The 55,991-nt window shown below is 69.2% G+C and carries 56 protein-coding genes and 1 tRNA gene (2 of these 57 only partly in view); 19 read left to right on the top strand and 38 right to left on the bottom strand.

Annotated features, from left to right (window positions below; genetic code table 11):
- The 3 genes from BIU99_RS01405 to BIU99_RS01395 form a co-directional block, all read left to right on the top strand.
- Positions 1-391, top strand: the 3' portion of a protein-coding gene (locus BIU99_RS01405) for a DUF3105 domain-containing protein (RefSeq protein WP_071258792.1). The gene continues 314 nt to the left of window position 1, outside the view; 391 of the gene's 705 nt are visible here — the last part of the coding sequence; its start codon lies beyond the left edge, outside the window; it ends in the stop codon at positions 389-391.
- Positions 392-395: 4 nt separating this feature from the next.
- Positions 396-1,184, top strand: a complete 789-nt coding sequence (locus BIU99_RS01400; RefSeq protein ID WP_205847539.1) for a DUF305 domain-containing protein — start codon at positions 396-398, stop codon at positions 1,182-1,184.
- Between the two features lie 116 nt (positions 1,185-1,300).
- Positions 1,301-1,510: an antitoxin gene (locus tag BIU99_RS01395; RefSeq protein WP_064295701.1), complete on the top strand. Its 210-nt coding sequence runs from the start codon at positions 1,301-1,303 to the stop codon at positions 1,508-1,510.
- Positions 1,511-1,611: 101 nt separating this feature from the next.
- Here the strand turns inward: BIU99_RS01395 and BIU99_RS01390 are convergent, their stop codons facing one another.
- From BIU99_RS01390 to BIU99_RS01365, 6 genes are all read right to left on the bottom strand, one after another.
- On the bottom strand, positions 1,612-2,121 hold the full coding sequence (locus tag BIU99_RS01390) for a hypothetical protein (RefSeq protein WP_071258790.1): 510 nt from the start codon (positions 2,119-2,121) through the stop codon (positions 1,612-1,614).
- A gap of 158 nt (positions 2,122-2,279) precedes the next feature.
- Positions 2,280-3,071, bottom strand: coding sequence for an aquaporin (locus BIU99_RS01385; RefSeq protein ID WP_071258787.1), 792 nt, complete (start codon positions 3,069-3,071; stop codon positions 2,280-2,282).
- A gap of 121 nt (positions 3,072-3,192) precedes the next feature.
- Entirely contained in the window at positions 3,193-3,807 is a 615-nt protein-coding gene (locus BIU99_RS01380) for a GntR family transcriptional regulator (protein ID WP_167620516.1), read from the bottom strand.
- 85 nt (positions 3,808-3,892) lie between these two features.
- Positions 3,893-5,314, bottom strand: coding sequence for a mechanosensitive ion channel domain-containing protein (locus BIU99_RS01375; protein ID WP_071258781.1), 1,422 nt, complete (start codon positions 5,312-5,314; stop codon positions 3,893-3,895).
- Positions 5,311-7,377: an adenylate/guanylate cyclase domain-containing protein gene (locus BIU99_RS01370; protein ID WP_071259302.1), complete on the bottom strand. Its 2,067-nt coding sequence runs from the start codon at positions 7,375-7,377 to the stop codon at positions 5,311-5,313. The genes BIU99_RS01375 and BIU99_RS01370 overlap by 4 nt, the downstream gene beginning before the upstream one ends.
- 381 nt (positions 7,378-7,758) lie before the next feature.
- Complete coding sequence (locus BIU99_RS01365) at positions 7,759-9,648, bottom strand: ABC transporter ATP-binding protein (protein ID WP_071259300.1); 1,890 nt, start codon at positions 9,646-9,648, stop codon at positions 7,759-7,761.
- Between the two features lie 240 nt (positions 9,649-9,888).
- On the opposite strand from BIU99_RS01365, the gene BIU99_RS01360 reads away from it, so the two are divergent.
- Positions 9,889-10,785, top strand: coding sequence for a DUF559 domain-containing protein (locus BIU99_RS01360; protein ID WP_064294527.1), 897 nt, complete (start codon positions 9,889-9,891; stop codon positions 10,783-10,785).
- A gap of 339 nt (positions 10,786-11,124) precedes the next feature.
- Here the strand turns inward: BIU99_RS01360 and BIU99_RS01355 are convergent, their stop codons facing one another.
- From BIU99_RS01355 to BIU99_RS01345, 3 genes are all read right to left on the bottom strand, one after another.
- Entirely contained in the window at positions 11,125-12,099 is a 975-nt protein-coding gene (locus tag BIU99_RS01355; RefSeq protein WP_064294528.1) for a carbohydrate ABC transporter permease, read from the bottom strand.
- Positions 12,096-13,229: a carbohydrate ABC transporter permease gene (locus tag BIU99_RS01350; protein WP_064294529.1), complete on the bottom strand. Its 1,134-nt coding sequence runs from the start codon at positions 13,227-13,229 to the stop codon at positions 12,096-12,098. Before BIU99_RS01350 ends, BIU99_RS01355 begins: the two co-directional genes overlap by 4 nt.
- 130 nt (positions 13,230-13,359) lie before the next feature.
- Positions 13,360-14,673, bottom strand: coding sequence for an ABC transporter substrate-binding protein (locus BIU99_RS01345; protein ID WP_064294530.1), 1,314 nt, complete (start codon positions 14,671-14,673; stop codon positions 13,360-13,362).
- Between the two features lie 298 nt (positions 14,674-14,971).
- Between BIU99_RS01345 and BIU99_RS01340 the strand changes: the two genes are divergently transcribed.
- Positions 14,972-16,021 (top strand): LacI family DNA-binding transcriptional regulator, encoded by a 1,050-nt coding sequence (locus tag BIU99_RS01340; RefSeq protein ID WP_071258778.1) that lies wholly within the window; start codon positions 14,972-14,974, stop codon positions 16,019-16,021.
- A 113-nt stretch (positions 16,022-16,134) separates the two neighbouring features.
- Here BIU99_RS01340 and BIU99_RS01335 read toward each other — a convergent pair whose 3' ends face one another.
- From BIU99_RS01335 to rplJ, 5 genes are all read right to left on the bottom strand, one after another.
- A complete protein-coding gene (locus BIU99_RS01335; protein WP_083397118.1) occupies positions 16,135-17,433 on the bottom strand; it encodes an MFS transporter in 1,299 nt (432 codons plus the stop codon).
- Positions 17,430-17,891 (bottom strand): MarR family winged helix-turn-helix transcriptional regulator, encoded by a 462-nt coding sequence (locus BIU99_RS01330; RefSeq protein WP_071258775.1) that lies wholly within the window; start codon positions 17,889-17,891, stop codon positions 17,430-17,432. The genes BIU99_RS01335 and BIU99_RS01330 overlap by 4 nt, the downstream gene beginning before the upstream one ends.
- A gap of 138 nt (positions 17,892-18,029) precedes the next feature.
- Entirely contained in the window at positions 18,030-18,173 is a 144-nt protein-coding gene (locus tag BIU99_RS19845) for a hypothetical protein (protein ID WP_153303516.1), read from the bottom strand.
- A 328-nt stretch (positions 18,174-18,501) separates the two neighbouring features.
- The gene (gene rplL, locus BIU99_RS01325) at positions 18,502-18,888 is read right to left on the bottom strand and encodes a 50S ribosomal protein L7/L12 (RefSeq protein WP_064294533.1); all 387 of its coding nucleotides are present in this window, start codon (positions 18,886-18,888) and stop codon (positions 18,502-18,504) included.
- A gap of 78 nt (positions 18,889-18,966) precedes the next feature.
- A complete protein-coding gene (gene rplJ / locus BIU99_RS01320) occupies positions 18,967-19,485 on the bottom strand; it encodes a 50S ribosomal protein L10 (protein WP_064294534.1) in 519 nt (172 codons plus the stop codon).
- 320 nt (positions 19,486-19,805) lie between these two features.
- On the opposite strand from rplJ, the gene BIU99_RS01315 reads away from it, so the two are divergent.
- Positions 19,806-20,963, top strand: coding sequence for an AAA family ATPase (locus tag BIU99_RS01315; RefSeq protein ID WP_071258772.1), 1,158 nt, complete (start codon positions 19,806-19,808; stop codon positions 20,961-20,963).
- Positions 20,964-20,987: 24 nt separating this feature from the next.
- Here the strand turns inward: BIU99_RS01315 and BIU99_RS01310 are convergent, their stop codons facing one another.
- The 4 genes from BIU99_RS01310 to BIU99_RS01295 form a co-directional block, all read right to left on the bottom strand.
- Positions 20,988-21,398, bottom strand: a complete 411-nt coding sequence (locus BIU99_RS01310) for a DUF5684 domain-containing protein (protein ID WP_083397117.1) — start codon at positions 21,396-21,398, stop codon at positions 20,988-20,990.
- A 101-nt stretch (positions 21,399-21,499) separates the two neighbouring features.
- Positions 21,500-22,120, bottom strand: a complete 621-nt coding sequence (locus BIU99_RS01305; protein WP_071258769.1) for a phosphoribosylanthranilate isomerase — start codon at positions 22,118-22,120, stop codon at positions 21,500-21,502.
- Between the two features lie 27 nt (positions 22,121-22,147).
- Positions 22,148-23,743: a cell wall metabolism sensor histidine kinase WalK gene (locus BIU99_RS01300; RefSeq protein ID WP_071258767.1), complete on the bottom strand. Its 1,596-nt coding sequence runs from the start codon at positions 23,741-23,743 to the stop codon at positions 22,148-22,150.
- Positions 23,740-24,498, bottom strand: a complete 759-nt coding sequence (locus tag BIU99_RS01295; RefSeq protein WP_079003251.1) for a response regulator transcription factor — start codon at positions 24,496-24,498, stop codon at positions 23,740-23,742. Before BIU99_RS01295 ends, BIU99_RS01300 begins: the two co-directional genes overlap by 4 nt.
- A gap of 235 nt (positions 24,499-24,733) precedes the next feature.
- Between BIU99_RS01295 and BIU99_RS01290 the strand changes: the two genes are divergently transcribed.
- From BIU99_RS01290 to BIU99_RS01275, 4 genes are all read left to right on the top strand, one after another.
- Positions 24,734-26,257: an ABC transporter permease gene (locus BIU99_RS01290; RefSeq protein ID WP_071258766.1), complete on the top strand. Its 1,524-nt coding sequence runs from the start codon at positions 24,734-24,736 to the stop codon at positions 26,255-26,257.
- Between the two features lie 90 nt (positions 26,258-26,347).
- Positions 26,348-27,028: an ABC transporter ATP-binding protein gene (locus tag BIU99_RS01285; protein WP_064294539.1), complete on the top strand. Its 681-nt coding sequence runs from the start codon at positions 26,348-26,350 to the stop codon at positions 27,026-27,028.
- A 256-nt stretch (positions 27,029-27,284) separates the two neighbouring features.
- On the top strand, positions 27,285-29,042 hold the full coding sequence (locus tag BIU99_RS01280; RefSeq protein WP_083397116.1) for an MDR family MFS transporter: 1,758 nt from the start codon (positions 27,285-27,287) through the stop codon (positions 29,040-29,042).
- Between the two features lie 17 nt (positions 29,043-29,059).
- Positions 29,060-29,551: a MarR family winged helix-turn-helix transcriptional regulator gene (locus BIU99_RS01275; protein ID WP_158596512.1), complete on the top strand. Its 492-nt coding sequence runs from the start codon at positions 29,060-29,062 to the stop codon at positions 29,549-29,551.
- Between the two features lie 75 nt (positions 29,552-29,626).
- On the opposite strand, the gene BIU99_RS01270 is transcribed toward BIU99_RS01275, so the two are convergent.
- Positions 29,627-30,466 carry an NAD(P)-dependent oxidoreductase gene (locus BIU99_RS01270; RefSeq protein WP_071258765.1) on the bottom strand — a complete coding sequence of 280 codons (840 nt, stop codon included), beginning with the start codon at positions 30,464-30,466 and terminating at the stop codon, positions 29,627-29,629.
- Between the two features lie 150 nt (positions 30,467-30,616).
- Between BIU99_RS01270 and BIU99_RS01265 the strand changes: the two genes are divergently transcribed.
- Positions 30,617-30,835, top strand: coding sequence for a thioredoxin (locus BIU99_RS01265; RefSeq protein WP_254773543.1), 219 nt, complete (start codon positions 30,617-30,619; stop codon positions 30,833-30,835).
- Positions 30,836-30,881: 46 nt separating this feature from the next.
- Here BIU99_RS01265 and BIU99_RS01260 read toward each other — a convergent pair whose 3' ends face one another.
- From BIU99_RS01260 to BIU99_RS01245, 4 genes are read right to left on the bottom strand one after another with little or no spacing between them, the layout of a single operon-like run.
- Positions 30,882-31,916 (bottom strand): sugar phosphate isomerase/epimerase, encoded by a 1,035-nt coding sequence (locus BIU99_RS01260; protein ID WP_064294543.1) that lies wholly within the window; start codon positions 31,914-31,916, stop codon positions 30,882-30,884.
- Positions 31,913-33,031: a Gfo/Idh/MocA family protein gene (locus tag BIU99_RS01255; RefSeq protein ID WP_071259291.1), complete on the bottom strand. Its 1,119-nt coding sequence runs from the start codon at positions 33,029-33,031 to the stop codon at positions 31,913-31,915. Before BIU99_RS01255 ends, BIU99_RS01260 begins: the two co-directional genes overlap by 4 nt.
- Positions 33,028-34,137 carry a Gfo/Idh/MocA family protein gene (locus BIU99_RS01250; protein WP_071258759.1) on the bottom strand — a complete coding sequence of 370 codons (1,110 nt, stop codon included), beginning with the start codon at positions 34,135-34,137 and terminating at the stop codon, positions 33,028-33,030. Before BIU99_RS01250 ends, BIU99_RS01255 begins: the two co-directional genes overlap by 4 nt.
- Positions 34,134-34,880: a sugar phosphate isomerase/epimerase gene (locus BIU99_RS01245; protein ID WP_071258757.1), complete on the bottom strand. Its 747-nt coding sequence runs from the start codon at positions 34,878-34,880 to the stop codon at positions 34,134-34,136. Before BIU99_RS01245 ends, BIU99_RS01250 begins: the two co-directional genes overlap by 4 nt.
- Positions 34,881-35,034: 154 nt before the next feature.
- Here BIU99_RS01245 and BIU99_RS01240 point away from each other — a divergent pair, with 154 nt between their 5' ends.
- Entirely contained in the window at positions 35,035-35,697 is a 663-nt protein-coding gene (locus BIU99_RS01240) for a YqaJ viral recombinase family protein (RefSeq protein WP_071258755.1), read from the top strand.
- 42 nt (positions 35,698-35,739) lie between these two features.
- Positions 35,740-36,966 (top strand): ROK family transcriptional regulator, encoded by a 1,227-nt coding sequence (locus tag BIU99_RS01235; RefSeq protein ID WP_071258753.1) that lies wholly within the window; start codon positions 35,740-35,742, stop codon positions 36,964-36,966.
- Here BIU99_RS01235 and BIU99_RS01230 read toward each other — a convergent pair.
- A complete protein-coding gene (locus tag BIU99_RS01230; protein WP_071258751.1) occupies positions 36,933-37,706 on the bottom strand; it encodes a DUF998 domain-containing protein in 774 nt (257 codons plus the stop codon). The genes BIU99_RS01235 and BIU99_RS01230 overlap by 34 nt on opposite strands.
- A complete protein-coding gene (locus tag BIU99_RS19840) occupies positions 37,703-38,332 on the bottom strand; it encodes a Pr6Pr family membrane protein (RefSeq protein ID WP_064294549.1) in 630 nt (209 codons plus the stop codon). The genes BIU99_RS01230 and BIU99_RS19840 overlap by 4 nt, the downstream gene beginning before the upstream one ends.
- Before the next feature lie 301 nt (positions 38,333-38,633).
- Between BIU99_RS19840 and BIU99_RS01220 the strand changes: the two genes are divergently transcribed.
- Positions 38,634-39,590, top strand: coding sequence for an NADP-dependent oxidoreductase (locus BIU99_RS01220; protein ID WP_139205323.1), 957 nt, complete (start codon positions 38,634-38,636; stop codon positions 39,588-39,590).
- 76 nt (positions 39,591-39,666) lie between these two features.
- Here the strand turns inward: BIU99_RS01220 and BIU99_RS20390 are convergent, their stop codons facing one another.
- The 9 genes from BIU99_RS20390 to BIU99_RS01180 form a co-directional block, all read right to left on the bottom strand.
- Positions 39,667-39,873 (bottom strand): GNAT family N-acetyltransferase, encoded by a 207-nt coding sequence (locus BIU99_RS20390; protein WP_371263732.1) that lies wholly within the window; start codon positions 39,871-39,873, stop codon positions 39,667-39,669.
- Positions 39,874-39,885: 12 nt separating this feature from the next.
- Positions 39,886-40,224: a hypothetical protein gene (locus BIU99_RS20385; protein ID WP_371263731.1), complete on the bottom strand. Its 339-nt coding sequence runs from the start codon at positions 40,222-40,224 to the stop codon at positions 39,886-39,888.
- Between the two features lie 79 nt (positions 40,225-40,303).
- Positions 40,304-40,993 (bottom strand): 50S ribosomal protein L1, encoded by a 690-nt coding sequence (gene rplA / locus BIU99_RS01210; protein WP_064294552.1) that lies wholly within the window; start codon positions 40,991-40,993, stop codon positions 40,304-40,306.
- Between the two features lie 114 nt (positions 40,994-41,107).
- Positions 41,108-41,539, bottom strand: a complete 432-nt coding sequence (gene rplK / locus BIU99_RS01205) for a 50S ribosomal protein L11 (protein ID WP_056014074.1) — start codon at positions 41,537-41,539, stop codon at positions 41,108-41,110.
- Positions 41,540-41,632: 93 nt separating this feature from the next.
- Positions 41,633-42,589 carry a transcription termination/antitermination protein NusG gene (gene nusG / locus BIU99_RS01200; protein ID WP_071258750.1) on the bottom strand — a complete coding sequence of 319 codons (957 nt, stop codon included), beginning with the start codon at positions 42,587-42,589 and terminating at the stop codon, positions 41,633-41,635.
- A gap of 139 nt (positions 42,590-42,728) precedes the next feature.
- Positions 42,729-43,001 (bottom strand): preprotein translocase subunit SecE, encoded by a 273-nt coding sequence (gene secE, locus BIU99_RS01195; RefSeq protein WP_056014068.1) that lies wholly within the window; start codon positions 42,999-43,001, stop codon positions 42,729-42,731.
- Between the two features lie 41 nt (positions 43,002-43,042).
- Positions 43,043-43,115: transfer RNA gene (locus BIU99_RS01190), tRNA-Trp, on the bottom strand.
- Between the two features lie 173 nt (positions 43,116-43,288).
- Positions 43,289-44,644, bottom strand: coding sequence for a signal peptidase I (locus tag BIU99_RS01185; RefSeq protein ID WP_071258749.1), 1,356 nt, complete (start codon positions 44,642-44,644; stop codon positions 43,289-43,291).
- A gap of 81 nt (positions 44,645-44,725) precedes the next feature.
- Positions 44,726-45,325 (bottom strand): hypothetical protein, encoded by a 600-nt coding sequence (locus BIU99_RS01180; RefSeq protein WP_071258747.1) that lies wholly within the window; start codon positions 45,323-45,325, stop codon positions 44,726-44,728.
- Between the two features lie 140 nt (positions 45,326-45,465).
- Here BIU99_RS01180 and BIU99_RS01175 point away from each other — a divergent pair, with 140 nt between their 5' ends.
- On the top strand, positions 45,466-46,026 hold the full coding sequence (locus tag BIU99_RS01175) for a DUF805 domain-containing protein (protein WP_083397114.1): 561 nt from the start codon (positions 45,466-45,468) through the stop codon (positions 46,024-46,026).
- Here BIU99_RS01175 and BIU99_RS01170 read toward each other — a convergent pair.
- Positions 46,001-47,269: a low temperature requirement protein A gene (locus tag BIU99_RS01170; protein WP_064294555.1), complete on the bottom strand. Its 1,269-nt coding sequence runs from the start codon at positions 47,267-47,269 to the stop codon at positions 46,001-46,003. The two genes, BIU99_RS01175 and BIU99_RS01170, sit on opposite strands and share 26 nt — an antisense overlap.
- Positions 47,270-47,506: 237 nt before the next feature.
- On the opposite strand from BIU99_RS01170, the gene BIU99_RS01165 reads away from it, so the two are divergent.
- A complete protein-coding gene (locus tag BIU99_RS01165; RefSeq protein ID WP_071258744.1) occupies positions 47,507-48,580 on the top strand; it encodes an alkene reductase in 1,074 nt (357 codons plus the stop codon).
- Positions 48,581-48,640: 60 nt separating this feature from the next.
- Here the strand turns inward: BIU99_RS01165 and BIU99_RS01160 are convergent, their stop codons facing one another.
- Positions 48,641-50,134 carry a helix-turn-helix transcriptional regulator gene (locus tag BIU99_RS01160; protein WP_071259287.1) on the bottom strand — a complete coding sequence of 498 codons (1,494 nt, stop codon included), beginning with the start codon at positions 50,132-50,134 and terminating at the stop codon, positions 48,641-48,643.
- Positions 50,135-50,285: 151 nt separating this feature from the next.
- Between BIU99_RS01160 and aceA the strand changes: the two genes are divergently transcribed.
- The 3 genes from aceA (at position 50,286) to BIU99_RS01145 (ending at position 54,733) form a co-directional block, all read left to right on the top strand.
- Positions 50,286-51,632 (top strand): isocitrate lyase, encoded by a 1,347-nt coding sequence (gene aceA / locus BIU99_RS01155; RefSeq protein WP_071259285.1) that lies wholly within the window; start codon positions 50,286-50,288, stop codon positions 51,630-51,632.
- A gap of 94 nt (positions 51,633-51,726) precedes the next feature.
- The gene (gene aceB, locus BIU99_RS01150; protein ID WP_071259283.1) at positions 51,727-53,382 is read left to right on the top strand and encodes a malate synthase A; all 1,656 of its coding nucleotides are present in this window, start codon (positions 51,727-51,729) and stop codon (positions 53,380-53,382) included.
- 121 nt (positions 53,383-53,503) lie between these two features.
- Positions 53,504-54,733, top strand: coding sequence for a pyridoxal phosphate-dependent aminotransferase (locus tag BIU99_RS01145; RefSeq protein WP_064294635.1), 1,230 nt, complete (start codon positions 53,504-53,506; stop codon positions 54,731-54,733).
- Between the two features lie 48 nt (positions 54,734-54,781).
- On the opposite strand, the gene BIU99_RS01140 is transcribed toward BIU99_RS01145, so the two are convergent.
- Together BIU99_RS01140 and BIU99_RS01135 are read right to left on the bottom strand one after the other, a co-directional pair.
- Entirely contained in the window at positions 54,782-55,918 is a 1,137-nt protein-coding gene (locus BIU99_RS01140) for a UDP-N-acetylmuramate dehydrogenase (protein WP_071258740.1), read from the bottom strand.
- Positions 55,919-55,929: 11 nt separating this feature from the next.
- Positions 55,930-55,991: the end of a MaoC family dehydratase gene (locus BIU99_RS01135; protein WP_254773542.1), read on the bottom strand. 370 nt of this gene lie beyond the right edge of the window; only the last 62 of its 432 coding nucleotides appear in the window; its start codon lies off the right edge, out of view; it ends in the stop codon at positions 55,930-55,932.

The raw sequence follows: 55,991 nt of genomic DNA, 5'->3' as shown, positions 1-55,991 counted from the left end.
GGGCACGGTCGACTACCCGCAGAACCCGCCGGCAGGTGGTCCGCACAACCAGTACTGGCTGAACTGCGGCGTCTACACCGAGGAGCAGACCAACGAGAACGCGGTCCACTCCCTCGAGCACGGTGCGATCTGGGTCACCTACGACCCGTCCCTCAGCGACGCGGAGCTCACGAAGCTCAAGGAGCTGCTCCCCACCACGTACGTCATCCTGTCGCCGAAGTCCGACCTCCCCTCCCCGATCGTGCTGAGCGGCTGGAACTCCCAGCTGCAGGTCAACAACGCGAGCGACGCGCGCATCGCCGACTTCTTCGAGGAGTTCTGGAAGAGCAACAACGTCCCGGAGCCCGGCGCGGCCTGCACGGGCGCGATCGACGGTCCCGGCAAGGTCTGATCCGTTGACCCCGGCGAGCACCCCCGACGCCCCGGCGACCGGTGAACCGGCCGACGGCGGTGTGACCGACGAGGAACTCGCCGCCTGGGAGGCGCAGGGCTCCCCCGACGGCTCCAGCCGGACCCGCGTCGTCATCGCCGCGATGACCGTCGTCGCGATCATGGTCGCTGCGGCGATCGGTTTCTCGGTCGGTCGGCTCAGTACGCTCGCCGACCCGACACCCACCACGACGAGCGCCGAGGCGGGCTTCTCGCGCGACATGCAGGTGCACCACAACCAGGGCGTGGAACTCGCCATGATCATCCGCGACCGGACGGACGCGGTCGACGTTCGCACCCTCGCGTACGACATCGCGACCACCCAGGCGCAGCAGTCCGGGCAGTTGTACGACTGGCTCGTCCAGTGGAACCTGCCGCAGGGCTCACGGCAGCCGGACATGACGTGGATGACGCTCCCCACGCTCTCGGGTGCGAGCGGCCATGCGCACGGCGGCGACTCGGCGACCCCCGGGTCCACCCACACCCCGGGCGATCCGATGCCGGGCCTCGCCACACCCGCCCAGATCGACCAGCTGACGGCGGCGTCCGGGGTTCAGGCCGAGCGGGTGTTCCTGACCCTGATGATCGCCCATCACCGCGGCGCGGTCGAGATGGCCGAGGCGTTGCAGCCGCGGACCACGAACGCGACCGCGCTGGCCTTCACGCGCGCGGTGATCGCGAGCCAGCAGGCGGAGATCGAGCTCATGACCGGCATGCTCGACGACCGGGGCGGACCGGTCGACCTCGCCGGCTGACGCCCCGTCGACCGCCCGGACGACCTGCGGGCTCCGACAAGGGGCTAGCCAGAACACCGACTGACGGCGAAGAATGATCCCGACGCCCGAACGGGCCCGATGAACAGGAGCGACGGATGGCACTGGACGACATCACCAAGAAGGCTCAGGAATTCCTGAACGACAACAAGGTCAAGGACGCCCTGAAGAGCGAGCAGGCCGAGGACATCAGCGACAAGCTCCTCGGCACCGTGGCCGACGCGGCCAAGAAGGTCACCGGCGGCAAGTTCGACGGGCAGATCGACAGCGCTCGCGACGCCGCGGACAAGGCCGTCGGGAACGAGTAGTCCCTCAGGTCGAGACGCGTGACGGCCGGGTCCCGACGGGAGCCCGGCCGTTCGCGTCTGCAGCGGTCAGCGGTCAGCGGTCGATCGTCACTCCGTGCCGGTCAGCTGCCCTCGACGCCGCCGTCGACGGGGTTGCTCCGGAACCGGTCGAGCGCGATGGCCACGAGTTCCGGAGCGGACAGGTGCGTGTCCTGCATGAGGTCCGAGAGCACTTCTGACGCGCGCCCGCTGAGCGTCAGTTGCACGGTCGCGGAGCGGTCCTCATCGACACCGCTCAGCGCGCGACGACGTTCACCGAGGCTGAGGATGGCCGACCGCAGGTAGGTGCGGCTGGCGACGGTGTCGATCTCCCATCGGCCGGCGCGACGGTTCGCGACGACATTGCCACGACGGATGTTGGTCATGAGGGACGCGCGGCTCACATGGAGCCGGGCCGCGAGTTCCGCCGTCCGGACCGGACGCGGGAGGTCGTCGATGAAATCCTCGACCAGCGCCTCCCGGAGGAGCTCCCAGGCGACGTCCGGTGGGAGCGGCGCATCGGGCATGCTGCCGCCATCCTGCAGCGGACCCACCCACGCGGTCGTGGGGGCGTCGCGTTCGGTCATCGTCATCGCCCCTCCAAGGTTCCGGCGCTCGAACCTCAAGCATGCTCGGTGCCCGTGGAAAGCGCGTCCCCCAATGCGGGTTGCCCGCGTTCGCGGGGTGCCGGCCCGAAACGACGCACCCCGTCCAGCAAGAGCGGACGGGGTGCGGGCGATCCGGAGACGACTCAGCTGCGGTTCGCGACCGGTCGGGAACCCGCCGGGCGGGTCCCCTCGAACAGGATCCGGTAGCTGAATCCGGCGATCAGCGCGCCGATGATCGGGAACACGATGAACACCCAGACCTGCGCGAGCCAGTCGCCCCCGCCGAAGATGGCGGTCGCCATGGAGCGCGCCGGGTTGATCGAGCCGTTGTCGATCGGGATCGCGATCAACAGGAACAGCGTGAGGGCGCCGCCGATGGCGATCGGCGCGAAGCCAGCGGCGGCCCGGGTGTGCGTGACGCCCAGGATGACGTACAGGAAGAGGGCGGTGATGACGACCTCGATGACGATCGCCGAGACGAGTCCGAATCCGCCGGGCGAGAGCTCACCGAAGCCGTTCGAGACGAAGCCGCTTGCGACGGCCTTGTCGAGGAATCCTGCCGGGCCGCCGGCCGCGAGGCCGAAGACCGCCAGTGCGCCGAGGAACGCTCCGACGAGCTGCGCGAGGATGAACGTCCACGTCGCACGCCAGGGGAACCGACCGGCGGCGGCCAGCCCGAGCGTCACCGCCGGGTTGAAGTGCCCGCCGGAGACGGGGCCGAACGCGTAGGCGGCGATGGTCACCGAGAGGCCGAGGGCGATCGCCACCCCGAGGAAGCCGACGCCCAGGGGGTTCGACGTCTCTTCGCCGAAGAACGCGGAGAAGGTCGCCGTCCCGACGAGACCGAAGACGAGCAGGAAGGTGCCCGCGACCTCGGCGAGCAGCTGCGACGCGGTCGTCGGTTCGACGGAGGGTGGGACTTCCGGGGAGGACATCTGGACTCTTCTCGTTCGAGGTGACGACGTGGACGCGGTCGGCTCGCGGCCACCGCGTCACCAGCAGACTATTGCCAGGCGTCCCACCGGCGACAGCCCGCGGTCCGCATGTCGCCGTCCGTCAGTGCACCTCCAGGTCCTGGAGCGGGACCTGGAGCCGGAAGATGTGCTCGATCGCGAGCTCCGCGCCGACGGCGTCGCCCGAGGCGATCGCGGATCGGAGGTGCGGGTACCCGACGCGCAGATCCGACCAGTCGACCGTCTCAGCCGACCGCGTCGCCACGACGCGGTAGATCAGTGCGCCGATCACGTCCTTCGTCGCCGTGACGAGGACCGGGTTCTCGCAGTGTTTCAGGAACCGGTCCACGAGCCCCCAGACGCAGCGGCCGTGCGCGTCGGCGTCCTCCGCCGCCACGGTCGTCATGGTGTGCTCGACGAACGCGAGGAGCTCGGCCCGCTGCCCCGGGGTCAAGGTCGGGACGGTGACCCGGACGACGCCGCTGACGAGCGCCCCGAGGGTCTGCAGCACGGCTGTCCGATCCTCGGCGCGTGGCTGCGCGACACGGGTGTGCCGTTGCGGTGCCGTCTCGACCAGTCCGACGCGCTCGAGTTCCCGGAGTGCTGCGTGGACCGCCTCGCTCGGAGCGTCGAGCCACTCCCGGAGTTCCGCCTCGATGAGCAGTTCACCGGAGGCGAGCGTCCCGTCATAGATCGCGTTGCGGATCCGCTCGGTCACGGACTCACCTGCGGGGGACGGCCGCGACCCGGACGGTCGATCGGGGTTCGGCATCGGTTCCTCGCTCGACTGGGACGGCTGGCGGCTACCGGCCGATCGTACCGCGGACGATCCCGGCCTCGGCGAGCGCCGCCTGCGCCTGCCGATGCTTGTTGTCGATGGAGGCGCCGATCTCCTGAGCCAGGCGGGGCTTGCTCCGCACGAGCTGGTCGATGGTGGACAGCGGCATCCGCAGGACCAGGGTCGTCCCGTCGGCGATCGCGGCGGCCATGGCGACCTCCCTCGTCAGCGCCGTCTGACCGATGAAGTCGCCGACGCCGAGTCGTTGGAAGGTGATGAGCCCGTCCGTCGTCGGCACGGCGAGATGGACGCCGCCCTCGACGAGGAACCGCATCGCGCCGGGGATCGTGCCCGCCTGCTGGATGGTCTCCCCCGGCCCGTACCGTTCGAGTGCGCAGGTCCTGGCGAGGTCGTCGTAGTCCTCCTCCCGCGCGTGGAGGGTCGGTGCCAAGGCGGCGATGGCGCTCCGCAAGCGCTCCGGCGTCGCGATCGGGTCGGTGCTGTCACCGTCGAGCGCGAGACCGCGGCGCCGCGAGGCGTACCAGAGCCAGGCGCGGAACAGGGCGACGGCGGCGTCGGCGGTGGACGGCCCGGACACGGGGAGGGTGACGGCGAACCGCGCGGCACCGAGGTAGGACGCGGACACCACGTCCCCCGGCTCGAGCATCGGGAGGCCCGAGCCGACCTCGCGGAGCAGCCGGAGCACGTCGTCCGGCGGGTCGTCGGTGGAGAAGGTCACTTCGACGCTCGCGGTGTAGGCACCGACGGGCTGACTCAGGTTCGTGAACGACGACCCGGCGAGCGACGAGTTCGGCACGATCTGGATACCGTTGCCGGTGTCGAGGTGCACCGCACGCCAATTGACCTCGACCACGCGACCACGGACATTCCCGGTGTCCAACCAGTCCCCCAGTTTGAAGGGCTGTTCGAACAGCAGCAGCAGTCCGGAGATGACCCCGCCGACCGCGTTCTGGAGGGCGAGGCCGATCACGATCGAGGTGACGCCGAGCGCGGTGACCAGGCCGCCGATGTCGGCGCCCCACACCCACGAGAACAGGATGGCGAGTCCGATGAGGATCAGCGCGAGCCGAGCGAGGTCCACGAAGATCGACGGGATGCGGTCACGCCACGAGCCCTCCTCCGCGTTGGTGAAGAGCGCCACGTTGAACGCCGACAGGATGAGCAGGATCACGAGGAACCCGAGGACCGTTCCGACGATCCGGACCCAGATGAGGTCGTCCGCCCGCAGCGAAGCGAACACCAGGAGTGCGAACACCGCGCCGACCGGCACGACGTAGTTCCGCATGAGTCGTACCGGCTTGGCCGCGGCGTTCCCGCGCCGGGTCAGTGCGCCGAGCACCTCGGTGAGGACGATGAGGAGGACCGGGACACCGACCGCGAGCGCGATGGCCCAGGGGAACCACGCCTCCTGCCACACCTGCGTCATGACGTCGTCCCTGCCACGACCTGCCAGACGGCCTGCGGACCCCCGCGCGTCTCCACGGTGCCGGCGGCCTCGAAGGTGACGGTGTCCTGCATGCGGTCACGCACCCGCTGGCTGACGAAGATCCCGGCCCGACCGGAGACCGACTGGACCTGGTTGGCGAGGCTGACCGCGTCACCCCACATGTCGTAGGCGAGACTCGTGCGACCGACGAGGCCACTCGTCACGACACCCGTGTCCACGCCGATCCGGAGCGTCAGGTCGGCCTGGTGTTGCGCGTTGAAGCGTTCGACGATCGTGCGCATCTCCAGCGCGAAGTCGAGGGTCCTGCGGACGTTGTCGACGCGGGGCACGATGAGGCCACAGCTCGCGAGGTAGCCCTCCCGCAGCGTCCGCACCTGCTCGATACCGAGTCGCTCCGCAGCCTCGTCGAAGCTGCGGACGAGGGCGTTGAGCATCGACAGCTCGCGCTCCGGGTCGAGGCCTCGGGTGAGGTCGTCGAACCCGACGAGGTCCGCGAAGATGACCGACACGTCCTGGTGGACCTCGGAGATGGTCTCCTCGCCCTCCTTGTAGCGTTTCGCCACCGTGGCCGGCATGAGCGTCAGCAGGAGCTTCTCGTTCTCGGCGCGCTGCTCGTCGATGAGTTCCTGCTTCACCCGGAGGCTGCGACTCATGTCGTTGAAGGCCGCGCCCAGGTCGCCGAACTCGTCACGCCTGTTGCCCGGTACCTCGACGCTGTAGTCACCGGCGGCCACGCGCCGCACCGCGCCGACGAGGGACCGCACCGGGCGTGCGAACACCTGCGCCAGCAACAGCGAGAGCAACGACACGACGACCACGATCGCCAGCACGGAGATGATGAGGTTGCGCGTGAAGTCGGTGACCGGCGCGAAGGCCTCCGACGCGTCGATCCGCGCGACGAGCACCCACTGGAGCCCGTCGATGTCGAGTGGTGTGTACGCCGTCAGGTTCTCCCCACCGAGGTAACCACGACCGATGAGCGTGCCGGTCTCCCCGGCGAGCGCCCGCTCCACGGACTGGGTGCGGGTCGGCTGGATCTCGATCGTGCCCTTGACGTCGACCGCGCGCTGCGCGTCCTGCGGTGGCGTGCCGGCCGCGACGGACTGCTTGAGATACGCCTTCGGGTCCTCGATGAGCAGTCGGGACGTCGAGCGCATCAGCTGATCGGGTCCGGCGAGGTAGGTCTCGCCGGTCTCGCCCAGGCCGTCCTGCTTCCATTCCCCGCCACTCGTCATGATCGAGTTGATCTGCTCGATGGGCACCTGCAGCGCCAGGACGCCGTCGATGCGGCCATCCTGCCCCACCGGTGAGAAGATCCACTGCGTGGGGACGTTGAGCGAGGGCTGGTACCGCTCGAAGTCGGTGATGCCCGTGTAGTCGACCGCGTTGGACCGCAGGGCCTTCGTGAACCCGTCGCCGAGGACGCCACCCTGGTACGGGCCCGTCAGCACGTTGGTCCCGAGGTCCGGTCCCTTGAACGCGCTGTAGACGACGTCACCCTCGTCGTCGATGAGGAGGGCGTCCTCGTAGCCGAACCGGTTGATGATCTCGCGGAAGTAGTCGTTGTAGGTCGCGTTGACGGCCGACCACGTGCTCCCGTCACCGGCGTCGTCGACCGTGATCGCCTGGTCGTAGTCGAGATCGGTGGGCGTGTAGACCGACTGCAGGTAGGTCTGGGCCGGGTTCGTCGGGATGAAGGCCTCTGGATCCGCCGTGTCGCCGGTCCGTTCGTTGAGCGCGGGGACGAAGGTGTCCGTGTAGAAACGGTCGACCTCCGCAGCTCGCGCCGGCTCGACCGGCTGCTCCTCGAGCTCCTGGAACGCGTCGTGGTACCGGTTCATCGCATCGACGACGGTCGTGCCACGGGTGTAGACGACGAGCGAGTCCGCCGTCTGGCGGTAGTAGTTGGTGATCTCGCGGGCACGCGACTCGCGCAACTCGGTCAGTCGCTCGAACGACGCCTGTCGGAGGGATTCACTGCCGGAGAGGTACCCGACGATGCCGGTCACCACCGACGCCCCCACGCTGACCAGCAGCAGCATCACCAGGAGTTTCGACTGGATGCTGAAGCCGGGGCGGCCGAAGCGACGACGCCCGAGCCTCCGGGACCGCGCGACCGAGGACGGCGCTGGAGGGATCGGAGGACCCGTCGTGGAGGCGTCCACGGGCGGAGTGCCGTCACCTGACGGGGGTCCGGATGGTGCGTTCACAGCTGCGGTCATCGACGAGTCCCCTACTCGATCCGGCGGTGCGCGGGCGTCCCCCTCCTTCGGGGGTCACGATGGCGCTCACTCTAGCCACACGTGTCACGCGCCCACAATGGCCGGACGGCGGTTCTTCGCTGGCCGGACATTGCCGGGCCGGACTGCCGTGCCCGCGGTCGACGTGTCCAGACGAGACGTCGCAGCGCCTGCCGTCTCGACTCAGGCGGTGACGGCCTGCTGCGCGTAGAGCGTCGCGTACACGCCGCCGGCGGCGAGCAGCTCCTGGTGGGTGCCACGCTCCACGATGCGCCCGCGATCGAGCACGAAGATGACGTCGGCGTGCACGACGGTCGACAGGCGGTGCGCGATCGATACCGTCGTGCGTCCGCGGGTCGCGTCGTCGAGGGCGACCTGGACGACCCGTTCGGAGATCGTGTCGAGGGCGCTCGTCGCCTCGTCGAGGATGAGCACCTCCGGGTCCTTCAGCAGCACGCGCGCGATGGCGATGCGCTGCTTCTCACCGCCGGACAAGCGGTAGCCGCGTTCCCCGACGAGCGTGTCGTAGCCGTCCTCGAACCGAGCGATCGTCTCGTGGATGTTCGCGGCGCGGCAGGCGGCCTCGAGCTCGTCGAGGGTCGCGTCGGGCTTCGCGTAGCGGAGGTTCTCGGCGATCGTCGCGTGGAAGAGGTAGGTCTCCTGGCTGACGATGCCGATGCGGGAGACGAGGGACTCCTGGGTGACGTCGCGGACGTCGGCGCCCGCCACCATGACCCGGCCGTCCGACACCTCTTGGAAGCGCGGGATGAGGTAGGAGATGGTCGTCTTGCCCGCTCCCGAGGGTCCGACGAACGCGGCGAACTGTCCGGGTTCGATCGTGAAGGAGACCCCGTCGAGGGTGGGGGTCGAGTCGTCCTGGGCGTCGGCGTAGCGGAAGGTGACGTCGTCGAAGCGGATCTGCGGTGCGACGCTCGGGAGCGGTGCGGCCCCGGGGCGGTCGGCGATCGCGGGCTTGAGGTCCAAGTACTCGAAGATCCGCGCGAAGAGGGCTCCGGAGGTCTGCAGGTCGAGGGCGACCCGCATGACGCCCATGAGCGGGAACAGCAGGCGGGCCTGGATGGTGGTGAAGGCGACGATCGAGCCGGCGGTGACGTCCGCGGCCCCACCGGTGATGAGCCAGCCGGCCACGAGGTAGACGATCGCGGGGATCGACGACAGGAAGATGTTCACCATCGCGAAGAACCACTGTCCGCTCATCGCCTGGCTGACCTGGAGGCGGATCTGGGTGCGGTTCTCGGCGCTGTAGCGCTCGACCTCGGTGTCCTGGCGGTTGAAGCTCTTCGCGAGGAGCACGCCGGAGACGCTCAGGGCCTCCTGCGTGATCGCGGTCATCTCCGACAACGACTCCTGCGTCTTCGTGGCGATCCGCGCCCGGACCTGACCGACGCGGCGCTGCGCGATCACGAGGATCGGCATGAGGATGAGGGCGACGATCGTCAGCTGCCAGTTGAGGATGAGCATGGCGACGAGCGCGGAGATGACCGTCACGGTGTTGCCGAGCACGCTCGAGACGGTGTTGGTGAGGACGTTCGCGACGCCACCGACGTCGTTCTGGAGGCGCGACTGGATGATGCCCGTCTTGGTGCGGGTGAAGAAGCTCAGCTCCATCGCCTGCAATTGCGAGAACAGCTTGATGCGCAGGGCGCCCATGACGCTGTTGCCGACGGTCGCCGTGAGGTAGGTCTGCCAGACGCCGAGCAGCGCCGCGATGATGAACAGCGCCACCATCGCGCCGACGATCTCCGCGAGGGCGACGAGGTTCGGGCTGCCACCGTCGGTCGGGAACAGGCCGACGTCGAACGCCTGCTTGACGAGCAGCGGTGGGAGCACCGCGAGGGCGGCACCGATGACGACGAGCACCATCGTGAGGATGATCTTGGCGCGGAAGGGCACGAACAGCGCGACGATGCGCTTGCCGAGGTTCGGGATCTTCGGCGCCTCGGCGTTGAGCGCCTTCTGCGCCGCCGTGTCGCCACCGCTGACGCGACTGCCCGCGCGGGGTCCGCCGCCCCCGGGTGCACCGCCGCGTGGCCCGCCCCGTCCGCCGTGCATGCTCATCCCGCCACCCTATCCCCGCCCACCGTCCTCCCCGCCCCTGTCCCCGTCCCGCGTCGGCTTCCCGCTCAGTGTCCTTTCTCAGGAGTCCGCCGGCGCGGCGCCTCGCCCGCTCCCCGACCCGCCGCAACTGTCCTGAGATAGGGTCACCGCTCCCCAGGTCCACTGCGGGGCGGATCATCCCCAGATGAGCAGCGTGACTCGGCGGTCCGGCGAGACCGGGTGGACGATCGACCAATGACAGGAGGAACCGACGCCTTCCGCCCGGCGTACGGTATCGCCACGGTGCACCAGCTTCGGGCTCGCGGTCATTCCAAACGGTCGCTCCGACTCGCGGTCGAGATGGCCGAGCTGATCAGGGTGAAACGAGGCTGGTACGCGGACCCCGGTGCACCCCCGGAGATCGTCCAAGCCGTTCGGGTCGGCGGGAGACTCGCGTGCATCTCGGCGGCCGCCTGGTTCGGCTGGGCCACACCGGAAGACCAGCGCCTACACGTCGCCGTCCCGTCGAACGCGGGACGCCTCCGCGATGTGAGCGACCGCCGATGTCATCCGCCCGCGCAGGATCGGGACGACACGGTCCTGCACTGGGACGACGATCAACCGGTGGTCCCTCGGGGCGGCTCGATCGCGCCGCTTCTCGTGGTGAGCCGTGAGTCGGCCGTTCGTCAGATCGTCACCTGCCAGCACCCTGACGTCGCCGGCGCGATCTTGGACTCCGTCCTGCACCGAGAACCCCACCGCGGGCGGGCGCTCCGCGCGTGGCTGGACGAACTCCCGCAAGCGCGCAGGCGCAGACTCCCTCGGTTGGAGTCGGGATGCGAGAGTTTCCTCGAGAGCATCGGTCGCATCCGGCTCGAACGCGCTGGAATCGTCGGTCGACACCAGGTCGACATCCCCGGTGTCGGACGCGTCGACGAGCTGATCGACGATTGGTTGGTGGTGGAGTGGGATGGACGTGCGTTCCACGACACCCCGGACGCCCATGAACAGGATCGCTGGCGCGACGCCCAGTTGGCGATCCTCGGCTATCGCTCTCTCCGTTTCACGTATCGCATGGTGATGGACGACTGGTACGCAGTCATCGGAGCGGTCCGGGCAGCGCTCGCGCAGGGCCGTCCAAGGCACCGCTGAGCGGATCCGATCACCCCCGCACCTGCCAGCCTGAACTCGTCCCTTCCTCAGGAATCCTTCGGCGCGCCGGGCGTACCCCGGCACGACGCACCGCAACTCTCCTGAGAAAGGCCCACCCCGGTCACTCGTCGACCAGAATTCAGCTTCGTCCCTTTCGCAGGACTCCCCCGGCGCGCCGGGCGGATTCCGGCACGACGCACCGCAACTCTCCGGAGAAAGGATCATCGGGACCAGGAGAACGAACGACCCGCAGACGCACGGACGCCCCGGGAGCATGAGCTCCCGGGGCGTTCGCGCACCGACGACGCTGTCGATCGGAGGATCGAACCGCGTGTCGGGTCAGCCCTTCGTCGAACCGGCCAGGAGCCCGCGGACGAAGTAGCGCTGCAGGGCGAAGAACACCACGAGCGGGACGAGGATCGAGATGAACGCGCCGGCCGTGAGCAGGTGCCACTCGTTGCCTCGCGTACCCGTGATCTCCGCCAGCAGCTTCGTGATCGGCGCGACCTCGCCGTCCGCGAAGATGAGCGCGACCAGAAGGTCGTTCCACACCCACAGGAACTGGAAGATCGCGAACGACGCGATGGCGGGCATGGTCAGCGGCAGCACGATCCGGAAGAAGATCTGACCGTGACCGGCACCGTCCACGCGTGCCGCTTCGATGACCTCGGCGGGGATCTCCGCGACGAAGTTGTGCAGCAGGAAGATCGCCAGCGGCAGCGCGAACATGGTGTGCGCGATCCACACCTGGGCGAAGGTGCCGCTCGCGTCCAGTCCCTCGCCGACCTGCAGGCCGAAGATGTTCAGGCCGCGGGAGAAGGTCGACAGCAGTGGCACGAGCGCCATCTGGATCGGCACCACCTGCAGCGCGAATACGAGGATGAACAGGAAGTTCTTGCCGCGGAAGTCGATCCACGCGAACGCGTACGCCGCGAGGCTCGCCACCACCAGCGGGATCAGGGTCGCCGGGACCGCGATGGCGATCGAATTGACCCACGAGCCCGCGAGGTTGAGCGTCGAGTTGCCGGCCTGCAGCACCTGCACGTAGTTGTCGATGGTGACCTGGAAGTCGGAGAAGATCGTCCACCAGCCGGTGGTCTTCACCTGCTGCTCAGGTCGGAACGAGGAGACGAACAGACCGAAGGTCGGGACCGTCCACAGCACCGCGATGATGACGGCCGCGATGGTCGCCCCGCGGCTGGTGAGCCGCTTCTTCGTCCGGCGGCTCGCGGCCTCGATGCCGCGTTCCCCCTGGGCGAGCTGTTCCTTGGTGGATTCGTCGATCGGTAGTTCGATCGGCTGCACAGCACTCATCGGATCTCCCTCTGCTTCTTGATCTGCCGTGCGTTGTAGATGACGATCGGCAGCACGAGGACGAACAGGACCACGGCGAACGCCGCACTCCGGCCGTTCTCGAAGTTCTTGAACTGGGTGTACATCTCGTTCGCGATGACCGAGGTGCCGTTGTTGCCGGCGGTCATCGTGCGGACGATGTCGAAGACCTTCAGCGAGGCGATCGAGATCGTCGTGACGACCACGACGAGCGAGGAGCGGATGCCGGGGACGATGACGTTGATGAAGCGCTGCCAGGCGTTGGTGCCGTCGAGCTCGGCGGCCTCGATCTGCTCGGTGGGGACACCCTTGATCGCGGCGGACAGGACGACCATCGCGAAACCGGTCTGGACCCAGATGAGCACGACGATGAGGAACAGCGTGTTCCACGGCTCGTTCTGCAGCCACTGCACCGGAGTGCCGCCGAACCACACGACGATCTGGTTGAGCAGACCGATCTGGGTCGCGTCGGCCTCGCGGTAGGCGTAGATGAAGCGCCAGATGATCGACGCACCGACGAAGGAGATCGCCATCGGCATGAAGACGAGGATCTTGAAGTACTTCTCACCGCGGGACTTGTCGATGAACACGGCGTAAGCGAGTCCGAAGGCCGTCGACAACGCCGGGACGAGCAGCACCCAGATGATCGTGTTGATGACGGTACGAATGGCGCTCGGCTGCGTGAACAGCCAGATGAAGTTGTTCAGGCCCACGAAGTTCTTGCCGGACGCCGACATGAATGCGGCGATCGTCGTGTTGATCGACGGCAGGATCAGGCCGATCAGCAGCAGCAGGAACGCCGGTGCGAGGAAGCCGACGAGCTGGACGAGGTACCCGACGCCCTTCTTCGAGCGGTAGTCGAGGAGGAAGAGCACGCCGCCAAGGACGGCGGCGACGGCCGCGGCCCAGAGGAACGAGCCGAAGAAGAGGACGACGACGACGGGCACCAGGACGCAGAACGCCAGACGGATGACCGTGTACAGGGTGCCCTTGCGTGGCGCGATGTCCACGAAGAAGAGGAGGAGGGCCACCACCGCACCGAAGGCGATGACGACGATCGGGATCTGGGCGAGCGGAGGCAGTCCGCCCAACCAGTTGAGGAAACCTGACATAGCTGGCCTTTCGAGTACGGCGTTGGACCCTGAGTGAACCCTAGGGGGTTCCACTGCCGAGGCGGAAGCGCCGGAGGGTGGTGATCACCCTCCGGCGCTCCCGCTCACGAGCAGCAGTTCCGGATATCGATTACTCGCTGGAGGGCCAGCCGGCTTCGATGTCCTTGAGGACCTGGTCGGTCTCGTCGCCGTTGATCCAGTTCACGAGGCCCTTCCAGAAGGTTCCGGCGCCGACGGCACCGGGCATCAGGTCGGAGGCGTCGAAGCGGAACGTGGTCTTCTCGTCCTGCAGGATCTCGATCGCCTGGCTGAGGATCGGGGTCGAGGCGTTCGCCGGGTCGAGGCCGTTGTTGGCGGAGATGACGCCGCCGAGCTTGACCCGCTTGTTCGCCCACTCAGGGCTCGAGAGGTACTCCTGGACCTTGACGGTGCTCTCATCGTCGCTGAACGCGCCGACGATCTCGCCACCACCGGTGACAGCGGTCTCGCCCTCCTTGATGCCGGGGGTCACGAAGGCCCACACGTCACCGTCGGGGGCGACGGTCGCGCCGGCGTCCTCGAGGAAGCCGGAGAAGAACGATGCCTGGTGGTGGAGGGCGCAGGCGCCGGAGGCGAGCGCCGGAGCGACGTCACCGAACTCGGTCGAGTTGATCGAGGACACGTCGCCGAAGCTCGCGTTCACGTACTCCGGGTTCTTGAGGATCTCGCCGACCGAGTCGAACGCTTCCTTGATCTTCGGGTCGGTGAACTTGACCTTGTTGGCCACCCAGTCGTCGTAGACGTCCGGGCCCTGCTGGCGCAGGACGAGGTCTTCGATCCAGTCGGTGCCGGGCCAGCCCGAGGCGTCGCCGGAGCCGAAGCCGGCGCACCACGGTGCGGAACCCGTCTTCTCCTGGATGGTCTTGGTCAGCGTGAGCAGCTCGTCCCAGGTCTTCGGGACCTCGACGCCCCACTCCTTGAACTTGGCCGGCTGGTACCAGACGAGGCCCTTGACGCTCGCCATGAGCGGAGCGCCGTAGACGGTGTCGTTGACGGTGCCGTAGGCGGCCCAGTCCTTCGACCAGTACTTCTCGATGTTCGCCTTGACGCTGTCGGGCGCGGGCTTCAGGTAGTCGCGCTTGGCGAGGTCGGCCAGGAGGCCGGGCTGCGGGAAGATCGCGAGGTCGGGCGGGTTACCACCCTGGGCGCGGATACCGATCTGCGACTCGAACTCCTTGGAGGACTCGTACTTGATCGTGATGCCGCTCTCCTTCTCGAAGTCGGCCCAGCTCTCCTCGAGCAGCTTCGCCTCGGTGTCGGCGATCGTCCCGTAGATGGTGACGGTCTTGTCGTCGTCGCCACCGCCGCTGCTGCCCGATCCGCCTGAACAAGCGGTGAGCGCGACGCCCGCGACGGCCAGGACGGCCAGCGGCAGGGCCGTCCGGCGGGTCCGAATGAAACTCATCTGTGTCCTCCTCATTGAGTGCTGCAGGTTCGAACGTCTCCAGGGTCGAGCCGTTCCGATGATGCACTGGTGCGGAATCGGTCCGGATGCGGAACCGTTTCCATGCGCCAAAGTACTTCACCCGGCGACAGGATGCAAGCACGAGAACATAACGAAATAGACAGTGAGAGCGCTCCCACCGAAATCACGAGGCCGGGCGGACCATTCGTGCTCCAGTTGTTATGGATCAGTTCCAGTCGGCAGTTCCAGGTCTGTTCCAGATTCGCTATGGTGGTGCTACCCAACGGAGGGAGTCGGCATGAGTGGTGCCATCAGCGATGTCGCGGCCCTCGCCGGCGTCTCGAAAGCGACGGCCTCGCGAGCGCTCACCGGGCGCGGATACGTGTCGGCCGAGACCCGGGAACGGGTCGTGCAGGCCGCGGCCACGATCGGGTACGTCGCCTCGCCCATCGCCGCGAGTCTGTCCACCGGACGCACGCTGGCCATCGGCGTCCTCACCTCGTTCCTCAACCGCTGGTACTTCGGGGAGGTCCTGGAAGGCGCCGAGGGCGCCCTCCGTGCGCGGGGCTACGACCTGACGCTCCACCATCTGCCGCCCGACTCCCCGGAGCGCGATCGCATCTTCGACGCCTACCTGACGAACAAGCGCTTCGACGGCATGATCTCGATCGGGATCGAGGCCTCGCAGGACGAGATCGCGCGACTGCTCGCCAATCCCCGTCCACTGGTGTCGATCGGCGGCAACATCCGTGGCGGTCACTCCATCAACATCGACGACCAGGCACTCGGCCGTGAGGCGACGGAACATCTCATCACCCTCGGGCACACGCGCATCGCCCACATCACCGGGCACGACGCGGAACTGCAGACGGACACCGTGCACGGGAGGCGCCTGGCCGGCTACCTCGCGGCGATGGAGGATGCCGGACTCACCTCAGCCGTGCACGTCCTGCCCGCCGTCCATTCGTTACCGGGCGGGTACGAGGCCGCGGCGCAGTTGCTGCGGGACGCGAGGATCCGGCCGACGGCGGTGTTCGCCTCGACGGACGAGGTGGCGATCGGCATCATCATCGCGGCACGTCGCCTCGGGATCACCGTTCCGGCGGAGCTGTCGGTCATCGGGATCGACGGGCACTCCTACGCGGAGATGTTCGCGCTCACCACCTTCGAGCAGGAGCCCCGCGCGCAGGGACGGCATGCCGTCGAGATCCTCCTCCAGGACCTGGAGGACGAGCAGCGCGCGCAGGCTCCGGACTCCGCGGACCCGGGCACAACGGTCTCCGAGGTGCGCTGGCCGACCCGCCTGGTGATCCGACAGACCACGACGCGCCCCGAGCCCGCGGACTAGACGACCCGGCTGCGGTCCCAGCGCGGTGCGCTGGCACGAGCGCGCCCCACCGACGTGAGCGCGGGCCCCCGGAGGGTCGCGCTCGCGTCGGTGGGGCGCGGTGATCGGTCGGATCAGCTCGCGTCGGCTGCGGTGATCGCGATGGCCTCGTCGAGCTCACTCTCCACCGGGCCGTCGACCCGGGCGAGGTGCTTGCGTCCGAGGACCACGATGAGGACCGCGACGATGAGCGAGCCGGCGGCCACATAGTAGGGCGCGGCGGGCGAGATGAGCTTCGCGATCTCCGCGGCGGCCGGTGGCGCGATGGCCCCACCGAGGAACCGGACCGACGAGTAGGCCGAGGATGCGACGTTGCTCGGCAGGTCCGTCGCCTCCATGACCGCCTCGGTCAGCACCGTGTTCATGACGCCGAGCAGCAGCCCACCGACGACGATGCAGACGATGAGGCCGACGGTGGACTGCACGAGGAGTCCGGCCGCGACGAGGTCGAGTGCCAGCAACGGCAGGACGAGCTTGATCACGGAGGTGCGACGCATCCGGGCCGTGAGCAGCGGTGCGACGAACACGCTCGTGATCGCCAGCGCGACACCCCACCCGAAGAAGGTGAACCCGAGACCCATCGCATCGAGGCCGAGCGGGAACGGCGAGTATGCGAGGAGCGTGAAGAAGCCGATGTTGTAGAACAGTGCGGCTGCCGCGAGGATGCCCAGCGACGGGATCGCCAGCGCCCTGAACGGTGCGGACAGCTTGAGCGGCGCGGGCTTCGGGCCCTCGGTCTTCAGCAGGGTGACGATCGCGATGAACCCGACGGCCATGAGCGTCGCGGTGCCGAAGAACGGCCACTTCCAGCCGATGCCGCCGAGGAGACCCCCGAGCAGCGGACCGATCGCGATGCCGAGTCCGAGGGCGGCCTCGTACAGGATGATCGCGTTGGCGCGTCCGCCCGCTGCGGCTCCGACGATGGTGGCGAGTGCCGTCGAGATGAAGAGCGCGTTGCCGAGGCCCCAGCCGGCCCGGAAGCCGATGACGGCACCGACGGAGTCGGAGAGGCCCGCGAGGAGCGCGAACAGGACGACGAGCGCGAGTCCGATGAGGAGCGTGCGCTTGGCACCGATCCGGCTCGACAGCCAGCTCGTGAACAGCATCGCCACGCCGGTGACGAGCAGGTAGCTCGTGAAGAGCATCTCGGCCTGGGTCGGCGTCGCCTGGAGGTCTTCGGCGATCGCGGGCAGGATCGGGTCGACGAGGCCGATGCCCATGAAGGCGATGACGCTCGCGAAGGCGACCGCCCAGACGGCCTTCGGCTGGTGCAGGATGCCGCCGAGGCCGGCACTGTGGCCTGCGGCGTGGCCGTGGCTCGACGCTGCGGGGGTGGGTACGGAGGACGTGTGTGCGCTGGTGTCGGCGCTCATGCCGTCAGCTCCGAGGCGATCTCGACGGCCACGCGGGCCTGGATGATCTCGACGGTCCTGGCGATCGCGGCGAGGTCGTCGTCCTCGAGGTCGGTGAAGGCCGGCTCCAGGGCGTCGGTGAGCTCGTCGCGCCAGGCGAGGAGGGCGGCCGTCCCCTTTGGGGCGATGGCGATGAGCCACGCGCGGTGGTCGTCGACGTCGGCGATCCGCTTGATCCAGTCGCGCTCGTCGAGGCTCTGCACGAGCTTGGTCATCGTGGGTTGGGACACCCGGCTCTGGCGGGCCAGTTCGCCGACCCGGACGGGACCGACCGTGGTGAGCACGGAGAGCGTGCGCCAGACGGCGGGCGATTCGGAGGATCCGGTGGCCTGGGCGGCAAGGCGGGTGAGCCGGTGCGATGCCGTGATGAGGTCGCCGAGGATGGTGTGCAGGGGTGAATGCGTACGGTTCTCGGTCATGATGTGACCAGTATACATAGCTTGGCTATACACATCCACCCGACCCGTCCCCAACGCAGGAGTTCGTCGGCGTGGCGGGCCTCGGTGGCGCGGCACGCCGAGACACTCCTGAGTTGGGGACGGATGGGGCAGGTGGGGTCAGCGCATCCAGGTGGTGAAGGATTGGCTGACCCGTGGATCGGGCGGGTGGGCGTCGCTCGCCCGTTCCGACTCGGTGAAAGCGGATGCGAGCTGGGCTCGGATCCAGGTGATGGTTGCACGCCAGCGTGCGTGGGTGTTCATGGTGGTGGGTTCTCCCGATTCGGGCACCGCACCGACAGCCCCCGCTCACCGGGAGCGGGACGACGACGCGGATGCCTGCATGAACCGTCGACGAACGTCGTCGACGGGGTGCAGAGCATCCGCGTGCATGGAGGGGCGCGACGAATCGCAGGCCCTCCGGTTAACCGACGGAGGGCACCGCTCCCGAACGAATCGGGGGCGATGCCCTCCGATCACGGATGTCTCTGCCGAGTGCGCACAGCACTCGTCTCAGGAAGATCCGCGATCGTCAGCGGCGACCGACCGGAGTCGGTCGCCAGCCCAGTGGTTGTCCCCCGTAGGGGACCGACTACTTGAGCGTGACGGTGGCGCCGGCAGCCTCGAGGGCTTCCTTCGCCTTGTCAGCGGCTTCCTTGTTGGCGCCTTCGAGGACGGCAGCCGGAGCGCCGTCGACGAGAGCCTTGGCCTCGCCGAGGCCGAGCGAGGTGAGCTCGCGGACCGTCTTGATGACCTGGATCTTCTTGTCGCCAGCAGCCTCGAGGATGACGTCGAAGTCGGACTTCTCCTCGACCTCTTCAGCAGCAGCGCCGCCGGCAGCAGCCGGGCCGGCAACGGCGACGGGAGCAGCAGCGGTGACCTCGAAGGTCTCCTCGAACAGCTTGACGAACTCGCTGAGCTCGATGAGCGTGAGCTCCTTGAACGCGTTGATCAGTTCTTCGTTTGACAGCTTTGCCATGATTGTTCTCCTTGTTTCATGCCCTGCAACCGCATCACGCGGCGCACAGGTACGGGGTTGATGGTTCGCGGAACCGAATTACTCGGCCGCGGACTCCTGCTTCTCGCGCAGCGCCTCGACCGTGCGAACGGCCTTCGAGAGCGGTGCGTTGAAGAGGTAGGCAGCTCCGAACAGCGAGGCCTTGACGGCGCCGGCGAGCTTCGCCAGCAGCACTTCACGGGACTCGAGGTCGGCGAGCTTGCGCACCTCGTCAGCGGTCAGCGGGTTACCGTCGAAGTAACCGCCCTTGACCACGAGGAGAGGGTTTGCCTTGGCGAAGTCACGAAGAGCCTTCGCGACGGTGACCGGGTCACCGTGCACGAATGCGATCGCGGACGGACCGGCGAGCTCGTCGTCGAACGACGAGATGCCGGCGTTGTTCGCCGCGATCTTGGTCAGCGTGTTCTTCACCACGGCGTAGGTTGCGTCCGCACTGATGCTCTTGCGCAGGGTCTTGAGCTGAGCAACAGTGAGGCCGCGGTACTCGGTCAGCAGAACGGCGGTCGAGCTCTGGAACTTCTCCGTGAGTTCGGCAACCGAGGCTTCCTTGTTCGCCATGGCCACTCCTTTTCGAATCTTGAATGCATGCAGCGGAGGCCGCACACACCAACCGCCGGACCGGTGAAGGATTCGGGCATGAAAAAAGCTCCGGCGCAAGCGCACGGAGCTGGGGAGAGGCGAGCCTCGATCAGATCTTCATACACCTGCGCTGGACGTCTCGTCATGAGAACCTTCGACTGTCTCGTTTGCACGCGACAGTGACCGGCGGTCTTTGGTTTCCACAACCATAACACACCCCCGACCCCGTTCCGACAGGCGTGCTCCGGGCGCTCGCGACCTCCCGCCCGGATGTCCGAGGCGACCGGCACCATGGAGCCATGATCCAGACGCTCGCCATCTCCGGCTACCGGTCCATCCGAGACACCGTGCTGCCGCTGCACGGCCTCGACGTCGTGACCGGCGCGAACGGCACCGGCAAGTCCAACCTCTACCGGGCACTCCGACTCCTCGCGAGTGCGGGCGACGGCGATGTCGTCGGATCACTCGCCCGCGACGGCGGGCTCTCCTCGACGCTCTGGGCCGGCCCCGAACACCTGAGTCACGCCATGGTCGACGGCTCCGTCCCGGTCCAGGGCACGCGCCGCTCGGGGCCGATCAGCCTGCGACTCGGGTTCGCGACCGACACGCTGGGGTATCTCATCGACCTCGGGATCCCGCAGCCGTCCACGACCCTGTTCGGCCGCGACCCCGAGATCAAGCGGGAGCAGATCTTCGCCGGCGCACTGGCCAAACCGAGCAGCCTGCTCGTCGACCGGCACGGTCCGGCGGTCCGGGTCCGCGACGGGTCGTGGCGTCCGATCGGTCGAACGCTCGGCACTTCGGAGAGCATCCTCACCGAGTTCTCGGACGCCGACGCGACGCCCGAGGTCCTCCGCGTGCGCGGCCAGGTGCGCGACTGGCGGTTCTACGACCAGTTCCGGACCGACCGCGAGGCCCCGGCACGTGCGCCGCAGGTCGGCACGCGGACGCCCGTGCTCGGACACGACGGTTCCGACCTCGCCGCCGCGGTCCAGACGATCATCGAGTCCGGCGGCCGGGACCGCCTCGACGCCGCCGTCGACGACGCGTTCCCCGGCAGCGTGCTGCGCGTGCGCGCCGACGACGGGGTGTTCCGGCTGGAGCTCGAACAGCCCGGCATGCTCCGTCCGCTCTCGGCCGGCGAGCTGTCCGACGGCACGCTCCGCTACCTGTTGCTCGTCGCGGCTCTCCTGACCCCTCGCCCGCCCGAGCTCATGGTGCTGAACGAGCCGGAGACGAGCCTGCACGGCGACCTCCTCCCCCAGCTGGCTCGGCTCATCACCGCGGCGAGCGCCGACACGCAGCTCGTGGTCGTCTCCCACGCCCGCCCACTCATCGAGGCCATGCTCGAGGCCGGCGAGGTGCACGAGCACCGGCTGGTGAAGCGACTCGGCGAGACGACCGTCGAGGATCAGGGTCTGCTGTCGACGCCCCCGTGGGCCTGGCCGTCGCGGTGAGCGTCCGGCCCCGGTGACCGCGGGCTAGGCGCGGTCGGCCTGCTTGCCCAGGTAGCGGTCCGAGCCGTAGCTGAGGATGAAGAACCCGATCAGCTGGAACAGGATGAGCCCGAAGATCCGGAACACCGTGCCCTTGTCGAACTGCTTGCCGATGTGCCAACCGACGATCCAGCCGAACACGATGTTCACGAGCGGGATGAAGTAGAGGATGGTCGCCGCACCCGTGAAGCCGGCGAGTTTGACGACGACGTACCAGTTGTAGATCGGGATGATCGCGGTCCAGCCGGAGCGGCCCGACTTCTCGAACATGCCCCACACGGAGGCGACGAACAGGGCGTAGCCGATGATGCCGCCGAAGACGTTGGCGGGGGCGTTCATGAACTCGATGGCGGCACGACCGTTGTCGTCCGCGGCGAGCAGGATGGTGTCGAACACGGTGGTGGCGCTCCTTGTCGTCGTCGCGGTCGACCGACCGCCTCATCCGACGAATGTAGCGTGCGGGTCACACCGCGGACCAGCGAGTGTCCCGCTGACGCTCAGACCGCCCGGGCGGTGCGGGCGGCGTGCACGAACGACCGGATGAGCTCCGGTGATTTCACCCCGCGCGAGGACTCGACCCCGCTGGACACGTCGACCCCCCAGGGGCGGAGCTCGGCGACGAGGCCCTGGACGTTCTCCGGCGTGAGCCCTCCGGCGAGGATCCAGGTGCGGGTGGGTGGGTTCGCCACCAGTGCGATCGTGTCGAAGGTCCTCCCGGCTCCCGGGTCCGGGGCATCGAGCAGCAGCAGCTCTTCGGCGTAGGCGGCGCGCTCGGCGGCGTTCTCGGAGGCGTAGCGCACCGCCGAGGTCGCCCGGAGCGTCCGCCACCCCATGGCCTGCAGCTCGTGGAACGCCTCGGGTGGTTCGTCGCCGTGGAGCTGGACGGCCTGCACCCCCGCAGCACCGGCGATCCGTGAGACCTCCTCGACCGACTGCCGCCGGAAGACGCCGACCGTCAGCACCGACTCGGGGAGGTCGGCGAGCAGCGAGGCGACCCGTTCGGGCTCGACGGTCCGAGGCGACCCCGGCGCGAACACGAAGCCGATCGCGTCGACTCCGGCGTCCACCGCCGCAGCGACGTCGGACGCCTCGGACAGACCGCACACCTTCACCCACATGGGGACCACGCTACCCGGCCGCATGGATCACTCCGCCGACGGGACGAGGACGTCCGCGGTGGCGACGGCCGGTAGCTCGACGCGGAACACCGTCCGTCCTGGTGCGCTCTCGCATCGGACGGTGCCGTGGTGCGCGGTCACGACGGCGTGCACGATAGCGAGCCCGAGGCCGGTGCTCCCCGTGGCCCGTGAGCGGGAGTCATCACCGCGGACGAAGCGCTCGAAGAGGTTGGGTTGCAGCGCAGGGTCGATGCCGGGACCGTCGTCCGACACGGTCAGCACGGCGATCTCGCCCGCAGGACCGCTCTCGACCGCCAGCCCCGTCCGCACCGTCGTCCCGGCGGGCGTGTGGGTCCGCGCGTTCGCCAGCAGGTTCACGATCACCTGTTGCAGCCGGGACGCGTCTCCCGTGACGAGGACGGGCTCCTCGGGGAAGTCCAGTTCGAACACGTGGTCCGGCCCGGCGACATGGGCGTCGCCGACGGTGTGGATGACGAGTTCGGTGAGGTCGACGGGGCGCTTCGCGAGTTCGCGTCCCTCGTCCAACCGCGCCAGCAGCAGCAGGTCCTCGACGATCGTGGTCATGCGACCGGCCTCGGAGCGGATCCGGCCGAGGGAGTGGGTGACGTCCTCCGGCAGCGCGTCCGACTTCCGCGCGGCGAGTTCCGAGTATCCGGCGATGGAAGCCAGCGGGGTCCGGAGCTCGTGGCTCGCGTCCGAGACGAACCGGCGCACCTTGTTCTCGCTCGCCTGCCGGGCGTTCAGTGCGGACGAGACGTGCCCGAGCATGCGGTTGATCGCCGATCCGACGCGTCCGACCTCGGTGCGCGGGTCGGTGTCCGACTCCGGTACCCGGACGGCGAGCGCCACCTCACCGCGGTCGAGGGGAAGCTCGGCGACGACCGCGGCCGTCGCGACGACGCGGTCGAGCGGGCGGAGCGAGTACCGCACGATCGCGAACGCCGCCAGTCCGGCGAGCAGCAGGACCACGACGCTCATGATCGCGATGAGGGTGACGAGCTGCATGACCGTCGACGCGACCTCGGCGAGCGGAAGCCCGATGATCCTCGTCGCGCCGCTCGCGTCGGTGACGGCGACGACGCGGTAGTCGCCGAGGTGCTCCCCGAGGTTGATGGTCGACGGTCGGTCACCGGCCGACACCGTGAGGATCATGGCGTCCTGGCTCTCGGTGCACGGGACCGTGCTGCCGTCGGCGCTGAGGTATCCGGCGTTGACGATGGTGCCGTCGACGACGATCGCCCCGAGTGCGCCGGGCCCGAGGCCCGGAGCGCCGATGAAGGCGGGCGGCTCACGCGTGCCCGAACCACCGCCGTAGCCGTCCGGGATGCCGGAGTCCGGCAGGGATTCCGGTGCGGGGAGCTGGCCGTTGCGGCCGTAGTCGACGATCCGCTCGGCGGCCTTCGTGAGCTGGTTGTCGACGCCCTCGGTGAGGAGGCCGCTCACCGCGACCGCGCTCGCGACGCCGACGATGGCGCTGCCGAGGGCGAGGAGGCCGACGACGACGACCATGAGGCGTCGACGGAGCGTCCACGGAGCGCGTTTGCGGCGGGTGGAGTCGACGGTCGTCGCTGTCGGGTCGGTGACGGGAGGTCTCGTGGTCACGAACCGACCGTCGGGATCTTCAACATGTAGCCGGCACCGCGCACGGTGTGGATCATGGGCTCGCGCCCGGCGTCGATCTTCTTGCGGAGATAGGAGATGTAGATCTCGACGACGCTCGCACGACCGCCGAAGTCGTAGCTCCACACCCGGTCGAGGATCTGGGCCTTGCTCAGCACCCGGCGCGGGTTCCGCATGAGGAACCGCAGCAGCTCGAACTCGGTCGCGGTGAGCTCGATGGGTTCGCCGTCGCGCGTCACCTCGTGGCTGTCCTCGTTGAGCACGAGGTCGCCGACCACGATGTCCGGGCCGGACTCGTCGGCGGCCAGCAGGGTCGACCGGCGGATGAGCCCGCGCAGCCGCGCGACGACCTCTTCGAGACTGAAGGGCTTCGTCACGTAGTCGTCGCCGCCGGCGGTGAGGCCGGCGATGCGATCGTCGAGCGAGTCCTTGGCGGTGAGGAACAGGACGGGGACGTCGCTCCCCGAGGTCCGCAGGCGGTTCAGCACCTGCAGTCCGTCCAGGTCGGGCAGCATGATGTCGAGCACGATGGCGTCCGGTCGGAAGTCGCGGGCGATCGTGAGGGCTTCACGGCCGTCGGCGGCGGTCCGGATCTCCCAGCCCTCGTAGCGCAGGGCCATCTGCAGGAGGTCCGTGAGCGTCGCCTCGTCGTCGACGACGAGCACACGGACGGCGGTGCCGTCGGCCCGTTTGAGTGCGCTTCGCGCGGCACCGGGCGCCTGGGTCGGGATGTTCACGCGTTCAGTATTCGCCTCCGCCCTATGAGCTGTCTATGAACCGGCCAGACGGATGCTGTGCCCTCCCCGAGCCGCCGGAGCGCCCGCAGCGGCCTGGGCCGATTCATAGCGTCACCGAGGCGCAGGCCAAGTGAGCCTCCGTAGCGTCCGGTCCAAGTCATCCGCGACGTGCGGATCGTCGGCGTCGCGCAACGGGGACGCCGGCACGTGCACCAGAGCAGAAGGAAACGCAGACATGTTCGGAACCTATCTCCGGCGGGAACTCGTCGGTCGCCGCAAACAGACCATCATCATCGCCATCGGGATGGCGCTCGCCATCGCCCTCGTGATCATCGTCAACTCGGTCGCCGCCGGCGTGAAGACGGCGCAGGCGTCGGTGCTGGAATCCGTCTACGGGGTCGGAACGGACATCACGGTGAGTCAGGCGGCCGAGGCGCCGACGGACGGCGGCGGCCCCGGCCAGAACTTCGACTTCGGCTCGGGCGACGGGTCGACGAGTGACGGGACGACGACCGTCAACCAGTCGCGGTTGGAAGCCGCGCGTGGCACGTCGACCTTCGACGCGACGTCCCTCGGCACGGTCACCGACGTCGCCAACGTCGAGGCCGCCGCAGCCACCCTGTCGCTCACGAACACGACCTTCACGGGCGAGCTGCCCGACTTCTCGCAGGCACAGGGATCCGACGGGGCGGCAGGCGTCCCGGGCGGTGACGCGAGCGGCGCGACCCCGCCGCAGGGTGGTCCGGACGGCGCAGGCGGGAGTTCCTTCGGCGTCGACTCCTTCACGGTCCTCGGTCTCGACCCCTCGGGCGACGCCGTGGGTCCGCTCTCGGCCGTCACCCTCAGCGACGGTCGCTCGCTCGCAGCCGACGACGCGGGCACGGACGTCGCCGTCCTCGACGCCTCCTACGCCACCGAGGCGGGGATCGCCACCGGCGACACGATCGACATCGCGGGCACCACGTTCAGCGTGGTCGGCACGGTGACCGCCTCCGGGGCCGATTCGACGACCGCATCGAACGTCTACATCCCCCTCGACGTCGCGCAGTCCCTCGCCGGGCTCGACGGCCAGGTCAGCGACGTGTACGTGCAGGCCGCCTCGTCGACCGACATCACGCAGGTGCAGACGGACATCGAGGCGGCACTGCCCGACGCGACCGTGAGCACCCAGGAGGACCTCGCGTCCACCGTGTCCGGCTCGCTCGCCTCGGCGTCGACGCTGGTGTCGAACCTCGGCACCTGGCTGTCGCTCATCGTGCTCGCCGCCGCGTTCCTCATCGCGATCCTCTTCACGATCTCCGGCGTCACGCGCCGGACCCGCGAGTTCGGCACGCTCAAGGCGATCGGCTGGAGCGACCGGCGCATCGTCGGCCAGGTCGCGGGTGAGTCCGTCGTCCAGTCGCTCATCGGCGGCGCCGTCGGTGTCGCGGTCGGCCTCATCGGCATCCTCGTGGTGAACCTCGTCGCTCCGACCCTCAGTGCAGCGGCGACGACCTCCGCCGGCGGCGGACTCGGCGGCCCCGGCGGTGCCGCGGGCATGCCGTCGGATGCGGCGGCGGGAGCGGCCGGTGGGTTCGGCGGTGCCCCGGGCGCTGCGGCCGCGACCACCACCGACATCGTCCTCCAGGCTCCCGTGACCGCGTGGATTATCGTCATCGCCGTCGGGATCGCCATCCTCGGCGGGCTGCTCGCCGGTGCGATCGGCGGGTGGCGCGCCTCACGACTGCGCCCGGCCGAGGCACTCCGCTCCGTCGCCTAGGCGACGCACCAGACGCCGCCGGGTGGCCGTCTCCCCCGCGACCACCCGGCGGTCCGACTTCTCACTCCGACCAGCAGAACGAAGGACCCCATGTACACGATCACCGGCCTCACCAAGCAGTACCGCCAGGCGAAGCGCTCCGTCACGGCGCTCGACGGCGTCGACCTCGAGATCCCCGATGGACAGCTCGTCGCCATCCAGGGCCCGACCGGCGGCGGCAAGTCGACGCTCCTCCAGATGCTCGGCGCACTGGACCGACCGACCGCCGGCAGCATCTCCCTCGCCGGCGACGACCTCTCGACGCTCAGCGAGACGAAGCTCGGCAGGATCCGCGCCACGGAGATCGGCTTCGTGTTCCAAGGATTCAACCTCATCCCGACGCTCACAGCACAGGAGAACGTCGAGATGGCCCTGGTCCCGATCGGCACCCCGCGGGCCGAACGCGAGACCAGGGCTCGCGCGGCGCTCGCGTCCGTCGGACTCGCCGAGCGGGGTTCACACCTCCCCGCCGAGCTGTCCGGTGGGCAGCAGCAGCGGGTCGCGATCGCCCGTGCGCTCGTCAAGGAGCCTGAGGTGCTGCTCGCCGACGAACCGACCGGCAACCTCGACGAGGAGACCCGCGACGAGATCATGGACCTCCTCGAGGGCCTGTGGCGGGACCGCGGGCTCACCGTCGTGGTGGTGACGCACGACACCGCGGTCGCCAAGCGCGCCGAGCGTCGTCTGCACATCGCGAACGGGAAGCTCAAGGACGTCACGACTCGGCGCTGACCGGCGCCTCGGCAGGCTCGGGGAGCGGCTCCCATCCGCTCCCCGAGCCGCCCACCCCGGTCCCTGAGCCACCCCCGCCCCGGTCCCTGAGCCTGTCGAATTGCCACGGGAATACGCCGTCACCGTGATTGGTTGACACTGATCAACTACTTCTCATATAGTTGACGCATATCAACTAGCTGACGTCATCACGATCGCGGAGCCCATGTCACACACCACCTCAACACCCGCCACGCCCGCTCGCGCGGACAACGGCATGACGCATCGCCAGGTGCTCGAGGCCCTCTCCGGCCTCCTCCTCGGCATGTTCGTGTCGATCCTCGCCGGCACCGTCGTCTCGACCTCCCTCCCCCGGATCATCGCCGACCTGAACGGCGACCAGACGGCCTTCACCTGGGTCGTCACGGCCACCCTCCTCGCCACCACCGTCTCGACGCCCATCTGGGGCAAGTTCGCCGACCTCTTCAACCGCAAGCTGCTCATCCAGCTGGCGCTCGGGATCTTCGTCCTCGGCTCGGCGCTCGCGGGCTTCTCGCAGGACACCGGCACGCTCATCGGCTTCCGCGTCCTGCAGGGCCTCGGCGCCGGTGGTCTCACGGCGCTCAGCCAGATCATCATGGCCGACATCATCAGCCCGCGTGAGCGTGGCCGGTACATGGGCCTCTTCGGTGCGGTCATGGCGGTCGGCACGGTCGGCGGCCCGCTCTTCGGCGGCCTCCTCACCGACTCGCTCGGCTGGCGCTGGAACTTCTTCGTCGGCGTCCCCTTCGCGATCGCCGCGATCTTCCTCCTGCAGCGCACGCTCCACCTCCCGAAGCGGAACGTCGGCAAGGTCAAGATCGACTACCTGGGCGCCGCCCTCATCGCCGGCGGCGTCTCGCTGCTGCTCATCTGGGTCACCCTGGCCGGGACGCAGTTCGAGTGGGCGAGCTTCACGACGCTCGTCATGGTGGGCATCTCCGTCCTCCTGCTCGCCGCGGCGGTCATCGTCGAGATCAAGGTCGACGAGCCGATCATCCCGATGTCGCTGTTCAAGAACCGCACCTTCACCCTCGCGGTCGTCGCGAGCATCTCGGTGGGTGTGGCGATGTTCGGCACCTCGGTGTTCCTCAGCCAGTACATGCAGCTGGCGCGTGGAGCGACGCCGACGGAGTCGGGCCTGCTGACGCTCCCGATGATCGGCGGCCTCCTGATCGCCTCCATCGTGGTCGGGCAGTTCATCTCGCGCTTCGGCCACTGGAAGCCGTACCTCATCGTCGGCTCGATCCTCCTCACCGTCGGCCTGTTCCTCATGAGCACGATCCACTACGACACGAACTACCTGCTCGTCTCGGTGTTCATGTTCATCCTGGGCGCCGGCGTCGGCATGGTGATGCAGAACCTCGTGCTCGTGGTCCAGAACGACGTCCTGCCGCAGCAGCTGGGTACGGCGAGCGCGGGTGTCGCGTTCTTCCGCAGCCTCGGCGGCACGATCGGCGTCTCGGTCATGGGCTCCGTGCTCGCGACGAAGGTCACCGACATGCTGGCCGACCGCCAGGCCGACCTGCAGGCGGCCATCGTCGCCCTCGGGGCACCCGGCGCCAAGATCGCCGAGACGCTCTCGAGCGGCACGATCCCGAAGGTGGGCACGCTGCCCGAGTCGGTGCGGACCATCATCGAATCGGTCTACGGTGACGCGGTGGCCGACATCTTCCTCGTCGCCGCACCACTCGCGATCCTGACGATCATCGCCGTGATCTTCCTGCCGAACAAGAAGCTCGGGTCGAAGAACGCCGTGCAGCGCATGGCCGAGCAGCGTTCCGGGGAGCCCGCCCTCGTCGGCGCGGCCACCGGGTCCGTCGCGACGGCCACCGGGTCCACGTCGACCCAGTCGTTCGCGACCGGTGCGCTCGACGTGGCCGAGGCCATGATCGGTGGCGAGGCGGACACCCGACTCGAGCGAGGACGGGACGAGACCGCCGACACCGACGGCGGCACGGAGACCGAGGCACACAGCCCCCGCCACGGCCGCTAGTCCGTACAATGCGAACGATGTCCATCGATCACGACGCCCAGGCCGGGCCGGCCGCTGCCGACGACGCAGCGGCCGGCACCGCGCACGACCTCGCGATCGGTGCCGTGGAGGAGCAGTTCGCGCTCCTCGTCAACCGCATCCGCAACGGTATCCGCGACCGGGCCGAGCGGATCTCCCCCGGACTCCAGCCGGCCGGCTACAAGTTGCTCAGCATGGTCTCGCGCTCCGGAGCGATCCGCGCCGGTGCCCTGGCCGAGATGCTCGCGACCGACAAGAGCGCGGTGAGTCGCCTCATCCACCAACTGGAGACGCTCGGCCTCGTCACGAGGACGCCGGACCCCGAGGACGGCCGTGCGAGCCTCGTCGTCGCGACCGCCGAGGGCGAGCGCCGGATGGAGTCGACACGGGCCAACGACCAGGCGATGCTCTACCAGCAGCTGTCGTCCTGGGACGAGGCCGAGGTGCGGCGGCTCGCCGAACTCCTCGCGAAGCTCAACGGCGCCCTCTGAAGTCCCTTTCTCAGGAGTCCGCCGGAGCGCCGGGCTCGCGAGCGAGCGACGCGCCGAGGAACTCCTGAGAACGGGTCAGCGCCAGGTGTGCTTCGGGTCGTACCCGAGGACCTGGCGGGCGTGGTCGATCGAGAGCAGGGTGCCGTTGCCGGCGATGTCGCCGGTGACGGGGACGTCCGGGAAGACCTCTGCGACGAGCTCGACGTTGTCGCGCGACATGACCGTGTCGGCAGCCGCGATGATGAACCGGTCGAACCCCGTGGCCTGGTGCTCGAGCGCGAGTCGCACGGCCTGGGCGCCGTCGCGGCCGTCGATGTAGCCCCAGAGGTTCCACTTGCGGAGGGTGGCGTCGGCGTCGAACGACGGGAACGCCGCGTAGTCGGCCTCGTCCATCACGTTGGAGAAGCGGAGGGCGATGATCTTGAGCTCGGGGTGCCACCGCGTGAGCTCGATCGCCAGCTGCTCCTCGAGGTGCTTCGACAGCGAGTAGGTCGACTCGGGTCGGGCGGCGTAGGCCTCGTCGACGGGGATGTAGGGGGGCGGGGTGTCGAACGGCAGCCCCAGCACGGTCTCGCTCGACGCCGTGACGATGTTCGTGATGCCGGCCTTGATGGCGGCGTTGAACACGTTGTAGGTGCTGAGGATGTTGTTCTGGAAGGTCGCGGTGTTCGTCGAGAGCCCCGGCGCAGGGATGGCGCTCAGGTGGACGACCGCGTCGAACCCGTCCGGCGCCTGCTCGTCGACACCGGTGAGGGCGTCGAACACCTGGCCCGCGTCACGCAGGTCGATGCGGACGAAGCCGTCACCGCGCTCTCCCGCCTGGTCGAGGTTGATCACCAGGTGACCGTGTTCCCGAAGATGGCCGACCACTGTTCGCCCGAGCTTGCCCGAGCCTCCCGTCACTGCGATTCTCATGACGCCATCCTGGTCCATCCGACGAGGAATGGGTGGGCGATTGACAACTCACCCAGGAACCGGCGGTCGCGGCGGAATGGCGGACCGTCGGCTCGCGTTGGACGAGATGTGAAGCTCACCCTGTACACCTCAGCGTTCTGCGCCCCCTGCATGCAGGCTCGCGCAGTCCTGGCCGAGGTCCCGGCACTCGTGGCCGGAGCCGTCGTCGAGGAGCGCGACGTCGCCTTCCGTCCGGCGGAGGCGGAGGCCGACGGCATCCGTTCCACCCCGACGGTCATCATCACGGCCGACGACGGCACCGAGGTGTTCCGCGCGACCGGGGCACCCACGCTCAACCAGGTGCTCGTGGCGGCGGCGAAGGCGTTGTAGCCCTTCGACAGGCTCAGGGACCGGAGAAGCGGTTCAGGGACCGGGGCTACTGGGTGCTGAACGCCGCGTCGAAGGACTGCTCGGGCAACTTCCAGAGCAGGTTCCGGATGTACCCGACGGCCTCCTCGGCTCCGTGCAGGCGGTCCATGCCGGCGTCCTCCCACTCGATGGAGATCGGCCCGGCGTAGCCGATGCTCGAGAGGGCACGGAAGGCGTCCTCCCACGGCACGTCGCCGTGACCGGTCGACACGAAGTCCCAGCCGCGTCGCGGGTCGCCCCATGGCAGGTGCGAGCCGACGATGCCGGCATGACCGGTGGCCGGCCGGATCCGGGTGTCCTTACAGTCGACGTGGTAGATCCGGTTCGCGAACTCGACGATGAACCCCACCGGGTCGACGCCCTGCCACATCATGTGCGACGGGTCCCAGTTGAAACCGAACGCCGGGCGGTGGTCGATCGCCTCGAGGGTGCGGACACTCGTCCAGTAGTCGTAGGCGATCTCGGACGGGTGCACCTCGTGGGCGAAGCGGACCCCTTCGGCGTCGAAGACGTCGAGGATCGGGTTCCAGCGGGTGGCGAAGTCCTCGTACCCGGCGTCGATGACGGAGGCCGGTACCGGCGGGAACATCGCGGAGTACTGCCAGATCTTCGACCCGGTGAAGCCGACGACCGTGTCGACGCCCAGCTTGCGGGCGACCCGCGCGGAGCGCTTCATGTCCTCGGCCGCGCGCTGACGCACCCCCTCCGCGTCGCCGTCGCCCCAGGTGTAGTCGCGGACGATCGCCTGATGGCGGAAGTCGATCGGGTCGTCGCACACGGCCTGGCCGGTGAGGTGGTTCGAGATCGCGAAGACCTCGAGGCCGTGCCGGTCGAGGATGTCGAGGCGGGACTGCAGGTAGGCGTCGTCCTCATCCGCGCGCTTGAGGTCGAGGTGGTCGCCCGAGGCCGCGATCTCGAGGCCGTCATAGCCCCAGGAGGCGGCGAGGCGGGCGACCTCCTCGAAGGGGAGATCCGCCCACTGTCCGGTGAACAGGGTCACCGGGAGGCGGCTCGCGTACTGCTTGTCGGTGGTGTCGGTCATGCGGTGATCCTCTGCTCGTCGTCGGTGGAGGTGGCGATCGCTTCCCAGCGACCGGTGTCGGCCGCGTCCAGGACGGCCTCGGTGATGCGCGCGGTTCGGAGTCCGTCCGCGAAGACGGGCAGACCGTCCGGCGACTGTCCGGCCATCGCCGCGTAACTGTCGGCCACGAAGGCGTTGAAGGCGTCCTGGTAACCCATCGGGTGCCCCGAGGGGACGATGGACAGGCGTGCGGCGTCCGGGTGCAACTGGTCGGCGTCGCGAGGCAGCACCTGCGTCCCCGACCGACGGCCGAGCCAGAGCGTCTCCGGCGCTTCCTGGTCGAAACCGATGCTGAGTTCCGTCCCGGCGACCTCGAGGTGCAGTCGGTTCTTCCGACCGGGCGCGACCTGCGAGACGAGCAGCGTGCCGATGGCGCCGCCCTCGAGCCGGATGACGACCGCGGCCGCGTCCTCGGTCGTGACCTCCGGGGTGTTCGCGCGTTCGGCGAAGAAGGTGCGGACCGTCGAACTCAGCTCGGTGATGTGCGCGCCGGTGATGAACTCCAGGAGGTCGACGAGGTGGGAACCGATGTCGGCGAAGGCGCGCGAACGGCCCCCGGCCGCCGCGTCGACCCGCCAGTTGTCGTCGGCCTGCGCGAGCAACCAGTCCTGGAGGTACGACCCGCTGATCGTGAGCAGGGTCCCGAGGTCGCCCGCGGCGACACGCGCGCGGGCCTCCCGGACGAGCGGGTGGAAGCGGTAGACGAACGGCACCGTGCCGACGACACCGGCCTCGGCTGCGGCGGTGACGAGACGCTCGGCGGTCGCGGCGTCGGTCGCGAGGGGTTTCTCACAGACCACGTGCTTGCCGGCCGCGATGGCCGCGAGTGCCTGCTCGGCGTGGAGCGCGTTCGGCGTGCACACGTGCACCACGTCGACCGACGGGTCGGCCAGCAGCTCGTCGAGCGAGCCGTACCCGCGCTCGAACCCGAGGTTCACGGCGACCTCCCGCGAGCGTTCGGGCGTCGAGGCGACGACACCGACCAGCCGGGCACCCGCCGCGCGGGCCGCCCGGCTGTGGACGGTGGCCATGAAGCCACCGCCCACCACCGCGATACCGGGACCGGCCACGGTCATGCTCCGAAGGTGCCGTCCGCCGGCGTCCACGACTCGGGGAGCGCGGGAGCGAGCTCCACGGTGCTGACGACGTCGACCGAGGTGCGGCTCAGGCCCGACTCGGCCGTCGAGACCATGACGTCGAGCACGTGGTAGGCGAGCTCACCGGAGGCACGCTCGGGACGACCGGCGCGGATCGCCTGCGCGAGCTCGACCACACCGGTTCCGCGGCCCTGCGTCGGACCGGTCGACGGGATCGACTCGGGTTCCTCGCCACCGCCGTAGACGAGCAGGTCACCCTCGAAGGTGTTCGGGTCGGGGACGACGAGCGTGCCGGTCGAGCCGGCGACCTCGAACTGCGTGCGACCGAGCTTGGAGTCGAAGCTGAAGACGCTCTGCGCGAGCTGGCCGCTCTCGAACTCGAAGAGGGCGCTCACGTGCGTCGGCACCGTCACGTCGAACGACTCACCCGCGCGCGGGCCGGATCCGATCGTCCGCTGCGGGAAGGCCTGTGAGGCGAGAGCGGTGACGCGGGCGATCGGCCCGAACAGCTGCACGAGCGCCGTGATGTAGTACGGGCCGATGTCGAAGAGCGGACCGGCGCCGTCCTGGAACAGGAAGTCGGGGTTCGGGTGCCACGACTCCGGGCCGGGGCTCTGCATGAGGGTCAGCGCGGTGAGGGGCTGGCCGATGCCACCGGCCTCGACGAGTCGGCGGGCGGACTGGATGCCGGCGCCGAGGAAGGTGTCCGGTGCCGTGGCGACGCGGAGCCCCTTCTCCTTCGCGGCGGCCAGCAGGGCCTGCCCGCTCTCACGGTCGAGCGCGAAGGGCTTCTCGCTCCACACGTGCTTGCCTGCGTCGAGGATCTGCATGGCGACCTCGACGTGGACCTTCGGGATGGTCAGGTTGACGACGATCTCGATCTCGGGGTCGGCCAGGAGTTCGGCGACCGAGCCGTGGCCGGGCACCCCGTACTTCTCGGCCTGCGTCTTCGCCCGCTCGAGGTCGAGGTCCGCGACGAACCGGACGTCGAGGTCGGGGAAGGTCACCAGGTTGCCGAGGTACTGGTCGCTGATGACGCCGGCGCCGATGAGGCCGACACCGACCGTTCCGGTGCTGTTGCTCATGCCTGGACTCCGTTCGTGGTGAGGTAGGTGAAGCTCTGCTCGAGCCCCTGGAAGATGTCGCCGTCGAACGCGTCGAACTCGACGACGCGCAGGGCCTGCGGTGCCGCGGCGAGGATGTCGAGCACCGGGACGGCCCCGGCACCCGCGGGCAGCTGCTTCAGCGTGTCGCGGGAGGCGTCGCCGTCCTTGACGTGGATGAAGCGCACGCGATCACCGATCGCGCCGAGGACGTCGACCGCGCGGCGTCCACCGACCTCGACCCAGTAGGTGTCGACCTCGAACACGACGGCCGGGTCGGTGAGTGCGGCGAGGTGCTCGAGCGGGCTGGTGCCCGCGACGTCGCCCTCGAGCTCCCACCAGTGGTTGTGGTATCCCACCTGGACCCCGTGACCGGCGGCGACCGCCGCCGCGGCGTTCAGCTCGTCGGCGATCGACGCGACCGTCTCTGCCGTGGCGAAGCGCTCTTCGGCGATGGCGGGGTCGATGAGGACCTGTACGCCCTGCTCAGCAGCGGCGCCGAAGGCCGCCGACAGATCGATGCCCTCGGCGATGACCTTGCCGTGCGCGCTCGGGGTGGCGAGGCCGGCATCGTGGATGTCCTGCAGGCTGACGCCGGGACCGAAGCCGAACGGCTCGGCCTGACGGAAGCCGATCTCGGTCAGGCGCTGCAGCGCTGCGGCACGATCCGCGGTGAGCGGCTCCCGTACCGAGTAGAGCTGGACAGAGAGTTGGGAAGTCGACACGATGCTCCTCAATGATGATGGTGTCAGGCAGCCGCTGCTGCGAGATCCAGGCTAACCACACTTCTGTCGGTGGTCAAACAAAAGTCTCCCACCGGTCGCCACTCCCCCGGCGACGAATACCGCAGGAGTCGGAAGCGTGGGGGACAATGGAGAGGTGAACTCAGCTCTGCTCTCCCGGATCGTCGCTGACTCCAGCGACCGCATCTCATGGCTGCGGGCTCGTTCGCGCGGGATCACCGCGACCGACGTCGCCACCCTCTCGACCCCGGCCTCGATCCAGCGGGCGGCCGACGCGAAGCTCGGCGGGACGGGCTTCTCCGGCAACGCCTTCACCGACCACGGCCGCGCCCGCGAGCCGGAGATCGCCCGGTGGGTCGCCGCGACGCACGGGATCAACCCCTCCTCGGCGCTCTTCCGGGCCGAGGTCGAACACCGCCACCTCGCCACCCCCGACGGCATCGCCGTGACCGAGCGCGGGGCCGTCGTGCTCGCGGAGATCAAGACCACGACGAAGTCCTGGCGCTCGATCCCCCGCAACTACCTGCGTCAGGTGTGGTGGCAGCAGTACGTGATCGGCGCGGAGCGGACGCTCGTGGTCTGGGAGGAGCACAAGGACTTCGTCCCCGTCGACGACGAACCGCTCTGTCGGTGGGTCGAGCGCGACGACACCGAGATCGCGAAGCTGGTCGGCCTCGCGAACACGCTCATCGACGAGCTGTACCACCGCACCAATCCGGCCGCCCGGCGCCCGGTCCTCCCGGAGCCCGCGCCCGTCGCTCGGCCGCTCCGGGAACCCCTGGTGAGCCTCGACTTCTGACGACAAGTCGACAGAAGTCGACCGAGGTGGTTGACTGTGGCCATGACCGAGCCGCTACGCCCCTCCCCCGGAGCACCGGGCGCCGGCGACCTCTTCCAACTCTTCCGCGGCGGTGAGGCGCGCACGAAGTCGGAGTTGTGCGCCCTGACCGGCCTGGCCCGCTCCACCGTCTCCCTCCGGATCGACGCCCTCGTGGCCGCTGACCTGCTCCGTCCCGCTGGAGAGGCAGCCTCCTCGGGTGGTCGCCCGCCCGCACGGATCGCGTTCAACCCGCTCGCGCGCGTCGTCGTCGCCGTCGACCTGGGGGCGACGCACGGGACGGTGGCCGTCACCGACCTGGCCGGAGCGATCCTCGCGACGAGCCGCGCGGAGCTGCAGATCGCCGCAGGACCCGAGCCCGTCCTCGACTGGGTGGTCGAAGCGGCGTCGGCCCTGCTGGCTGCTCCGCAGACGTGGGCCACACCCCAGCCGGTCGCTCCCCCGGTCATCGGGATCGGGATCGGCCTGCCGGGACCGGTCGAGCACTCCACCGGACGGCCGACCAACCCGCCGATCATGCCGGGCTGGGACCGCTTCGACGTCCCCGCCTACATCCGCCGGACCCTCGACGTCCCGGTCCTCGTCGACAACGACGTCAACGTCCTCGCCCTCGGGGAGCACGCGATCTCCTGGCCGGACACCGACGACCTCGTCTACGTGAAGGTGTCCACGGGGATCGGTGCCGGCATCATCGCGGGTGGCGAACTGCAGCGCGGCGCACTCGGTGCGGCCGGCGACATCGGGCATGTGCAGGTCCCCGTCGGACGGGACTCCCCGCGCGCAGCCGACGACGACCGCGACCTCGAGGCCATCGCGAGCGGGCCGGCGATCGCCACCGAGCTCCGCGCCCACGGGATCGACGCCATGAGCAGTCGCGACGTCGCAGCGCTCATCCGCGCGGGCGACCGGACGGCCATCGAGACCACCCGGCAGGCCGGCCGGGAGATCGGTGAGGTGCTCAGTGTCGTGGTGAACCTCCTGAACCCCTCGGTGATCGTGCTCGGTGGGACGATGACGCGTGCCGGCGAACATCTCCTCACCGGCGTCCGCGAAGTGGTCTACCGTCGATCGATGCCGCTCGCCACCGGGCACCTCGGCATCGTCACCTCGACGGCCGGCGAGGAGGCCGGGGTCTTGGGAGCGGCGATCATGGTGCTGCGCGACGCCCTGTCCGCACCCGCGATCGACGCGATGACTCAGCCTCGGGCGCTCGACGCCGCATCGACCTGACGCGCGTCCTCCACGGCGGAACCAGGACGTCCGACGTCGTCCGCCCTCCCGACGGCGAGCACCTCCGCCAGGCCGTATCCGACGAGCCAGAACAGGGCGATCGTCATCGCCGCGAACTCCAACCAGCTCCCGACCTGCTGCCCCACCTCGGCGAGCGAGAGGAGGCCGCCGAGCCCCGCGATCACCGCGACGGCTGACCCCGCGAACCAGGACAGCCGCCGGACGGCGCGCAACCGCGATCCGAGGGCCGACCCGATCATCGCCAGGCAGGCGAGCGCGAAGCCCAGCACCGCGAAGGAGATGTGCACCGCGTCCTGGAGCGTGAACAGCGGGTTCGACGGGATCGGGCACTCGTAGGTACAGGTCACCCGGGACGCCACGAGGAAGCACAGGCTCGACAGTCCGAGGAGCAGCCAGGGGACGAGCAGCAGTCCGACCCTCGTTCGGCGCTGACCGGGCTCGCGGGACGGCAGGACTCGCTGCAGCGCTCCGGCGATGCTGAGACCACCGATCGCGACCATGAGCAGCGCCGCGTTGAAGACCGGAGCCGTCACCTCGCCGGTGGCGCCGAGGCCGCTCACGTAGCTGTTCTTCCCGAGACTGAGACGCGCGGCCCAGATCATGACCGTGGCGACCACGACGAGCACGCCACCGATGATCGCGAACGCGAGGGCGACGGACCGGCGACGGCGGACCGCCGAGGAGCGAAGGACCCGCTGGTCCGATGTGGCTCCCGTCATCCGCGGATGAGCCTCGTCCGGCTCAACGCGATGACGGCGCAGCCCATCAGGCCGATGAACCCGGCGATGGCGATCATGTAGACGACGACGGCTCCCCAGCCGCCGGGCTGAGCCGGGTTGAGGAACGGGTACGGGTACCAGCCGACGATCGATCCGCGGATCATCGTGTAGACGGTCCAGACGAGCGGGAACGCGATGATCGCCCACACCTGACGCCATTCCAGGCGGGACTTGCCGGGCGTCACGATCCAGACGAGCACCAGGTAGATCGGTGCGATGAGGTGCAGCACCTCGTTCGACCAGCCGAGGGTGTGCCCCTGGTCGAGGGCGATGCCGCGGAGCAGCAGATTGTAGACGACGCCGGTGGTCGCCATGTAGGTCACGACGCAGCCGAGGACCAGGTTGTACCAGGCGGGATCGCGTCGCAGCCGGAAGCAGTACCCGGCGCCGACCAACAGGACGATCGCACTCAGCGCGTTCGACAGGATCGTGAAGTAGCTGAAGAAGTTGACGAAGAAGTCGTCGGGCGCATCACCGAAGGACAGGGTGTAGACGAACTGGCCGACGATGGCGGCGATGATCACCCCACCCGCGATGATCCTGATGACTCCGAACAGTGCGCGCATTGCGCCACTGTATCGGAAGCACGCTCCCGACGATCGGGCGACAGCCGGGCCGCCTTGTCCCCCGAAGAGAGGGAATCGTTTCCAGCCAATTGACACCCCCGTAACAGCGCCGACTCATTCGACGGCTTTGATGAGAACAGAGCCGGACCACGCACCGGAGCGAGACTCGTCGCCGAGCCGACCTCCGCCGGGTGGAGCTTTCGGGGGATGAACGACGAAGGAGTACTCGATGCGTCAAGGAGTCGGACACTCCTGGTCTCTGGCGACAACCGCGGACGCGGTGAAGCCGGCACCGGAGACCATGCGAGCCGCGGTGATCGACGCCGTCGGCAGCCCTGAGGTCCTCCGGATGGAGACCGTACCGACACCGCGTCCGGTCATGGCGGAGTTCCTCGTGAAGGTCGTCGCGGCCGGCGTGAACCCGGTCGACGCCAAGACCCGCGCGGGCCGGGGCGTCTCCTCCGCCATCACGACGATGCCGGCCGTCCTCGGGTACGACTTCAGCGGCATCGTGGTCGAATCGCCCTTCGCTGCGGCCGGCCTCCTGCCCGGCGACGAGGTCTACGGCATGACGAGTTTCCCGCGGACGGGCGGCAGCTACGCCGAGTACGTCACGGTGTCCTCCCTGAGCCTGACGCGGAAGCCGACGACCCTGTCGCACGTCGAGGCAGCCGGGGTCCCCCTCGCCGCACTGACCGCGTGGGGCATGGTCGTCGACGTCGCGAAGGCGCACGAGGGGCAACGCATCCTCGTCCACGCCGGGAGCGGCGGTGTCGGGCACTTCGCCGTGCAGTTCGCCACCTACTTCGGCGCGCGGGTGATCGCCACCGGCTCCGGTCGGAACGTCGGTTGGCTGCGCGAACTCGGCGCTCATCAGGCGGTCGACCACGAGTTGCACCGGTTCGAGGACGTCGTCGACCAGGTCGACGTCGTGATCGACCTCGTGGGCAACACCGTGGAGGACACGGGGTCGCGTTCCCTGCGGGTCCTCCGCCCCGGCGGGCTCATCATCAACGCGCCGACCGGCTCCTGGCCGACACTCGAGGAGGAGGCCCGGGCCGCGGGCGTCCGCGCGACGCGGTTCACCGTGGCACCCGACGGTGCCACGCTCGACACCATCAGCAGGCTGCTGGAGTCCGGGGACGTCCGGGTGTTCGTCGACCAGGTGTTCGACCTGGACGCCGTCCGGCAGGCCCACGTGCTCCTCGAGGGCGGACACTCACGCGGCAAGATCGTCCTCAAGGTCGCCGACGGCTAGGTTGCCGCCCTTCGACCAGCTCAGGGACCGGTTGGGGGCGCTCAGGGACCAGCGACAGGACCCCGCCCCACCCCGGTCACTGAGCCTGTCGAAGTGCGCCCCCGAAGACCTGCTCCATGACGAAGTCGTCGTGCCGTTCGGGTCCGACGAGGAACGTCTTCGTCCCCACGACCGTGAACCCGCTCTTGTCGTAGAACCGGATCGCCCTGGCGTTCTGCTGGTTCACCCCGAGCCACACCGACGTCACCCCTCGGGACCGGGCGTCGTCGAGGGTCGCCTCCATGAGCGTGCGCGCTCAGCCGGCACCGTGGCTCGCGGGGAGCACGTACAGCTTGCTGAGTTCCGCCGTCGGGCGGTGCGTGACCGCAGCGAGCACGTCGGCGTCCACCGGATCGCCGAAGACGAGCATCGTGTAGCCGATGGCCGTGCCGTCATCGTCGTCGACGAGGAGCCGGAGCGCGCGTCCGGGATCGGCCAGGTAGCCGGTGAACCGGTCGAAGGTGAAGTGCTCGGCGATGAACGCGTCGATGTGCTCCTGCGCGGTGCCGGGCGGGCAGGCGAGGGCGAAGGTCGCTGCGGCGAGCGTGGCGAGGGTGGCGGCGTCATCGGCCGTTGCGGTGCGGGTGGAGACCATCCCTGCATCGTACGACGCCACCCCGTCGGACGACGAAGGCCCGGTCGCGTGACGCGACCGGGCCTTCGTGCCGGTGAGACTAGATGGAGTTGACGTCCAGCGGGATGCCGGGGCCGAACGTGGTCGACACGGCGCCCTTCTGGATGTAACGACCCTTCGAGGAGGACGGCTTGAGGCGGAGGATCTCCTCGAGCGCGGCGTTGATGTTCTCCTCGAGCTGCGAAGCGTCGAACGAGGCCTTGCCGACGACGAAGTGCACGTTGGAGTGCTTGTCGACGCGGAACTCGATCTTGCCGCCCTTGATGTCGGACACGGCCTTGGCCACGTCCGGCGTCACGGTGCCGGTCTTGGGGTTCGGCATGAGGCCACGGGGACCGAGGACCTTACCGAGACGACCGACCTTGCCCATGAGCTCCGGGGTGGAGACCGCGGAGTCGAACGAGGTGTAGCCCTCGGCGACCTTCGCGATGAGCTCGTCGCCGCCGACCTCGTCAGCACCGGCCGCGATCGCGGCTTCTGCTGCCGGGCCCGTCGCGAAGACGATGACGCGGGCGGTCTTGCCCGTGCCGTGCGGGAGGATGACCGTGCCGCGGACCATCTGGTCAGCCTTGCGCGGGTCGACACCGAGCTTGAGGGCGACCTCGACGGTGCTGTTGAACTTGGCGGAACCGGTCTCCTTGGCGAGGGCGACGGCCTCGTTCGGGGTGTAGTACTTGTCAGCCTCGATCTTCTCGGCTGCGGCCCGGTAGGCCTTCGACTTCTGTGCCATGTGCGTTCTCCTATGAGAAATGTGGTCATCTGCGCCTGGCCGGCGCTGCCACGAGTGAAAAAGAAAGGTGCGAGGGTGTGGCCTGGACGGCTCACCCCGTGCGGGTCGGGAGGACTAGCCCTCGACCGTGATGCCCATGGAGCGGGCGGTGCCGGCGATGATCTTCGCGGCTGCGTCGATGTCGTTCGAGTTCAGGTCGGGAGCCTTCTGCTCGGCGATCTGACGGACCTGCTCCTTGGTGAGCTTCGCGACCTTGACGGTGTGCGGGGTACCGGAGCCCTTGGCGACGCCGGCGGCCTTCTTGATGAGCTCCGCTGCGGGCGGGGTCTTCAGGATGAAGGTGAACGAACGGTCCTCGTAGACGGTGATCTCGACGGGGATGACGTTGCCGCGCTGCGACTCGGTGGCCGCGTTGTACGCCTTGCAGAACTCCATGATGTTGACGCCGTGCTGACCAAGGGCGGGGCCGATGGGGGGAGCAGGGTTTGCGGCGCCGGCCTGGATCTGCAGCTTGATGAGACCCGTGACCTTCTTCTTCGGTGCCATGTTTCTTCCTTCTTCTGGGGTTCGAGCGCCATCGGATGATGTGCGCTCTCCCGCGCGCCCGTCGGGCGGCGGTGGACTGTGGAGCCGTGTGGCTTAGAGCTTGGTGACCTGGTCGAAGCTGAGCTCGACCGGCGTCTCGCGCTCGAAGAGGGAGACGAGCACCGTGAGCTTGCCGCTCTCGGGCTTGATCTCGCTGATGGAGCCGGGGAGACCCGCGAACGAGCCTTCCTTGATCGTGATGGTCTCGCCGATCTCGAAGTCGACCTCGGCGGGGATGACACGCTGCTGCGTGGCGCTGCCCTTGGTGCCGGAGCCCTTGACGGGCGCGGTCTCCTTGACCTCGACGAGCGACTTCAACATGTTGAAGGACTCCTCGAAGCGGAGCGGCGTGGGGTTGTGCGCGTTGCCGACGAAGCCGGTCACGCCAGGCGTGTGGCGGACGACCGACCAGCTGTCCTCGTTGAGGTCCATGCGGACGAGCACGTAGCCGGGGATGCGGACGCGGGTGACCATCTTGCGCTGGCCGTTCTTGATCTCGACCACGTCTTCCATGGGGACCTCGACCTGGTAGATGTAGTCCGCGACCTCGAGCGTCGACTTGCGCTGCTCGATGTTGGCCTTCACCTTGCGCTCGAAACCGGCGTAGGAGTGGATGACGTACCACTTGCCCGGCAGGAAGCGGAGTTCCTTGCGGAACGCGTCGTAGGGGTCCTCCTCGGACTCCTCGGCGGGCTCGGCGTCGGTGGGGTCGGCCTCTTCTTCGGCGATGGCCTCTGCTGCGGCTTCGACCTCGGCGGCCTCGTCGAGCTCGAGGGCGTCGTCGACGACGGCGTCGGCCTCGGGGTCGACGGCCTCGGCCATCGCGTCGAGCATGGCGTCGAGGTCGACCTCGGTGTCGCCGGTCTCCTCGACGTGGACGGCGTTGTGCTCAGCGGGGTCGACGGAGTGCTCGTCGGCCGAGAGCACGTTGCCCTCCTGGGCCTCGTCGTCCTCCGAGGACTGCTCGGCAGCGGTTGCCCAGTCGACGTCGTTCGAGTTTCGCTCAGACACTGATTTCCATTCCGTTTCTGTTGTGCGGATCGAGGGTGATCCCCGACCGCGGCGCCGGATCCTGGCGCGTGACGACTGCGTCGCCGTCTGTGATTGTGGAACCCGGGTACCGGGCCGGAGCACCGGAACCTGAGCGGAACTAGCTCGCGGTACCGAACACCAGCGTGACGACCCAGGCGAAGACGAAGTCGATGCCGTAGACGAGCGCCATCATGATGCAGACGAAGATGAGCACCACAGCCGTGTAGCTGAGGAGTTCCTTCCGCGTCGGCGTGACGACCTTCTTGAGTTCCGCGAAGACCTGCTTCAGGAACAGGACGATGCCCGAGAAGAAGCCGCGCCGTTCGGCACGGTCCGCCTTCGCCTTGACGACGACGTCCTCGCCGGGCGTGTCGGTACTCTTCGGGGCCACTCGTTACACCTTTCGTGTGCCGGTGCATACGCACCGACTCGCAGGGCGGACAGGACTTGAACCTGCAACCTGCGGTTTTGGAGACCGCTGCTCTACCAATTGAGCCACCGCCCTTCAGTGCTGACGCACCGGAGGGGTCGAAGCTACCCTGACCTCCTGTGCGTTGCCTCACCACACGGGTGAAAACAGGCGCAGAAAATCATGGCAGATTTCAACTACCTCCATCCAGTGTACGGCACGGTCGCCCGGCTGTAAAACCGGCGTCGGCATGCGCGCGGCCGCACGCCTCACGGGCGCCCGACCGCTGCGTGCTCGGCAGCTTCCTCGGCCGACAGCACCCGCGAGTGGACCCCGACGCCGTCGAGATCTCCGGCGAACCAGGCGGAGGACGGCGCGCCAGGCCAGGTGGACGCGATCGTGTCGTGGCCGATGCGCCAATACCCCCGGTAGCTCTGCAGGACCGTATTCGAGTTCGTTCCGACCAGTGCGCCGTCGAGGTAGAGACGCATCCCTTCCGTGGTCGACATGGTCGCCATGACGTGGTGCCACCGTCCGTCCGTGACCGCGTCCGGCGTCACGATCGTCTGCGGCGAACCGCTCCACGTTCCGAAGACGAGACGGCCGTTCCGATCGACATAGAGGTGACGGTCGTGGGAGGTGGATGCGACGGTCTGCGCGTTCCCGAATCCGATGAGCTTCCCCTGCGGCTCCGTGGTCCGGAACCAGGTCTCGAGTGTGAAGGTCGTCTGCTGCGGCAGCTGCGGCATGGTGACGACCTGGCCGGCCTGGCCGTCGAGCCGGACGAACGGACTGTCACCGCAGCTGCCGCCGATGCGCTCCGCCGTGCCGGACAACTGGGCGATGCCGCTGCCGCTGCCGGAGTTGACGACCGCGATTCCGTCGGCCTCGCTGAAATCCAGTCGGAACTCGGGCGAGCCCAACGGCTGCCCGAGGCACGAGAAGGAACCCGCGCCGAGGCGGTTGTCGGCAGCACCGGCGAAGCCCTGCCAGCTCGCCCCAGCGGTCGGCAGCACCGACACGATGGCCAGGACCCCCGCCAGGGCGGCGCCGCCGATCGGGGCGACCCGACGCACTCGACCGATCGGCGCGGTGGCGTCGCGATCCTCGACGAGGTACCGCCGCGTGGCTGCGATCGCCCCGAGGGTCGCCGCCGCGAGCGCCGCGGAGAGCGCCAGGGGAACCCAGGCACCCTCGTTCGCCCAGACGACGGGAAGGCCGATGTACGGGACTCGGAGGACGCCGACGCCGCGAACGGCTTCGTCCTGGACGAGCTGTCGATCCGGTTGCCGGTTCGCGTCACCCTTGAGGCGGAGCCCCTCCGCCTCCCGCTCGACGACGCGGTGCAGGAGCAGCGCGTCGTCCTCGCCCGGATCGTCGACGAGGACCACCTGTCCTGCCGCGGCGTCGGAGCCGTCGATCGGCATCGAGACGACGACGTCGCCCGTCAGGACGCGCGGCTCCATGGAACCTGATGCCACGGTGGTCGGAATCCACCCGACGAGCTTCGGCACGGCCGCCCACGCCAGGAGGCACAGCGCGAGCAACGCGAGGACGCGCGCACCGAGGGCGACGACCACGATGCCGGACGACACGATGTGCCGGCGTGCGGATGACGGTTCCATGAGAGCTCCCGGAGGGACGAGGCGGACGGGGACGTGCGGGCCAGGGTGCTCCCGTCAGCGAGACGGGAGCACCGGCATCGACTAGGAGGTGCGACCCTCCCACACGAGGTCGACACCTGCGGAGCCGCCCTGGACGGTGTTCGGGGCGTCCGCGGACAGGGTGTACGAGACCTTGAAAACCCGCTCCTCGCCGCCACCGACGGAGGCCCACGAGCCGAGTCCGGACGCGTGGTCGACCGCAGTGGTCGCGAGGCCGGCGAGCGTGCCGCTGTAGACGGACGCGTCCGAGGTCGCGGGGACGAAGTCCTCGCAGGACCCGTAGCCGCCGCCGGCGCCCTGGACGATCTCGAGCTGGAGGTACTGGTCGAGGTCCTGCGTCTGTGCCGCGTTGTCCGCGTACAGACGGATGTCGGAGGACAGCGAACCGTCCGAGGTGACGGCGATGCAGTTCACGCCGGTCGAGCCGGGCTGCAGGTCGTCCGCGGCGAACATCGCGGCGCCGGAGTCGTCATCGCTCAGCGCGATCGCTCCGGCACTCCAGGCGTTGCCGGAGTTGTCGGTCGACGAGGTGAAGGCGGCGTAGGAGGCGGTCGAGACGATGACGCCGCTCGCCAGGACGGCGACGGGCAGTGCGGCCCAGCGGACGAGGCGGCGGGATCGAGGGGACAGGGCGGTGGTCATGGCGGTTCTCCAGGGTCGGGGCCGAAATCGGCACGTGTTGTACAACTAATATTCCATATGTTGCTCTGAAATACAACATGTGCTGGCGATGTCGGTAGGGTGGACGCACGAATGCACGACGACTCGACCCAGGGGGACCGATGAGCAGCGCAGACGAACACGCAGTGACCGCGAAGGCGGAGGAGACGAATCGTGAGGACGATCGCCGGATCCCGGCCCGGTTTGCGGATGACAGCCCGCTCCCGGGCGCCGGCCCGATCCAGGCGTTCCTCCGCTTCTGGAAGCGGTATCCGATCTTCACCGGGCGGGCCAGCCGGAGCGAGTTCTGGTGGTGGGTGGTCGTCCACGCCGTCATCGTCACCGCACTCCTGGTGATCGGACGCGGTGTCGACGTCGCGACCGGGGTGACGGCCGGTTTCTGGGAGGGTCAGGTCACCCAAGGCCCCGCATGGGGTGTCCAGAGCATCCTGTCCGGGATCTGGGGTCTCGCGACGATCATCCCGGGGCTGTCGCTGAACGCACGCCGCATGCACGACACGGACCACAGCGGCTGGTGGCAGCTCATCAACCTGGTCCCGATCTTCGGGTGGTTCTTCTTCATCTGGCTCGCGGCGCAGCCGAGTGACCGGGGCGGTGCCCGCTACGACACGGGGCCGCACCGCGAGGGCACCCAGATCAAGCCTGGCGACGCTCCGCAGTGACCCGCCGGTCCGGGAGGACCGTGTCGGCGATCGCGGCGAGGACGAGCACGCCGGTGCAGAGACACCCGAGGACGAGTTCCCCGAGCTGCGGCAGGAGGAACGCGGCGACCGCGCAGCCCGCGAGCATCGCGAGGCCGATGACCGGCGCGAGGGGTACGGCGCGGTCGACGACGAACCGGAACAGCGACAGCCCGAGCAGGTAGAGGACCGGGCCGCCGAGGATGACGACGCCCCCGGCGAGTTCGACGGCATCGGCGGGTCGGTCGAGGATCTCCTTGTCCCCCACCGAGACGAGCACGATCCCGGCGACGACCACGACGTGGGCGTAGCTGTATCCATCGCGCGCGATGCGTCCGAGGCGTCCCGGCCCGCGTCGTCCGGAACGACCCTCGTCACCGTCGGCGCGGTCGGCCTCCTCCTCGGCGGCCTCGACCGCTCGGCGTCCCGCCGCCTCCGTGCGGTGGAAGTACAGCCACCACAGCGCGACCGCGGAGACGAAGGCGCTCAGCATCCCGACGACGGCGTCGACCGACGTCTCGAGCTCGACGAACGCGAACCCGGTGACGAGCAGGGACTCACCGATCGCGATGATGATGAAGAGCGACGCCCGCTCGGAGAGGTGCGCACCGGAGAGCTCCCAGCTCTCGACCTCCGAGCGCCGCACCCCCGGCAGTCGGAATCCGAGGGCCCCGCCGCCGTACTCGACGGCGACGGCGCAGATCCAGAACGCCAGTTGCCAGTCGGCCGGCACCAGCGCGCCGGCGATCCAGAAGACGGCGGCGAACGCGGTCCAGACGAGGACGCGTGCGAAACTCAGGGCCACGTCCCGGTCGTGCCGCCAGGTCGCCACGACCATGAACAGCGTCCGGACGAGCTGGAGCACGACGTAGGCGACGGCGAACGCCAGCGCGCGATCGGTGAACGACGCCGACACCGACACCGCCGCGACGAACGCCAACAGGCCGAAGCCGATGAGCGCGAGTCGCACCGCGAGCCGTTCCGGGTCGAGCCAGTTCGTCACCCAGCTCGTGGACACCCACGACCACCAGAGCGCCAGGATGAGGACGATCGACTCGAGCGCGGCGGTGACGCTCTGGTCGTCGGCGATGAGCTTGCTCAGCTGGGTGAGCGCGAAGACGAAGACGAGGTCGAAGAACAACTCGACGAAGGTGACGCGCTCGGCGCGTTCGCCGGACTCCGGGCGACGGAGATCGGAGACGAGGCCGAATCTGGGGGCGGACATCTTCGTATCCTGGCAGGGATCCCGGTGCCGACGCCTCCCCCTCGGATTCGTCGACACCGGGTCGTGCTCGTCGCGAGCTGCGGGGACAGAGCCCGACGACCACACGGTGAGCCTAGCAAGAAGTGTTCCAGATGCACAAGGTCCAGAAGCATCATCGGAATATCGGCGGTCGCCGGCGGGTTGCGTCCGGAGGCCGCGTCGTCCGCGTGCCGCACCCCCACGAAAGGCACCACCCGTATGGATCTCTTCGCCCCCGTCCGACTCGGCGATCTCGAACTCGCCAACCGCGTCGTCATGGCCCCGCTCACCCGCATGCGGTCCGGCGCCGACGGCGTCCCCGGCGACCTCGTCGCCGAGCACTACAGCCAGCGCGCGGGCCTCGGGCTCATCATCACGGAGGGCACCTACCCGAGCGCCGAGTCGCGCTCCTACCCGGGCCAGCCCGGCATCGTCACCCCCGAGCAGGTCGAGGGCTGGCGGGGCGTCGCGGAGGCCGTGCACGGAGCAGGCGGGCTCATCGTCATGCAGCTCATGAACGGTGGCCGCGTCTCGCACACCGACATCACGGGCACTGACCGCATCGTCGCGCCGAGCGCGATCGCCATCGCCGGCGAGGTCCGGACGCCGGCCGGCGCCCAGCCCTACCCCGTCCCGCACGCGCTGACCACCGAGGAGCTCGACACGGTCCGCGAGGAGTTCGTCCAGGCCGCCCGCAACGCGATCGAGGCAGGGCTCGACGGCGTCGAGCTCCACGCCGCGAACGGCTACCTGCTGCACCAGTTCCTCTCCCCCGTCTCCAACGTGCGCGACGACCGCGCCGGAGGCAGCCCGGAGGCCCGCACATCGTACGTCGCCGAGGTCGTCAGCGCCGTCGCCGAGGCGGTCGGTGCAGCGCGCGTCGGCATCCGCATCTCCCCGATGAACGGTGCCGGCGACACGGCGGAGACCGACGAGGCCGACGTCCGCGCGACCTACGAGGCCCTGCTCGACGCCCTGGCACCGCTCGGCCTCGCCTACCTCAGCATCCTCCACGAGGACCCGGCCGGTGCGCTCGTCCAGGACCTGCGCGGTCACTTCGGCGGCAAGCTCGTCGTCAACAGCGGCTTCGGCACCGTCACGACGCGCGACGAGGCGATCGCCCTCGTCGAGCACGCGCACGCCGACGCCGTCGCCGTCGGGCGTCTCGCCATCGCGAACCCCGACCTCGTCGAGCGCTGGGCGGGCGAGCACGAGGAGAACACGCCGAACCCGGCCACCTTCTACGGCCCGGGCGCCGAGGGCTACACCGACTACCCGCGCCTCGCGAGCTGATCACGCTCAGGTGAGGCACCTCGTCGCTCGACACCACCTCGGGCGACGAGGTGCCTCACCTCAGTCCGCCCGTGGCGCGTGCGACTCGAGGAACTCGTACACCTCGACGGAGTCGACCCCCGGGAAGGATCCGGTCGGCAGCGCTGCCAGCAGACTCGTCGGCGTCCGCGCCGCCGGCCAGGCTCTCCCCTCCCACCGTTCGGCGAGCGCCGGTGACGCCCGACGACAGCATCGCTCGTCGGGGCAGCTCGAGGTGGACCGGTGCGGCGTCTCGCGTCCGCGGAACCACTTCACGTGCGCGAACGGGACGCCGACGCTGACCGAGTACTCGCCCTCCTTGGCCTTCTCGATCCGCGAGGTGCACCAGAAGGTGCCCGTGTCCATGTCCGTGTACTGATACCAGGGACTGAAACGGTCCTCGACGTCGAAGACGGTCCTGGCCGTCCAGTTGCGGCAGACGAGCGAGCCTTCCACCGCTCCGAGGACGTCGGACGGGAACGTGACCCCGTCGTTCTCGTACGCCTTGATGATCGTCCCCGACTCGTGCACCTTCATGAAGTGCACCGGGAGTCCGAGGTGCCTCGTCGCGAGGTTCGTGAAGCGGTGCGCGGCGGTCTCGTACGACACCGCGAACGCGTCGCGCAGGTCCTCCATCGAGATGCGCCGGAGCTGTTTCGCCTCACCGAGGACGCGCACGGCGTCGCGCTCGGGCAGGAGTATGGCCGCCGTCAGGTAGTTGGTCTCGACGCGCTGCCGCAGAAAGTCCGCGTAGTTTCCCGGCTCCTCGTGTCCGCACAGGTGACTGGCGAACGCCTGGAGGATGGGTGATCGCGAGTCACGCGACATCGAGGGTTCGGTCGGCAGGTAGATCCGACCGTTGCGCCGGTCGGTGACCGAGCGCGTCGAGTGCGGCAGGTCGCCGACGTAGTGGAGCGAGAACCCGAGGTGCTGCGCCATCTCCGCGACCGTCTGATGCGAGACCGGCCCTCCGGTGTAGCCGACGGCGTCGAGCAGCCCTTTCGCGACGGCCTCGAGCTCGGGGAAATGGTTGTCGGCCGCCCGCATGTCCGCCCGGAGGACCGCGTTGGCCCGGCGTGCCTCCTCGGGTGTCGCCGCGCGCTCCCGATGCAGGCGGGCGACCTCGTCGTGCAGCGCCAGCACGGTGCGCAGCGTCTCGTCCGCGGTCCCTTTCGAGACCCGGATGGGCGCGATCCCGAGGGCGGAGAAGACGGGGCCCCGCTGAGCACGCTCGACGGCGATCTCGAGCGCGGCCCGGTCGCTCGGCGGTTCGTCACGGAGCAGGTCGTCGACGGTGGTGCCGAGGGCGGCGGCGATGACGCGGAGCATCGACAGGCTCGGCTCCCGATGCCCGTTCTCGATCGCCGATGCCTGGGACGGTGCTCGGTCGATCGCCTGCGCGAGCTCGTCGAGCGTGAGGCCTGCGCGAGACCGGGCATCGCGGATCCGGCGACCGAGGACGAGGGCGTCCGCGTGCGGAGCAGGTCCGTCACCAGGGGTGGCGGAGGCGGGTGGAGCAGCGGCGGTGCTGGTCATGGTGATCATGCTCACACGCGCCGGTTGTTCCGGCAAACAGAAGGTCGGCCGTTCTTCTGTCCACGGATGACGTCCGTCGGGGTTGCGGCGAGCGCAGGATCGTTCCCACAGCACGACCCGCCCCACCGACATCGACACCACAGGAGTCATCGTGAGCAACGAAGCCACCCGACCGACCGACCACCGCACGCCCCTCCGCGCCGGCGACCAGACGCAGACGGCCGAGGAACTGCAGCGCGAGTGGGACACCGACCCGCGCTGGGACGGGGTCCGCCGCGACTACACCGCAGAGGACGCCGTCCGCCTGCGCGGCGGTGTCCGGGAGGAACCGACACTCGCCCGCCGAGGGGCGGAGCGACTGTGGAACCTCCTCCACACCGAGGAGTGGGTGCCCGCCCTCGGCGCGCTGACCGGCAACCAGGCCGTGCAGCAGGTCAGGGCCGGCCTGCAGGCGATCTACCTCTCCGGCTGGCAGGTCGCCGCCGACGCGAACCTCTCCGGGCAGACCTACCCCGATCAGAGCCTCTACCCGGCGAACTCGGTTCCGGCGGTCGTCCGGCGGATCAACAACGCGCTGCTCCGGGCCGAGCAGATCGACTTCGCCGAGCGATCCGTCGGGGAGAACCCGGGACCCGAGGCGATCGACTGGCTCGCGCCGATCGTCGCCGACGCCGAAGCCGGCTTCGGTGGCCCACTCAACGCCTACGAGCTCATGGCCGGCATGATCCAGGCCGGTGCCGCCGGCGTCCACTGGGAGGACCAGCTCGCGGCTGAGAAGAAGTGCGGCCACATGGGCGGCAAGGTGCTGGTGCCGACGGGCCAGCACATCCGGACGCTCAATGCGGCCCGGCTGGCGGCGGACGTCGCCGGTGTCCCGACCATCGTCATCGCCCGCACCGATGCGCTGGCCGCCACGCTCCTCACGAGCGACATCGACGAACGCGACCTCCCGTTCCTGAACGGGAACCGGACCCCGGAGGGCTTCTACGAGGTGGAGAACGGCATCGGTCCGGTGCTCGCGCGCGGACTCGCCTACGCGGAGTACGCCGACCTGCTCTGGGTCGAGTCGGCGGAACCCGACCTCGACCTCGCCCGTCGGTTCGCCGAGGCCGTCCACGAGCGGTTCCCGGGCAAGCTGCTCGCCTACAACTGTTCGCCGTCGTTCAACTGGAAGTCGCACCTCGACGACGCGCAGATCGCGTCCTTCCAGCGCGAGCTCGCCGCCATGGGGTACGCGTTCCAGTTCATCACCCTCGCCGGCTTCCACGCGTTGAACCACTCGATGTTCACCCTGGCGAGCGACTACCGGGAGCGGGCGATGAGCGCGTACGTCGACCTCCAGGAGGCCGAGTTCGCCGCAGAGTCCAGCGGCTACACCGCCACCAGGCACCAGCGGGAAGTCGGTACCGGCTACTTCGACCTGGTCGCGACCGCCCTCAACCCCGGCAGCGCCACCCTCGCCCTCGCCGGCTCGACCGAGGAACAGCAGTTCCACTGATCCATATAAGCCCCGCCCTTCGACAAGCTCTGGGACCGCTCGAAGGGCCCATCCGACGCACGACCATCCGAAACGGAGTCACCCCATGAACACCATGCTCGCTTCCCCGTCCACACCCACCACCGCGCCGGTGCCCACGCAGCGCACGGGCCCCGCCGTCGAGGTCGTCGGTCGTCTCGGTGACCGGTACGAGGAGATCCTCACCCCCGACGCCCTCGTCTTCCTCGCGGACCTGCACCAGCGGTTCGCGGGTGCGCGGCACGACCGCCTCGCCGAGCGCATGCGCCGACGCTTCGAGATCGGGAACGGCCGCGACCCGCGGTTCCGCGATGACACCGCGGCGATCCGGGAGGACCGCTCCTGGCGAGTCGCCGGCGCCGGGCCCGGTCTCGAGGACCGCCGGGTCGAGATCACCGGCCCCACCGATCCGAAGATGACGATCAACGCCCTCAACTCCGGCGCGAACGTCTGGCTCGCCGACCAGGAGGACGCGACGAGCCCGACGTGGGCCAACGTCATCGGTGGTCAGCTCTCGCTGCGCGACGCCGTCCGCGGCGAGCTGACGTTCACGAACGAGGCGGGGAAGGTGTACCGCGTCACCGCGACGGAGACGCCGACGATCGTCATGCGCCCGCGCGGCTGGCACCTCGTGGAGAAGCACCTGCGGTTCATCGACCGCTCCGGGGCGGCCATGGCGGCCTCCGGGAGCCTCGTCGACTACGGCCTCTACGTCTTCCACAACGCCCGAGCGCTCATCGACGCCGGCCGCGGGCCGTACTTCTACCTCCCGAAGTTGGAGTCGAGCGAGGAGGCGCAGCTCTGGGACGACGTCTTCACGTTCACCGAGGAGCGTCTGCGTCTCGACCATGGGACGATCCGCGCCACCGTGCTCATCGAGACGCTGCCGGCGGCGTTCGAGATGGACGAGATCCTGTACGCGCTCCGCGACCACTGCGCCGGTCTCAACGCCGGTCGGTGGGACTACATCTTCTCGATCATCAAGAACTACCGGGGGCGCGGTGCCCGGTTCGTCCTGCCCGACCGCAGCGAGGTGACGATGACGGTGCCGTTCATGCGGGCCTACACGGAACTCCTCGTGCAGACGTGCCACCGCCGCGGTGCGCACGCGATCGGCGGGATGTCCGCGTCCATCCCGAACCGGCGCGATCCGGAGGCGACGGCGCGCGCGATCGAGAAGGTCTCGGCCGACAAACGTCGTGAGGCCGGCGACGGCTTCGACGGGACCTGGGTGGCGCACCCGGACCTCATCGAGACCGCCAGGGCCGAGTTCGACGCGGTCCTCGGCGATCGCCCGAATCAGCTCGACCGTCTGCGTGAGGACGTGTCGGTGACACCGTCGCAGCTCCTCGACGTCCGCATCGGTCGCGCGGTCACGGACGTCGGTCTCCGCGACAACGTGTCGATCGCCGTCCGCTACCTCGACTCCTGGCTCCGCGGGATCGGCGCCGCGGCCATCGACGGACTGATGGAGGACGCGGCGACGGCGGAGATCAGTCGATCGCAGGTCTGGCAGTGGATCCACCAGGACGTCGCGACCGACGACGGCCGCCCGATCACCCGTGAGCGGGTCGAAGGCCTCCTCGACGAGCTCCTCGCCTCGCTCCCCCGCGCCGCGGACGACCGCTTCGACGATGCCGCCGAGCTGTTCCGCGAGGTGGCACTGCGCGACGAGTTCCCGACCTTCCTCACCGTCCCGGCGTACACGAGGTACCTCGTCGACCCCGCGTGACGACCGAGGTGAGGCACGTCGTCGTTCCCCGATGGACCGGGCGACGAGGTGCCTCACCTCGCTGCACGCGAGGTCGGACACATACTGTCCTCTCGACACCGGGTTCGGTACGCTCGGACTCGTGCCTGAATCGACTCCCACGCCCCGCCTGTCCACGAAGATCTCAGCGATCGCCGAGTCCGCCACGCTGAAGGTGGACGCCAAGGCGAAGGCGCTGCAGGCGCAAGGCCGGCCCGTGATCTCCTACGCGGCGGGCGAGCCGGACTTCCCGACGCCCGAGCACATCGTCGAAGCGGCGCTCGTCGCCGCCCGCGACCCGAAGGCGCACCGGTACACCCCGGCGGCCGGCTTGCCGGACCTCCGCGCCGCCATCGCGGAGAAGACGCTCCGCGACTCCGGTCTCGAGGTCGACCCGGGCCGCGTCATCGTCACCAACGGCGGCAAGCAGTCGGTGTACGAGGCGTTCCAGGTCCTGCTGAACCCGGGCGACGAGGTCATCGTGCCGACGCCGTTCTGGACCACCTACCCCGAGGCCATCGCGCTCGCCGACGGTGTCGCGGTCGACGTCTTCGCCGACGCCTCGCAGAACTACCAGGTCACGGTCGAGCAGCTCGAGGCGGCTCGTACCCCGCGCACCAAAGTCCTCCTGTTCGTCTCGCCCTCGAACCCGACCGGCTCCGTCTACTCCCCCGAGCAGACGAAGGCGATCGGTGAGTGGGCGCTCGAGCACGGCATCTGGGTGATCTCCGACGAGATCTACCAGAACCTCACCTACTCGGCCGGCGACAGCGGCGAGGCGGTGAAGGCGATCTCCATCGTCGAGGCGGTCCCCGAGCTCGCCGAGCAGACGCTCCTCGTCAACGGCGTCGCCAAGACCTACGCGATGACGGGCTGGCGCGTCGGGTGGACCGTCGGACCGTCGGACGCGATCAAGGCGCTCGGCAACCTCCAGTCGCACCTCTCCGGCAACGTGAACAACATCGCGCAGCGTGCGGCGATCGCGGCACTGACCGGCCCGCAGGACGCCGCCGAGACGATGCGCGAGGCCTTCGACCGCCGCCGCAAGCTCATCGTCGGCGAACTGAACAAGATCGACGGCTTCCAGACACCGACACCGCAGGGTGCGTTCTACGTGTACCCCGACGTCTCGGCGTTGCTCGGGCGGACCTTCGGCGGGGTCACCCCGACGACCTCGCTCGAGTTGGCCGACCTCATGCTGGAACAAGCCGAGGTCGCGGCGGTGCCCGGCGAGGCGTTCGGGCCGTCCGGCTACCTGCGCTTCAGCTACGCGCTCGGCGACGACCAGCTCCTCGAGGGCGTCCAGCGGCTCCAGCGCCTGTTCGCGTCCTGACCCGAGGTCCGCTCGCTCGTCTCCGGGCGAGCAGGCCTCGCATCAGCGTCAGATCGTGACGCCGACCACCACGGGCTCGGGCTGCAGGAGGACGCCGAACTCGGCGTGGACGCGTGCCTGCACGAAGCGGGCGAGCTCGGCGATCTCGGTGGCGGTCGCTCCCCCGCGGTTCGTGAGTGCGAGGGTGTGCTTCGTGGAGACAGCAGCGCGCGATCCGGGGAGCGCGAACCCGCGACGGACACCGGCACGCTCGATGAGCCACGCGGCCGAGAGCTTCGCCAGGCGTTCCACGGGAGCCGGGCGAGGCGGGTTGACGACCTCCCCGAGCGGGAAGACGTACTCGGTGTCGTCGTCGGCCGCCGGGTCGACCGGCCACCACGGCGCGTCCCCCGGCAGTGACCGGGCGACGTGCTCGGACACGATCGGGTTCGTGAAGAACGACCCCGCGCTGGCGGTGTCGGGGTCGTCGGGATCGAGCACCATGCCTTTCGACGCCCGGAGCGCGAGCACCGTCGTGCGCACCTGGGCCAGGCGCACCTGCTCGCCGACCTCCACGCCGAGCGCGAAGGCGAGCTGCTGATAGGCGATCGGTGCGGCCAGGCCGTCGGCGCCGACGTCGTCGAGGTCGATGATGATCGCCACGACCACGCCGGAGCGCTCAGGCTCTCCGCCACCGTGGCGCTTCAGGACCGACGTCCGGTAGCCGAGCCCGAGCTCCGCGGCTGGAACGCGCTCGACGGCCTGCGACTCCTCGTCGAGCAGGTCGACGGCGACGAGCGACGACACGATCTCCTGCCCGTAGGCGCCGATGTTCTGCACGGGCGCGGCGCCGCAGGATCCCGGGATGCCGGAGAGCGCCTCGATGCCCGCCCAGCCGTGCTCCACGGTGAAGGCGACGAGCGCGTCCCAGTCCTCACCGGCCTGCACCCGCAGGCGGACCCGACCGGACGGAGCGTCGAGGCGTTCGATGCCGCGGTTCGCCGCCCGGATGACGGTCGCGTCGAGGGGCTCGTCGCCGATCAGCAGGTTCGATCCGCCGCCGAGCAACAGCCACGGCTCATCGGTGTTCCAGACGTCGAGCACGGCCTCGATCAGCTCGGCCTCGCTCGCGCATTCCACGAAGCCCGCGGCCGGCCCACCGACCCCGAGGGTGGTGAGCTCGCTCAGACGGATGGCGTCGTTCATGGTCCTCCGGGTCAGGCGAAGCTGATGACGAGCTGCGCCTTGCCGAGCACCGTCTGCTCGGCGTAGGTGACGG

Source organism: Plantibacter sp. MMLR14_011, assembly GCF_001865025.1.
In the GTDB taxonomy this organism is placed as follows: domain Bacteria; phylum Actinomycetota; class Actinomycetes; order Actinomycetales; family Microbacteriaceae; genus Plantibacter; species Plantibacter flavus_A.
Note: the sequence above shows the minus strand (reverse complement) of the source record. Positions and strands in the feature narration are given on the sequence as shown.

Excerpts from the sequence above, each read along its gene's own strand:
- BIU99_RS01395 (WP_064295701.1), top strand. The coding sequence starts at position 1,301 with ATGGCACTGGACGACATCACCAAGAAGGCTCAGGAATTCCTGAACGAC.
- BIU99_RS01390 (WP_071258790.1), bottom strand. The coding sequence starts at position 2,121 with ATGACGATGACCGAACGCGACGCCCCCACGACCGCGTGGGTGGGTCCG.
- BIU99_RS01385 (WP_071258787.1), bottom strand. The coding sequence starts at position 3,071 with ATGTCCTCCCCGGAAGTCCCACCCTCCGTCGAACCGACGACCGCGTCG.
- BIU99_RS01375 (WP_071258781.1), bottom strand. The coding sequence starts at position 5,314 with ATGACGCAGGTGTGGCAGGAGGCGTGGTTCCCCTGGGCCATCGCGCTC.
- BIU99_RS01370 (WP_071259302.1), bottom strand. The coding sequence starts at position 7,377 with ATGCTGCTGCTGGTCAGCGTGGGGGCGTCGGTGGTGACCGGCATCGTC.
- BIU99_RS01365 (WP_071259300.1), bottom strand. The coding sequence starts at position 9,648 with ATGCACGGCGGACGGGGCGGGCCACGCGGCGGTGCACCCGGGGGCGGC.
- BIU99_RS01360 (WP_064294527.1), top strand. The coding sequence starts at position 9,889 with ATGACAGGAGGAACCGACGCCTTCCGCCCGGCGTACGGTATCGCCACG.
- BIU99_RS01355 (WP_064294528.1), bottom strand. The coding sequence starts at position 12,099 with ATGAGTGCTGTGCAGCCGATCGAACTACCGATCGACGAATCCACCAAG.
- BIU99_RS01350 (WP_064294529.1), bottom strand. The coding sequence starts at position 13,229 with ATGTCAGGTTTCCTCAACTGGTTGGGCGGACTGCCTCCGCTCGCCCAG.
- BIU99_RS01345 (WP_064294530.1), bottom strand. The coding sequence starts at position 14,673 with ATGAGTTTCATTCGGACCCGCCGGACGGCCCTGCCGCTGGCCGTCCTG.
- BIU99_RS01340 (WP_071258778.1), top strand. The coding sequence starts at position 14,972 with ATGAGTGGTGCCATCAGCGATGTCGCGGCCCTCGCCGGCGTCTCGAAA.
- BIU99_RS01335 (WP_083397118.1), bottom strand. The coding sequence starts at position 17,433 with ATGAGCGCCGACACCAGCGCACACACGTCCTCCGTACCCACCCCCGCA.
- BIU99_RS01330 (WP_071258775.1), bottom strand. The coding sequence starts at position 17,891 with ATGACCGAGAACCGTACGCATTCACCCCTGCACACCATCCTCGGCGAC.
- BIU99_RS19845 (WP_153303516.1), bottom strand. The coding sequence starts at position 18,173 with ATGAACACCCACGCACGCTGGCGTGCAACCATCACCTGGATCCGAGCC.
- rplL (WP_064294533.1), bottom strand. The coding sequence starts at position 18,888 with ATGGCAAAGCTGTCAAACGAAGAACTGATCAACGCGTTCAAGGAGCTC.
- rplJ (WP_064294534.1), bottom strand. The coding sequence starts at position 19,485 with ATGGCGAACAAGGAAGCCTCGGTTGCCGAACTCACGGAGAAGTTCCAG.
- BIU99_RS01315 (WP_071258772.1), top strand. The coding sequence starts at position 19,806 with ATGATCCAGACGCTCGCCATCTCCGGCTACCGGTCCATCCGAGACACC.
- BIU99_RS01305 (WP_071258769.1), bottom strand. The coding sequence starts at position 22,120 with ATGTGGGTGAAGGTGTGCGGTCTGTCCGAGGCGTCCGACGTCGCTGCG.
- BIU99_RS01290 (WP_071258766.1), top strand. The coding sequence starts at position 24,734 with ATGTTCGGAACCTATCTCCGGCGGGAACTCGTCGGTCGCCGCAAACAG.
- BIU99_RS01285 (WP_064294539.1), top strand. The coding sequence starts at position 26,348 with ATGTACACGATCACCGGCCTCACCAAGCAGTACCGCCAGGCGAAGCGC.
- BIU99_RS01280 (WP_083397116.1), top strand. The coding sequence starts at position 27,285 with ATGACGCATCGCCAGGTGCTCGAGGCCCTCTCCGGCCTCCTCCTCGGC.
- BIU99_RS01275 (WP_158596512.1), top strand. The coding sequence starts at position 29,060 with ATGTCCATCGATCACGACGCCCAGGCCGGGCCGGCCGCTGCCGACGAC.
- BIU99_RS01270 (WP_071258765.1), bottom strand. The coding sequence starts at position 30,466 with ATGAGAATCGCAGTGACGGGAGGCTCGGGCAAGCTCGGGCGAACAGTG.
- BIU99_RS01265 (WP_254773543.1), top strand. The coding sequence starts at position 30,617 with ATGCAGGCTCGCGCAGTCCTGGCCGAGGTCCCGGCACTCGTGGCCGGA.
- BIU99_RS01260 (WP_064294543.1), bottom strand. The coding sequence starts at position 31,916 with ATGACCGACACCACCGACAAGCAGTACGCGAGCCGCCTCCCGGTGACC.
- BIU99_RS01255 (WP_071259291.1), bottom strand. The coding sequence starts at position 33,031 with ATGACCGTGGCCGGTCCCGGTATCGCGGTGGTGGGCGGTGGCTTCATG.
- BIU99_RS01250 (WP_071258759.1), bottom strand. The coding sequence starts at position 34,137 with ATGAGCAACAGCACCGGAACGGTCGGTGTCGGCCTCATCGGCGCCGGC.
- BIU99_RS01235 (WP_071258753.1), top strand. The coding sequence starts at position 35,740 with ATGACCGAGCCGCTACGCCCCTCCCCCGGAGCACCGGGCGCCGGCGAC.
- BIU99_RS01230 (WP_071258751.1), bottom strand. The coding sequence starts at position 37,706 with ATGACGGGAGCCACATCGGACCAGCGGGTCCTTCGCTCCTCGGCGGTC.
- BIU99_RS19840 (WP_064294549.1), bottom strand. The coding sequence starts at position 38,332 with ATGCGCGCACTGTTCGGAGTCATCAGGATCATCGCGGGTGGGGTGATC.
- BIU99_RS01220 (WP_139205323.1), top strand. The coding sequence starts at position 38,634 with ATGCGAGCCGCGGTGATCGACGCCGTCGGCAGCCCTGAGGTCCTCCGG.
- BIU99_RS20390 (WP_371263732.1), bottom strand. The coding sequence starts at position 39,873 with ATGGAGGCGACCCTCGACGACGCCCGGTCCCGAGGGGTGACGTCGGTG.
- BIU99_RS20385 (WP_371263731.1), bottom strand. The coding sequence starts at position 40,224 with ATGGTCTCCACCCGCACCGCAACGGCCGATGACGCCGCCACCCTCGCC.
- rplA (WP_064294552.1), bottom strand. The coding sequence starts at position 40,993 with ATGGCACAGAAGTCGAAGGCCTACCGGGCCGCAGCCGAGAAGATCGAG.
- rplK (WP_056014074.1), bottom strand. The coding sequence starts at position 41,539 with ATGGCACCGAAGAAGAAGGTCACGGGTCTCATCAAGCTGCAGATCCAG.
- BIU99_RS01185 (WP_071258749.1), bottom strand. The coding sequence starts at position 44,644 with ATGGAACCGTCATCCGCACGCCGGCACATCGTGTCGTCCGGCATCGTG.
- BIU99_RS01180 (WP_071258747.1), bottom strand. The coding sequence starts at position 45,325 with ATGACCACCGCCCTGTCCCCTCGATCCCGCCGCCTCGTCCGCTGGGCC.
- BIU99_RS01175 (WP_083397114.1), top strand. The coding sequence starts at position 45,466 with ATGAGCAGCGCAGACGAACACGCAGTGACCGCGAAGGCGGAGGAGACG.
- BIU99_RS01170 (WP_064294555.1), bottom strand. The coding sequence starts at position 47,269 with ATGTCCGCCCCCAGATTCGGCCTCGTCTCCGATCTCCGTCGCCCGGAG.
- BIU99_RS01165 (WP_071258744.1), top strand. The coding sequence starts at position 47,507 with ATGGATCTCTTCGCCCCCGTCCGACTCGGCGATCTCGAACTCGCCAAC.
- BIU99_RS01160 (WP_071259287.1), bottom strand. The coding sequence starts at position 50,134 with ATGACCAGCACCGCCGCTGCTCCACCCGCCTCCGCCACCCCTGGTGAC.
- aceB (WP_071259283.1), top strand. The coding sequence starts at position 51,727 with ATGCTCGCTTCCCCGTCCACACCCACCACCGCGCCGGTGCCCACGCAG.
- BIU99_RS01140 (WP_071258740.1), bottom strand. The coding sequence starts at position 55,918 with ATGAACGACGCCATCCGTCTGAGCGAGCTCACCACCCTCGGGGTCGGT.